This is a genomic window from Streptomyces lasiicapitis (genome assembly GCF_014646335.1).
GTDB classification, from domain to species: Bacteria; Actinomycetota; Actinomycetes; order Streptomycetales; family Streptomycetaceae; genus Streptomyces; species Streptomyces lasiicapitis.
In genome coordinates this window covers 593072-650233 of sequence record NZ_BMNG01000001.1, presented here as the reverse complement: position 1 = coordinate 650233, position 57162 = coordinate 593072, and the positions used below count along the sequence as shown (strand labels likewise).

Here is a 57162-nt window from a genome sequence, read left to right as displayed (position 1 = left end):
AGATAGTCAGCGCCTTTCGGTAGATGGTGATGGGGGCGTCTCGATCAATGGTGACGGAATGCTGCATCTGAACATGAGCGGGAACATTGCACACACAGAGCAATTCCGCGGCTCGGGTGGTCAAATCGTCGCTTTCGATGTTCCGAGTTCGTATGTGGCTCAGGTTCGCTCAGCTGCAATCGACCAGCGTCGTCCATCTGGTATGAGCAGGCGACAGTGGAACATCTTCTCGTCGGGGCGTCCGCAGATTGATGATCCAGGCAAGGGGCCAGATTTGTACGGGCTTCCATCGGAGATGTTCCCCGGGCTCTTGGGTGCGATAATTCCAGGATCGGGGAGAGTGCTGTGATCGGCCTCTGGAACGGATCGCAGGTGATAGAGAGATGACGGGAACCGTCGAGGAAGAGCTTGGTCGGCTGTGGGTTCGCCCTATGGTGCCGCCAGTTGGTCCGCTGGCAGTGTTTCATGTGGAAGTTGGGCGATGGGAAGAAGTGGAATGCTTTGCCCGTCGCGTTCGAGGGCTCGTCGCTGCCGGGGTAGAAATTTCCCGGCACGGAGACTTCGAACTGGATCAACTTCCAGAAGATGTCCTTCCGGCATGGGCTAGAGGTGGTGATTTCTCTGAGGTGCACAGGGACGCCCGCCTCCGGTATTCCTTGCATCGTGGAGAAGAGGAGTGGACGGCGCAGGATATTCTGTTCTCATTCGAGCCGAAGCAGAGGCGTTGGAAATGGTGGGATGTGACTCTACTTGGTGGGAATTTGCTCCAGGTGTGGGTGGATTCCCTGGGAGAGCCAGTCTTCGCCTGCGACGAGCTGAGATGGATTCTCTATCTCAGCGGCGCTCATGCCGTCGTTGGGCCGTCGCTATTGTCGCCTGATCTTTGGGGGCATGAGCGGTCGGCTGGCATCGACGTGGGGTCCGCGAGCTCGGGCTGATCTGATTCGGCATCCCTCATGCAAATCTGAAGCCCCGCCAGGTGCGTCCTGGCGGGGCTTCAGCGTGGTCTGACGGCAGTAGTTGACGGCAACGTCAGCGGACGTGGACCGCGCAGAGCGGTAGGTCGTCGTCGCCGTCGTCGGGCTGGCCAGTGGTCTCCTCGGGGTTGCGGAGGGCGTAGCCGAGGAGGTCGATGGCGTCGCGCTGGAGGCGCAGTCGGACGTGGGCGTAGACGGTGGCGGTGACGCCGATGTGGGCATGGCCGAGGAGTTCCTTGATCACGACGAGTTCGACGCCCTGTTCTAGGCCGCGCGCGAGCTGCAAAAGCGCTTCGGCATCGCCAGTTCCACGGTCCAAAACGCCCTGCGGCTGCTCAAGGAGGAGGGGCTGATCTACTCGGTCCTGGGCCGGGGCAGCTACGTCCGAGCGCCGAAGCCGATGGCACCCACCGAAGCGAAGGCAGACGCCGTCGAGGAAAACAAGGTCGATCCTGGCGAGTCCGATCCTGAGTACATCGGTCTCGGCGACCTCCGACGCGGTTGGCAGGCCGCCGACAGTCCTGCCGACGATCCGCGCCCCCCGTACGGGCGGACTGCGGACGAACTCCGCAAGCAGATCCAGGACGGCCGACTTGCGCCGGGCGCCAAGCTCCCGTCCGCCCGCGACCTGCAAGCTCAGTACGGCATCGCCAACTCCACCGCGCAGAACGCCCTGCGGGTCCTCAAGGAGGAGGGGCTGATCTATTCCGTGCAGGGCCGGGGCGTCTTCGTTCGCCAGCTCAGCCCGCGCGATCAGTTCCTCAAGCGCTACAACGAGGGGTTGGAGGAAATGGCGGCTCAGCGCCGTGCGGACGAGGAAGCGGTGCGGCTCAGCGGAAAGAGAGACGATGAAGTGGCCGCCGAACTCGCCGCCGCCGAGGAACGATTCACCAAGGCCAGCACCGAGTTCGAAGCCGCCACCGCCCACCGTGATGCCATGCGCGCCGTCATGGAGCAACGCAAGCGTCTCAGCGGCAACTACACGCCAGAAGAGACCGCCGCCAAGGCCCAGCGCCTGCACGACCGGCTGAACGAGGGCAGACGCCGACGCTGAACCGACCGCACGCGGTAGAGCGCCCGCACACGAGGCACCCAAGGCGAGCTGTTCAGAGTTTCTTTACTTGATCAAGGGCGCCCCGCTGACGCGGGCCGCCGCGCGCCGGCGGTCGGCGACCGCCGCCCGCTCCTGTCTGCCGCCCCGCTGGCGACGGCCGACGACTGCTCGGCGAGCAGAGCCCGGGAGCGTAGGCCGGACTACCAATCGGAAGCCCCGGTCCGACCGCCCAGCAGCAGAATGGCCGGGCACCTGAGAGGCCGCCCGGCGGGCTCGCGCCGTCCCGGACGCCCATGCTTGCTGCCTGGCTGGGGGCCGTGACGATGGAGACAACTGGGCTGATGCCGGTGCGGGGTTGAGCGAGACACACGTGGCGGGTGGTCGGTCGGCGCGCCCGCCGTCGTGGCTGACTTTCTGTGGCAGAGGCCAGAACCCCCATAGGCACGGCACGCACGGAGGGCCCGTCCCTGCCGGGGCTGATGAGGAGGGGGAGCCTCAATCGGATTCGCCCGGCAGGGACGGGAGACGGGTGGGTCAGCGCGGTGCGGCGCCTGGGCGAGCGAGGCGGGTCACGTCTGGCGCCAGGTCCGCCAGGGGCGGGTGATGACCTCCCGGTAGGTGTGGTGGGACGGGTTCTGGCCGCAGTGCCGCAGGACCCAGTCCTGCGGTTCGGCGAAGTCCTCGCTTGTCGGCGAGGCCTCTCCGTCCACGGCGCACTGCATCGCGTAAAGGACCGGCTCCGCGTCCGGCTCGCGGTCGGGCTGGAGCGTCCAGGTCTCGTAGCGCAGGACCGAGCGAGGGGTCACTGTCCCCACCTCCGGTTGGCCGCGGCCACCTTCGCGCTTAACTCCTCCATGGGAGTCGGCGTACGTACGTCCTCGGGCGGCACGTCCCACTCCCGGCCACCGCGCAGTGGCCGAAGCTGCACGTACGGCCCCACATGCCCCATCACCACGCCCACCTTGCCGCTCCGCCGGTCGACCACCAGGGCGCCGGCATCGGGCGAGACGCTGTGCCCGTCGGCATCTGGGGTGGGGGCCGTCATCGTGACCACCCCGGCGAGGCGGCGCGCGACCGGGCGTCCAGTCGCAGGGCAGGAACACATGGGGTGTCGCTCATTCGCACGGTGACGCTCCTCGGCGGCGTTGATGCTGCCCCCGGGCCTGTTGGTGCCGCAGGGTCGGCACCGATCCTCACGCCGGTCACCGGGACGAAGGAACCTCCACCAAATCTCACTTCGGGACGTCCCGCACCGTGTAGAACGTCCCTAGTGCCGTCCTGAGACGAAGGGGGAGACTCGTGCCGAACGAGAGACTACGAGCCGTCATGGCGGCGGGAGGCTGGACGTACGCCGCACTTGCTCAGCAGGTCGAGATCGACCCCAAGTCGGTCGAGCGCTGGGTGAACCTCGGGCGCACCCCACGCCGTGCCACAGCCCTACAGGCGGCCAAAGCCCTGGGAGAAGACGTGCACGCTCTCTGGCCGGCGCTCCGCCAGGCCCGCCCCGCCCGCGCCATCAGCCCCGAACTGGTGGCGCTTTACGAGCAGCGGGCCGACATCCCCGTCTCGACGTTCACCGACCTGATGGCCCAAGCCCGGGAACGGATCGACATCCTCGTCTACGCGGCAGTCTTCCTCCACGAGGCGTACCCGCGGCTGAACGAACTCCTCACCGAACGCGCCGCCGAAGGCTGCACAGCCCGCATCGCGATCGGGGACCCCGACAGCGACAACGTCCAAGCCCGCGGCCAGGAAGAGCGGTTCGGCCACGGCATCGAATCCCGCTGCCGCCTCGCACTCATGCACTACAAGCCGCTCGCCGACACCCCCGGCATCGAAGTCCGCACCCACGGCACCACGCTCTACAACTCCCTCTACCGGGCCGACGACCAGCAACTCGTCAACGCACACGTCTGGGGCGTCAACGCCTACGCAGCCCCCGTGTGGCACCTTCGCCGTCACGAGACAGGCGGCATGTTCGACACCTACGCCGACAGCTTCGACGCCGTGTGGGCGACCGCAACCCCCGTACGAGAGGAAGACTGACCGTGGCCCGCACCGAGTACTACGACGACCCCAACGCACCCAAGCCGAACAGCATGGTCGTCGCCGCTTCCGCCGTCGTCACCGACGACCACGGGCGCATCCTCCTCCAGCGCCGCCGCGACAACGACCTCTGGGCACTGCCCGGAGGCGGCATGGACCTCACCGACTCCCTGCCAGGCACAGCCGTCCGCGAGGTCAAAGAGGAGACCGGCCTCGACGTCGAGGTCACCGGCCTGGTCGGCACCTACACCGACCCGAAACACATCATCGCCTACACCGACGGCGACGTCCGCCGCCAGTTCAACGTCTGCTTCACCGCCCGCATCACCAGCGGCCAGCTGGCAATCTCCGATGAGTCCACCGAACTCCGGTTCGTGCCGCCGGACGAGATCGAGCAGTTGCCGATGCACCACACCCAACGACTCAGGCTCCAACACTTCCTGGAACAGCGCGAAAAGCCGTACCTGGGCTGAACCGTCTGACGGCAGTAGCGACGGCAACAACCCCGCACAACCACGCACTTCACCGGACCAGCAAACCGCGCTTGACCTGCATAAAAGCAGGTAGATGGAGCCACGCAGCACACGTACTATGTGGTGGCGGGGCTCACTCCGGTACTCGTGCACAACTGCAACCTGGGTGACTATGCCGACAGTGTTCGCAACGAACCTGGGGCGAAGTTTGCCTCCGAGTACACATCTCCTTCAGGCGCGAAGTACTACGGCCGCAATAGGCACGGCCAGCAGGCAGAAGGGCCGTTGGTGGATGCACTCGAACGGACAGGTCACCATGGAGGGTGCGCGGAGGTGCATTGTCTGATTCAGGCGCAGGCGGCGGAGGGACCCGAGGCCATCAGGGGTGGAACCATGCGAACGGTAAGGACGCGGAATAACTCCATGCCGACATCGAATACGGATGGGCATGGTGAACCGGCTCACCCCTGTGGCCGTTGCGGCCGACTGCAGGAAGATCTGGAGATTGACTGATGTCCCTGATTCGCTTCGACTCGCTCAGCGAGGATCTTCTTGAGGCGCTTGTAGCGTCCGGATGGAGCACGGGAAGGAAGGTTGACGCTGGTCGATGGGTAAAGCCGTTGGAGGGTGAAGGGTACCGGGCTCACCCATTGGCTGAAGAAATCCTCGCTGCGCTGGGAGGGCTCTCGGTCGATCCGGTCAATCGAGTCGGTCCGAACTTCAGTAATGACGAGCCCTGCAATTTCGATCCATTCGCCGCTGGATCAGGGCAGCGTGATCTAGCGGAAGAGGTAGAGAGTGTTCTCGGTGGGGACTATTTCCCAATCGGTGAATGGCTCAGTTATTCAAGCGTATTCGTCGAGGCTGGGGGAAGGGTGGTTGCTGCTGGTATGGGCTGGATTTGGGAGCTCGGGTCCACCTTTGAAGACTCCTTGGAGTTGGCAGTCTGCGCGAATCGCCCGCTGGTCTGCCTGCACTCCGATCCGGGACTCGATCCTTGGCCGAGGCCCGATTCCCGTTAGCGAATCTCGGTCGCGTCGGGCATCGCCTGAGGGAGCTTCTGGTCGGGCTGACGGCAGTAGCTGACGGCAACGGCGGCGGACACAGCGGTGCCCGCAGCTTCTCGTCGCGCTGAGGACGGCGTCCGAGAAGCTGTGGAACATGAGAACGAATCAGGAGTTCTTGGGTGATACGTAGGGTCGGCAGGCGCCGTTGGCGGGGAATCGTCGTCGTGGCGCCGTTGCTGTTGGGCGTCGTCGGGTGCGGGGCCGGGTCCGGTGGGGGAGGCGCGGAGGAGGGGGACGGATCCCGTTCCGATGCCAAGGCTTCTGAGAAGGCAAATGTCTCGGGCGCGGGGGCGAAGGCCAACGGCTTCGGTGTCAAGGAGTTGCGAGAGGTGGCTCTCTCCGACGGCGACGTGGACGGGCGATCCGTGCGGCGCATGAACAACGGGCTGGCGGCCGCGATGGGTAAGGACAGCTCCATCGCCGATCCCGCGCGATGCCGACCGTTGGACAACATGCTGGCCTACGGCTCGAAGCCCGCTCCCAAGGCTTTCGTCCCCCTCTCTGTCGACATGAAGGGCTCCACGTTCGCCGACCCGAAGGGGACGAGCGTCGTCGTGGCCCTCTCCTCGCACGACCAGGCCGGCGCCAAGCAGGTGCTTGCACAACTGCGGACCGCGCTTGCGAAGTGCGGCAGTGGCTTCGAGAGCGTCAACGGCACCTACGACGAGGTGGACGAGCGCCCCGTCAGCGGGCTCGGCGACGAGGCGGTCTCGTATGTGATGTGGGGTGGCGTACAAGGGGAGAACGCCGGGGCGAGCTTCACCGTCGTGCGCAGTGGCGCGACCGTCGTGACCTTCAATGCCATCAACCTGGAGAAGCCCTGGGAAGTCGCCAAGCCCGACCCGGCGGTCGTCAAGGCCCAGTTGGCGAAGGTGGAGAAGGCGGCTCGCTGAGTCCTTGGGGTTGGGGTCAGGGGTGGGGCGTGGGGCCCTGCTTCGGCGGCTGGACGGTGCGGGCGCTCAGGGCCAGGTCGTTCGTCGCCGTGTAGTACGGCTTGATGCGGGTCGGGCCGTGGGTGGGGTGGGGGAGGTCGCGGGACGGGCGGGTGTCGGGCCTTTTGCGTTCGACCTGGTCTCCTGTGACGCGGCCGATGGGGATGGGGGATGCCGTGAGGGCCGGGTGCAGGTGGAGGTGCAGGTCCCAGAAGGTGGGGTCGGGGGCGGTGGTGTGGCGGCGGGCCAGGGCTTCGGCGTACGGGATCGTGAACTGGAATTTCGCGGAGTCCAGGACTCGTATCGGCATGGTGAAGTCGTGGGTGGGGTCCGTTGAGCGGGATGTTGCTGTGACGGTTGCTCCCTCCGGGGGGAGTTGGGTTGTGCCCAGGAGTGTTGCCGTCACCGTGGCCGATGTTTCGCTGATCAGGATGTGGTCCACCTCCGCGTGTGCGGGGCGCAGCCAGGTGCGTAGGGCCAGGTAGCCGTCGGACGTGGGGTAGGGGATCCAGGCCGACACGCCGCGCTCGTCGGTCACCGGGGGGAGGGTCAAGAGGGCTGCTGTTTCGACCAGTTCGGCTCGGAGGCGGTGGCGGTCGGTTGTGCCGCGTGGGACCACGTAGCAGTCCCAGCGGCCCTCCGGGAGGGTGTGGTCCGCCGTGCGGTCGAGGGTGGCGATGGTTTCCACGACTCGTGGTGCGACGGGGGTGGGGGGTGGTATGGGGAGGGTGATACCCCGGTGGGCGGGGTCCTTGCGGCGGCGTAGGACCACGTCCAGGGGGCCTTCGGGGAGTGTTCCGTGGGTCAGGCGGATGGCCACGCTGCCGTTGGGGGTCACCCGGGCCGAGGCGGTGGGGCGCGGTGGGCTCTGGGGGAGTGCCGTGGTGGCCGTCGGCGCGGGCGGGCGGGGCCTGCCCAGGGCGGCACGCAGGCGGATGGTGATGCGGCCGCCCCGGGGCTGCTCGGTGGTGCGGCGGCCCTGGGGGGCGGAGGTTCGGCGGCTCCCGGAGGTGGGGGTTCGGCGGCTCCCGGACGTAGAGGTTCGGCGGGCCCGAGACCCTTGGGCGCCGCCCTTCTTGTCCGACCAGGCCCCGTCCGCCAGCTCACCGATCAGCTCCTCATAGCGGTCCGCGATCTCCGAGGGCGCGTACGTCGCCGCCTTCGCCCGCGCCGCCGCGCCAAGGCGCGCCCGCAACCCCGCGTCCGCGATCAACGACGACAGCGCCGACGCGTACGCGTCCACCCCGCCGGACAGCGGCACCAGCACACCGTCCTCGCCGTGCGAGATGATCTCGGCCGGGCCGTGCGGGCAGTCCGTCGCGACGACCGGGACGCCGCAGTGCATCGCCTCGACGATCGTCATGCCGAACGACTCCATGTCGGAGGAGACCGCCGCGACGGCGCCCTTGGCCCACTCGGTCTCGATGGGGGCGGCCGGGCCCATGAGGAACGCCTGGTTGTAGAGGCCGAGTTCGTCGATCTGGCGGCGGAGCCGGGGTGCCTCCGGGCCGCGGCCGTAGATGCGCAGGGTCCAGTCTGGGTGTTCGGCGGACACCTTGGCGAAGGCGTTGATCAGGCGGTCGTACCGCTTCACGGCCACCAGCCGGCCCGCCGCCACGATCAGCTTGGAGTTCAAGGGGGACGGTTCGACGGCGGGGACGGTCACGCCGTTGGGTATGCAGAGGAGGCGGGCGCGCACGTCCGGGAGCGCGGCCCTGTAGAGCGCCGCGTCCGCCTCCGACACGGTGACGAAGGCGTCCAGGCCGGCGGCGATCGCGGCGTTCTGGTCCGTGCGGAGCTGGTCGCTGTGCGCGTCGTACGACAAGTGCTCCTGGCCGATGCGGAGATGGCCGCCGCGGCGGCTGCGCCGCTGTCCGTGCCGGGCCAAATAGCCGTTGAGGATCGGGCGCGTGGCTATGACCACGTCGGCGTCGGTCTGTTCCAGGTACGCGGCGATGCGCCGGTCGTGCAGCGCGGTGTAGCGCAGCCGCCCGAAGTCCACGCCCTTCTCGGGGAACATGCTGTTCCCGGTGGCGGTCAACTCGTGCGCTCCTTCGTACGAAGGGCTGTCCTCGCGCATGTCGATGAGGGACCGCAGGCGCACCCGCGGGTCGAAGGGCAACGACGTCTCCTCAGCGACCTTGTGGACGCTCATCACCTCCACGTCGTGCCGTACGGCAAGCGCCGCCGAGAGATTCGCCGTGGACCGGATGGTGCCGCCGATGCCGTACGCGTTGTGCAGCAGAAATGCGACCTTCACCTGTGGTGCCCCCCAAGAAAAACGACAGCGCGACGGACCCGTTTCCGTTGGTCGGTCGGAAACGAGGCCGCATTTAGTTCATATGGGGTGATGGGGTGTCAACGGTGGGAAGAAATGGGGGTAATTCGGTCTCCTGTGCCACCGCCCGCGCGACTGCCTGTGCCACTGCCCGCGCGACTGCCTGCGCGACTGCCTGCGCGACCGCCCGCGCCGCCGCCGCAGCGCCCCGCTTCCGTTGCATCTGTCGCAACTCACCTCATCTGTAAGTGTTTGCGACCGTCAAGTGCGATGTGCGTTTCGCTCAGTGGAACTGCCTGGACTCCCGCTGTGGCCGCCTCATATGGTGGCGATCCCTCAGATGTCCTTTACAGGAGTTCACTTTGCTGTATCGAAAGAACGTCCTGCGGTTCGGCGTGCCCGCCGCCGTGCTCGCGCTCGCCCTCACCGCGTGCGGCGGCGGTGACGACGACTCCGGCAAGTCCGGCAAGTCCGATGGCAAGTCGAAGCCGGAGGCGGCCGCCTCCAAGACCGCCGCGCCCGAGGCGGGGGGTGCGCTCGCCGCGGGGGAGAGCGCCACCGGCAAGGTGGAGGAGGGCGACGCCAAGGTCACGTACGACGTCGTCGCGCAGAAGGTCGACGTGGGCACCGAGGCCGACACCAAGAAGCTGGTGCAGGACCCGAAGAAGGCCAAGGGCATGGTCCCGGCCGTCGCCCACCTGAAGTTCACGCACAAGGCCGGCGCCGCCGTGACCGAGACCCCGGACGCGGCCGACGAGACCGAGATCTGGGCGGACGGCCGCCGCGGCGGACTGGTCATCGGCGCCTCCGAGGACGCCGCGGGCTGCGACGACCCGCTGGGGATCGAGGGCTGGAAGACGGGCGAGAGCCACGTCCTCTGCGAGACGTACCTGGTGCCCAAGGGCTCGAAGAGCCTGGAGGTCCACTGGGGCGAGGAGGACAAGGACCCGTACGTCTGGAAGTTCGCCGGGAAGTAGCCGGGGAGCGGCAAGGGAGCGGCAGGGAAGTAGCCGGGAGTCGGTCGGGCTCAGGGGGCGCAGCGCCTCTGGGCCCGCCATGCCGATATCCCCCTATCAGGGGTTATCGTGGAGATTGTCGCCCACTACAACGGGTGAGCGCTCAACCCGTGCTCGACCCCGGCCCGGCCGCGGCCCTGTCCCGTCCACCCGGACGCGCTTCGGCCCTCACAGACGGCCTCCACCCCGAGGATGACCTTCCCCCTCCGGGAGCCCCCGCTTGACCAGGGGAGATGCCCCTCCGCAAGCGGAAGGTAACCCAATTTCATACCCGCCGTACCAGTCAGACATGCGCACGCGGGCCAGCTTTCTTACCTCAATCTGGCTGAACTTTTGTTGATCGAGGCTTAGTTGACCCGTGCATCGCCCTACCCTTCACAGGGTGAACCAATTGATGTCCCGCGAGTCAGAAGCCGAGTCAGAAGCCGAGTCCGCTCCCGGAGAGCTGCCCGGCGCGCTGCCCGAAGCGCTGCGCGCCGAACTCATCGCCTTCCGCCGCGACTTGCACATGCACCCCGAGCTGGGCAACCAGGAGTTCCGCACCACCGCGGCCCTCAAGGCCCGCCTGGAGCGCGCAGGGCTCGCGCCCCGCGTACTCGGCTCCGGGACCGGACTCGTCTGTGACATCGGGGGCAAACCGGGCACCGGTGACGACACCCCCGCCCGCCCCGTCCTCGCCTTCCGCGCCGACATCGACGCCCTCCCCATCCCCGACACCAAGACGGGCGTGCCCTACCGCTCCACCGTCCCCGACCGCGCCCACGCCTGCGGCCACGACGTGCACACCACCGTCCTCCTCGGCGCCGGGCTCGTCCTCGCCGAGCTGGCGAAGAGCGGTCTGCTCCCGCAGCCCGTGCGGCTGATCTTCCAGCCTGCCGAGGAGGTCCTGCCGGGCGGTGCCGCGGACGCCGTCGAGTTCGGCGTGCTCGACGGCGTCGGCCGCATCATCGCCGTGCACTGCGACCCCCGCGTGGACGCGGGCCGCATCGGCCTGCGGCACGGGCCCATCACGTCCGCCTGCGACCGCCTGGAGGTCGCCCTCGACGGCCCCGGCGGCCACACCGCGCGCCCGCACCTGACGACCGACCTGGTCTCGGCCGTCGCCAAGGTCGTCACCGAGGTACCCGCCCTGGTGTCCCGCCGCGTCGACGCCCGCTCCGGGCTCTCCGTCACCTGGGGCCGCGTCGAGGCCGGCCACGCGTGCAACGTCATCCCGCAGCACGCCGAGCTCTCCGGCACCGTCCGCTGCCTCGACATCGGCGCCTGGCGGCAGGCACCCGACGTCGTGCACGGCGCCATCCAGGAGATCGCCGACCTCTACCGCGCCAAGTCGGTGGTCAACTACGTCCGCGGCGTCCCGCCCGTGGTCAACGAGCCGGGCGTGACGGACCTGCTGCGGGACGCCATGACCGCCCGCCGTGGCCACGACTCCGTCGAGGACACCGAACAGAGCCTAGGCGGCGAGGACTTCTCCTGGTACCTGGAGCACGTGCCGGGCGCCATGGCCCGCCTCGGCGTCCGCACCCCGGGCGAGCGCGGCGTACGCGATCTGCACCAGGGCGACTTCGACGCCGACGAGCACGCCATCACCGTCGGCGTCGAGCTCTTCACCGCCGCCGCCCTCCTCGACGCCGCCACCCGCTCCGCCTGACGGAAGCCGGCACCCCGTATCCAGCCCCCTGTATCCACCACCCCGTATCCACCACCCCGTTTTTACGCCCGTGTAACCCGGCTTACGCGGGCGTAATGCGTTCCTCCATGATCCGCCACGAATCGATAACGGCCATGGCCGAACCCGTTCCCCTCCCTTTCTACGCGCGTTAATGTGCGCCGAAATCAGCGCCCACCACGGTGCGTTGGGGAACGTAAGGGGTGCGTCCAGTGCTTCCAGTACGTCCAGAGAAACCAGTGGCCCGCCTGTTCGTGGCAGTGGCCGCCCTCGCGCTCCTGGCCACCGCGTGCGGTGAGACCAGCAGCGACGCCGCCAAGGACGACGGCGACGGCGGCAAGGGCAACAGCAGTTCCGGCGAGTACGACGCCAAGGGCATAGGCCTCGCGTACGACATCGGCGGCCAGGGCGACCAGTCCTTCAACGACGCCGCGTTCACCGGCTACGAGCGCGCCCGCAAGGACTTCAAGATCGGCGGCGTGGACATGGAGCCCGGCGACGGCGAGTCCAGCGCCGACAAGACCCAGCGCATCGAGCAGCTCGCCCGGCAGGGCTACAACCCGGTGATCGGGGTCGGCTTCATCTACGCGCCCGCCATTCAGGAAGTGGCGAAGAAGTACCCGAAGACCACCTTCGGGATCGTCGACGACAACACCGTCAAGGCCGAGAACGTGGCCGATCTCGTATTCCACGAGGAGCAGGGCTCGTATCTCGCAGGCGTCGCCGCCGCGAAGGCGACCAAGGTCAAACACGTCGGATTCATCGGCGGCGTGGACATCCCGATCATCCACAAATTCGAGGCCGGGTTCGTGCAGGGCGTGAAGTCGGTCGACCCGAAGATCAAAATCGAGAAGCGGTATTTGACGGAGAAGCCGGAGGAGGGCGGGTTCGCCAGCCCCGACAAGGGCCAGGACGCCGCGAGCGGCCAGCTCGAAGCCGGGGCCGACGTGCTCTACCACGCGGCCGGGCTCTCCGGCCAGGGCGTGATCCAGGAAGCCGGGTCGCAGAAGGTGTGGGCGATCGGCGTCGACTCCGACCAGTACGAGCAGAAGGCCCTCGCCAAGTACAAGAAGTACATTCTCGGCTCGGCCCTCAAGGACGTAGGCGGTGCGGTGTACGACCTCACGAAGTCCGTCGTCGACGGAAAGCCCATGACCGGCACCCAGCGGTACGACCTCAAATCGGGGCGGGTCGGCTTCTCCGACTCCAACCCCGCGTACAAGGACATGAAGGACGTAGTGGCCGCCGTCGAGCAGGCCAAGAAGGACATCATCAGCGGCAAGGTGGAGGTCAAGACCCGGCCTTGATCCGGGTTTTGTGTGGTGTGTCCGACGTCGTACGTATAACGGCGTCGGACACCCGCGGAGGCGTCGTACGTATAACCCGTTGCGCCCCGGTGAATCCGCCGCAGTTCAGGGCTCCCTGGGCTGCCGCACCCGGTCGTCATCCGCCGGACGTCTGGTGGCCACAGCTCGATAACGGACCGGACAGAAGGGTTCTTATGTCAGGTCTACGCGCGTTACGCTGCGGCGAAATCAGCGCCGGGTGAGGCGCACTGCACGTACGTGGCACGTCGTACGTGACACGCAGGTGTCCCAGATCCACACGTCACGTACGTCACTCACGTCCTTGTACATAAGGAGTTCGTCTCTATGCGCCGGGTGTCCCGAATAGCGCTCGCCACTGCCGCGACCGCCGCTCTCGCCGTTTCCGCCACCGCCTGTGGCGGTACCTCCAGTGACGCCGCCAAGAGCGAGGACGGCGGCAAGAGCAAGGGCGTCGCCATCGCGTACGACGTCGGCGGCAAGGGCGACCAGTCCTTCAACGACGCCGCGACGGCCGGCATGGACAAGGCAGCCAAGGACCTCAAGGTCGGCAGCAAGGCCGTGGAGCCCACCGACGGCGAGTCCGACGCCGACAAGGTGCAGCGCCTGACCGAGCTGGCCAAGCAGGGCTACAACCCGGTGATCGGTGTCGGCTACGCGTACGCGCCCGCCGTCAAGGAGGTCGCCGAGAAGAACCCGAAGGTCACCTTCGGCATCGTCGACGACGCCACCATCGACGCCGACAACGTCGCCGACCTGGTCTTCAACGAGGAGCAGTCCTCGTACCTGGCCGGTGTCGCCGCCGCCAAGGCCACCAAGACCAAGATCGTCGGCTTCGTCGGCGGCGTGGACAACCCGCTGATCCGCAAGTTCGAGGCGGGCTTCGTCCAGGGAGTCCAGGACACCGACAAGTCGGTCAAGGTCAAGCGCCAGTTCCTCACCGACAAGGCCGAGGACGGCGGCTTCTCCAGCCCGGACAAGGGCAAGGAGGCGGCCAGCGGTCAGATCGAGGGCAAGGCCGACGTGGTCTACCACGCTGCCGGTCTCTCCGGTCAGGGCGTCATCGAGGCCGCCGCCGCCAAGAAGGTGTGGGCGATCGGTGTCGACTCCGACCAGTACAAGCAGAAGCCCCTCGCCAAGTACAAGAAGTACATCCTGACTTCGGCCACCAAGGACGTCGCCGGCGCGGTGTACAACCTGGTGAAGTCGGTGAAGGATGGCAAGGCCGAGGGCGGCGTCGTCCGCGCGGACCTCAAGTCCGGCGGTGTCGGCCTCGCCGACTCGAACCCCGAGTTCAAGAACATGAAGGACCTGCAGGCCGAGCTGAAGAAGGCCGAGCAGGGCATCACCAGCGGCAAGATCAAGGTCAAGACGACGCTGTAATGGCGGCGTTACGGCGGCGGAACGGGGTGTGAGGAGGATGCTTCCTCGCGCCCCGTTCGCGCGGCCGAGCCGCCCCCTCAAGCACCTTGCTTTTCCCGGGAGTTGAGCCCGGGACCCCCAGCCGACAAGACAGGGCCAGGTCACACCGCGTGTGCGGCGCAGGCCCCTTTCCTTAGTGGGTGTCGGACACCCCCTAGTCCCCGAGGAGAGTGCGCCATCGACGCGTCCACCAGCCCTCCGCCCACCGACCGGTCCGACGCGACGGCCTGTGCCGTCGAACTCGCGGGCATCACCAAGCGGTTCCCCGGCGTCGTGGCCAACCACGACATCCACCTGAGCGTCCGCAAGGGCACCGTGCACGCCCTCGTCGGCGAGAACGGCGCCGGCAAGTCGACCCTGATGAAGATCCTCTACGGCATGCAGAAGCCGGACGAGGGCACCATCGCCGTCGACGGGACCCAGGTCTCCTTCTCCAGCCCCGCCGACGCCATCGCGCGCGGCATCGGCATGGTGCACCAGCACTTCATGCTGGCCGACCAGTTGACGGTCCTGGAGAACATCGTGCTCGGCAGCGAGAAGCTGTACGGCATCGGTGCCGGGGCCCGCCGCAAGATCGCCGAGCTGTCCGACCGGTACGGACTCGGGGTGCGCCCCGACGCGTACGTCGAGGACCTCGGCGTCGCCGACCGCCAGCGCGTGGAGATCCTCAAGGTCCTCTACCGCGGCGCCACCACCCTGATCCTCGACGAGCCGACCGCCGTCCTGGTCCCGCAGGAGGTCGACGCGCTCTTCGACAACCTGCGCGAGCTCAAGTCCGAGGGCCTGTCCGTCATCTTCATCTCGCACAAGCTCGGTGAGGTCCTCTCCGTCGCCGACGACATCACCGTCATCCGGCGCGGTACGACGGTGGGCACGGCCGTCCCGTCGCAGACCACCGCGCGCCAGCTCGCCGAGCTGATGGTGGGCAGCGAGCTGCCGACGCCGGAGACCGCTGAGTCGACGGTCACCGACCGGCCGATGATCGAGGTCGAGGGCCTGAAGCTGCTCGCCGACGGCGACTCGGGCCGGGCGCTGCTCGACGACATCTCCTTCACCATCCACGAGGGCGAAGTGCTCGGCCTCGCGGGCGTCGAGGGCAACGGCCAGACCGAGCTGATCGACGCCCTCATCGGCCTCAAGCACGCCGACTCTGGCGTCATCCGCATGGCCGGCGAGGACATCACCGACCGGTCGACGCGCAGGCGCCGCGAGGGCGGCGTCGGCTACATCCCCGAGGACCGCCACCGCCACGGCCTGCTCCTGGAGTCCCCGCTCTGGGAGAACCGCATCCTCGGCCACGTCACCGAGCACCCCAACACCCGGGGCAAGGGCGGCTTCTGGCTCGACATCAAGGGCGCGCAGGCCGACACCCGGCGCATCGTCGAGGAGTACGACGTGCGTACGCCCGGCATCGACGTCACCGCGGCCTCGCTGTCCGGCGGCAACCAGCAGAAGCTGATCGTCGGCCGCGAGATGAGCCACAAGCCGCGCTTCCTCATCGCCGCCCACCCCACGCGCGGCGTGGACGTCGGCGCGCAGGCGCAGATCTGGGACCAGATCCGCGAGGCGCGCCGCGAGGGCCTCGCGGTGCTCCTGATCTCCGCCGACCTGGACGAGCTGATCGGCCTGTCCGACACCCTCCGCGTGATCTACCGGGGCCGCCTGGTCGCCGACGCCGACCCCGGGTCGATCACGCCGGAGAAGCTGGGCTCGGCGATGACGGGCGCGGCGTCCGGCCACCTGGAGCAGACACAGGAGTCCGCCGGAGCCCCGGCGGCGAAGGCAGCGGCACAGCAAGCGGCACAGGAAACGGCAGACGCAGCAGCCGAAGCCCCGGAGGACGAGGCCCGATGAAGAAGTTCGACAAGGAGCGCCTGCTCCTCGCGGTGGCCGGTCCGGTCATCGCGCTCGTCGCGGCCATGGTGCTGACCTCGGTCGTCCTGGTCGCCTCGGGCAAGAGCCCGATCGAGCCCTACAGCCTGATGTTCGAGCAGGCCACGTTCTCCGACGTGCAGGTGCTCATCATCAACGAGGCCGGGATGTACTACCTGGCGGCGCTCGCCGTCGCCATCGGCTTCCGGATGAACCTGTTCAACATCGGTGTGGACGGCCAGTACCGCCTCGCCGCGATGATGACCGCGGTCGTCGGCGCGCACGTCTCACTGCCCGCAGGACTCCAGATCCCGCTCCTCATCCTGGTCGCCATGCTCACCGGCGCCTTCTGGTCGGGCATCGCGGGCATCCTGAAGACCACCCGCGGCGTCAGCGAGGTCGTCGCCACGATCATGCTGAACGCGATCGCGACGAGCGTCATCGCCTACCTCACGCTCGACGAGAACTTCGGCGTCCCGGTCGGCAACAACAACACCACCGGCGTCATGCACAAGTCCGGCTGGTTCCCCGGCATCGACATGGGCGACTCCGGCGAGATCTACGGCTTCGTGATCGTCGCCGCCCTCGCGGGCGTCCTGTACTGGCTGATCCTCAACCGCACCCGCTTCGGCTTCGACCTGCGCGCCACCGGCGCCTCGCAGTCCGCGGCCGCCGCCTCCGGCGTGAACGCCAAGCGCATGGTGCTCACCGCCATGCTGATCTCCGGCGCGGTCGCCGGTCTCGCGGGCCTGCCGATCCTCCTCGGCGACGTACACACCTACAGCCTGAGCTTCCCGACCGGACTCGGCTTCACCGGCATCGGCATCGCCCTGCTCGGCCGCAACAGCCCGGTCGGCATCGCCCTCGCGTCCCTCCTCTGGGCCTTCCTCGCCAAGGCGTCCCAGGCCCTCGACTACGAGGGGTACGACAAGGAGATCGCGGTCATCATGCAGGGCGTGATCGTGATCGCGGTCGTCGTCTCGTACGAGGCCGTACGCAACTGGGGCCTGCGTCGGCAGCAGCAGCGCGTCGGTGAGGAACTGGCCGCCGCGGCGCGCGCGGCGGGCGAGAGCAATGGCAACAACGACACCGTGAAGGAGGTGGCTGCCCGATGAGCACGGCAACCGTCACCAAGGCCGCGCCCGCGAAACCCGCGCCGGGCCGCCGCCGCATCTCGCTCCCCGTCCTGCTCCTGATCATCGCGGGCGTCCTCGTCCTGACCTCCGTGGTCCGGCTGATCACCGACGCCCACGGCATCACCTCCACCGGCCAGATGTCCGGCGCCCTGCGCCTGGCCGTGCCGATCGGCCTCGCGGGCCTCGGCGGCCTGTGGGCCGAGCGCGCGGGCGTGGTCAACATCGGCCTCGAGGGCATGCTGATCCTGGGCACCTGGTTCGGCGCCTGGGCGGGCTTCCAGTGGGGCCCGTGGGTGGGCATCGTCTTCGGCGTCCTCGGCGGGGCGCTCGGCGGGCTGCTGCACGCGATCGTCACGGTCACGTTCAACGTCAACCACATCGTCTCCGGTGTGGCCCTGAACATCCTGGCCCTCGGCACCACCCGCTACCTCTCCACCTTCGCCTTCGAGGGCGAGGAGGGCGGCACGTCCAAGCAGTCGCCGGGCGTGGACTCACTCGGCAAGTTCTCGGTGCCGGGCCTCTCGGACTGGCTCCAGGACCTCAACGACAAGCACTGGTTCCTGGTCTCGGACATCGCGGGCCTGCTCGGCGGTCTGCTCACCGACGTCTCGCCGCTCACCCTCATCGCCGTCGCGATGGTGCCGCTGAGCTGGTTCGTCCTGTGGCGTACGTCGTTCGGCCTGCGCCTGCGCTCCTGCGGCGAGAACCCGGTCGCGGCGGAGTCGCTCGGCGTCAACGTCTACAAGTACAAGTACCTGGCGGTCGTGATCTCCGGCGGCCTCGCGGGCCTCGGCGGCGCGTTCCTCTCCCTGGTGGCCTCCAACATCTACCTGGAGGGCCAGACCGGCGGCCGCGGCTACATCGGCCTCGCCGCCATGATCTTCGGCAACTGGATGCCCGGCGGACTCGCGCTCGGTGCCGGCCTGTTCGGTTACACCGACAGCCTGAAGCTGCGGGGCGGCGGCACGAATGTCCACGCCCTGCTCCTGCTCATCGCCATCCTTCTCCTCATCGGCGCGGCCTACCTGATCTGGCGCAAGCGCTACGTCCCCGCGGTGATCACCGCGGTGGTCTCGGCGCTGATGTTCCTCTGGTACGGCCTCACCGACGAGGTGCCGAACCAGGTCGTCACGGCCACTCCGTACGTCGTGACCCTGCTGGTGCTCTCACTCTCCGCCCAACGCCTGCGGATGCCGAAGGCGGACGGGATGCCGTACCGGAAGGGACAAGGGAAATGACCGCTGCCGCGGACGTCGACTGGGACGCGCTCAGGGAGGCGGCACGGGACGCCATGTCCCGTGCGTACGCGCCCTACTCGGGCTTCCCGGTCGGCGCCGCGGCCCGCGCCGACGACGGCCGCACCGTCACCGGCTGCAACGTCGAGAACGCCTCGTACGGCCTCGGCCTGTGCGCCGAGTGCGGCCTGATCTCCCAGCTCCAGCTCACCGGGGGCGGCCGCCTCACGCACTTCACCTGCGTGGACGGCAAGGGCGACATCCTGATGCCGTGCGGCCGCTGCCGCCAGCTCCTGTACGAGTTCGGCGGCCCGGGGCTCTTGCTTGAGACGTCGTCCGGGGTGCGTTCCCTGGGCGACATGCTGCCGGACGCGTTCGGTCCGGAACGCCTGAACTGAGAAGGGCCCCCGCCGAGTTGGCGGGGGCCTTTCCGCGCGCTCGCTCTATGCGCGTAGAGTCACGATCCACGTACGACTGTCATTGCCGGAAGGGACATGCCATGGACGTCATCTCCATCATCCGTACGAAGCGGGACCGGGGCGAACTCAGCGGTGAGCAGATCGACTGGGTGATCGACGCGTACACGCGCGGTGCCGTGGCCGACGAGCAGATGTCGGCCCTGGCGATGGCGATCCTCCTGAACGGCATGAACCGGGGGGAGATCGCCCGCTGGACGGCGGCGATGATCGCGTCCGGCGAGCGCATGGACTTCTCGTCCCTCGCCCGCCCGACCGCGGACAAGCACTCCACGGGCGGCGTCGGCGACAAGATCACGCTCCCTCTCGCACCCCTGGTGGCGGCCTGCGGCGCGGCGGTCCCGCAGCTCTCCGGCCGCGGCCTCGGCCACACCGGCGGCACCCTGGACAAGCTGGAGTCGATCCCCGGCTGGCGGGCCCTGCTCTCCAACGAGGAGATGCTGAACGTACTGAACGACGCGGGCTCGGTGATCTGCGCGGCGGGCGACGGCCTGGCCCCCGCGGACAAGAAGCTGTACGCGCTCCGCGACGTCACCGGCACCGTCGAGGCCATCCCCCTCATCGCCTCCTCCATCATGTCCAAGAAGATCGCCGAGGGCACGGGCTCGCTCGTCCTGGACGTGAAGGTGGGCACCGGCGCCTTCATGAAGACCCTGGACGACGCCCGCGAACTGGCCTCCACGATGGTGGGCCTCGGCACCGACCACGGCGTCCGCACGGTGGCCCTCCTCACGGACATGTCCACGCCGCTCGGCCTGACGGCCGGCAACGCCCTCGAAGTCCGCGAGTCGGTCGAGGTCCTGGCGGGCGGCGGCCCCGCCGACGTCGTCGACCTGACCCTCGCCCTGGCCCGCGAGATGCTCGCGGCGGCGGGCCTGCCGGACGCCGACCCGGCGAAGGCCCTCGCCGACGGCTCCGCGATGGACGTCTGGCGCCGCATGATCGCGGCCCAGGGCGGCGACCCGGACGCCGACCTGCCCGTGGCCCGCGAGACCCATGTCGTCACGGCCCCCGCCTCCGGCGTCCTCACCCGCCTCGACGCGTACGACGTCGGCGTGGCCGCCTGGCGCCTCGGCGCGGGCCGGGCCCGCAAGGAGGACCCGGTCCAGGCGGGCGCGGGCGTCTCCCTGCACGCGAAGCCGGGCGACTCCGTCGTGGCGGGCCAGCCCCTCCTCACCCTCCACACGGACACCCCCGAGCGCTTCGAGTACGCCCTCAAGTCCCTGGAGGGCGCGTACGACGTGGCGCCGGCGGGCACGGAGTTCTCGGCGCGGCCGATCGTGCTTGAGCGGGTGTCGGCCTGACGCCGAGGGTCGAAGGCAGGCTGACCGCTCACTCCACTCACTCCACCGGGACGGCCAGCACCAGCGGGATCTCGCGGGCCGTCGCGGTGCGGTAGTCCGCGTACGAGGGCATCGCGGCGATGACGACCGGCCACAGGCGGGCCACCTCGGCCGCCGTGGCCGGTCGGGCGGTCGCGGTGAAGGTGGCGGTGCCGACCTGGAGGGAGACCTCCGGGTCGGCCAGCAGATTCAGGTACCAGGCCGGGTGGCGGTCCCCGCCCGCGTTGGACGCGGTCAGGACGTACGCGTCCCCGTCCCTCACATACGCCAGTGCCGTGCGGCGCAGCAGGCCGGACTTGCGGCCCCGGGTGGTCAACAGCAGGTCGTTCACCCCAGGTCGGGGCCGTCCGCCGGTCTCCTCGAAGCGCCGGATGTGGTCGGCGACCCAGGGCGTCGGATTGTCGTGGACCGTGCCCGTCATGCCGCGACCACCCCGACGTGCGCCCGGTGCAGCGTGGGCGCCTCGACTTCGTCGAGCAGCGCGAGGGCGAAGTCCCGGGGTGTGACCCGACTGTCGGCGTCACCCGGGGAGACTGCGTACGCGCCCGACGACTCGCCCTCGTGATCGAAGTCGCCCGCCGGGCTGAGCACCGCCCAGTCGAGGGCCTGCGGCGCGGCCGTCCGCAACGCTTCCGTCCCGGCCCCGTGACCGAGGTAGAACTCCCGCCACTCCTGCGGGTACCCGGGGGTGTCCATCAGCAACTCCCCGGAGGCGGTGGGCAGTACGGAGGCGAGGCCGACCGTCACCAGTCGCGTGACGTCCGCCGCCACCAGTCCCTCGGCGAGGGCGCGGGCGACGGCGGGGAAGAACTCGCCGGGGCGCGCGCCGGGGTCGTACACGGCGACGACCGCCGCGTCGTGCCCGGCGGCGAGCCGCGCGACGACCGCCGGGTCGGTCACCTCGCCGTCGGCCCGCGTGGCCTCGGTGACGTCGTGCCCCCGCCGCCGGGCCTCCGCCACGGCCGCCCGGCCTATCCGGCCGCCCGACCCGAACACGACGATCCTGCTGCTCTTCGCTGTCTCTGTCATGGCCGGGAGCCTAGGCCGATGGCTGGTTTCCGATCGGATACCGCCGTACGGTACGGATCATGAAGAAGCCGCAGGCTGAACGGGCCGGACGGGTTGAACGGGCCCCGCTGGACCCCGAGATGTTCGACCCCGTGTGCCCGTCCCCCCTGGTCCCGTTCCGCGTCGGCGACAAGTGGGCCCCGATGATCCTGCGCTGCCTCCAGGACGGCCCCCGCCGCTTCTCGGAACTGAAGATCCCGCTGCGCGGCATCACGTCCAAGTCCCTGACCCAGTCCTTGCGGGGCTTGGAGCGAGCTGGCTTCCTGGCACGGGAGGAACAACACGGCGGAACGGAACGCCGTGTGGAGTACGCCCTGACCGCGCTGGGCCGAGGCCTCCTCGACCCGCTGGACGCGGCGTGCGAGTGGACGAGGGAGCACTGGGACGAACTGATCGAGGCCCAGGAAGCGGCGCTTGCCGGAGCGGAGTCCGGGCACCGGTGACCCTCGTCTGGGGCTCCGCCCCTTTCCCCCTGTCGGCGCTCCGCGCCTCGTCCTCAAACGCCGGACGGGCTGGACCTAGCCGGCGGGGCCGTATCTTGCCGGTGCGGCTGGGTTGTTTTAGCCCGTCCGGCGTTTGAGGACGAGGCCGTTCAGGCCGATACGGGGGTCCGGGGGCGGAGCCCCCTGCCCGCGGCGGAGCCGCTGATTGATGCAGTGGGAAGGGGCGGGGTTGGGGAAAACTTCACTCCGGCAACAACCGCCCCCGCCTCCCCAGCAGAAACTTCTTGAACGCCGCCACCGGTGCCGTGTCCGGGTGCCCCTCCAGCCACGCCACCCCGATCTCGCGGACGGCCCGCTGCCCGGTGACGGTGAGCTCGACGACGCCGGGGCGAGCCACGGCGGGCGGCGGGAGCAGCGCCACACCGAGCCCCGCCGCCACCAACCCCCGCAACGTCTCGGCCTCCTCCCCCTCAAAGGCGATCCGAGGCCGAAACCCCGCCTCGGCACACAGATCGTCGGTGATCCGCCGCAGCCCGTACCCGGGCTCAAGGGTCACGAAGGCCTCATCGGCGGCCTCGGCAAGCCGAATCCGCTTGCGCCCGGCAAGCCGATGGTCGTCGGGAACGACAAGACGAAGCCGCTGCTCATCGAGCCGACGGGCGACAAGCCCAGGTGCATCGGGCACAGGCGAGGTCAGACACAGGTCGAGCTCCCCGGCCCGCAGCCGATCGAGCATGGCCTCGCCGTAGTTCTGGACGAGGGAGAACCGGATACGGGGATGGTCCGCGCGGAAGGCCCGGATCAGACCGGGCACAGTCTCGGACCCCATGGTGTGGAGAAAGCCGAACGCCACCTTCCCGGAGGCGGGATCGGCGTCCGCACGCACCGACTCGACAGCCTTCCCCACCTCCGCGAGCGCCTTCTCCGCGGACCCCAGAAACGTACGCCCCGCAGGAGTCAGCGACACCGTACGACCATGCCGGGCGAACAACTCGACCCCCAGGTCCCGTTCGAGCCGCACAAGCGCTCGCGAGAGCGTCGACTGCGGCACCTCCAACTCCTGCGCGGCCCGCGTGACGTGCTCGGTCCGGGCAACGCCGGCGAAGTACGCGAGCCGCGGCGCGAGCAGCCGCACGATGTGAGCTGTGTCCTCTGTGCCACTGTTCTGCGACAGGCGAGGCCGTGACCTTGGCTGATGCTGCATGGGAACGATTATGACGATTCCATGCATTGGACGCATGAGAATCATGGTCGTACGTTCGTGGCATGCCTCCTGCCAGTAGCGGGGCGTCCGCAATCCACGCGGTCGCCCTCACCCCGTCGTCCCCCGATGCCGAGTCCACCAAGTCCACCGAATCCACCACCACTCACGACTCGCGCATGGCACCGGGAGGCCCCGGCTTTCGCCGCATGAGCTTCGCCCTCTTCCTGGCGGGCGTCGCCACCTTCGCGCTCCTCTACTCCACGCAGGCCCTGCTCCCGCTGATCTCCGCCGACCTCGGCGTGGGCGCCTCCACGGCGAGCTGGACGGTCTCGGCGGCGACCGGCGCGCTTGCCCTGTTCGTCCTGCCGCTGAGCGCCCTCTCCGAGCGGTTCGGGCGGCGCACCCTGATGACGGTCTCGCTGACGGTGGCCGTCGCGGTGGGCCTGCTGGTCCCGTTCGCGCCGAACATCGGCGTACTGATCGCGCTGCGCGCCGTCCAAGGCGCGGCCCTCGCCGGACTCCCGGCGTCCGCGATGGCGTACCTGGCCGAAGAGGTCCGCCCCAAGGCGCTCGTCGCCGCGATCGGCATGTTCGTCGCGGGCAACAGCATCGGCGGCATGAGCGGCCGCATCGTCACCGGCTGGGTCGCGCAGGCCTGGGGCTGGCGCTGGGCGCTCGCCGTGGTCGGCCTGCTCGCGGTCGTCGGCGCGCTCGCCTTCCGCGCGCTGCTGCCCGCCCCGCGCCACTTCACGCCGGGCACGCTCAGCCCCAAGTCCCTTGCGCGCACGGTCCGTTCGCACCTGTCGAACCCGCTCCTGTGCCGCCTGTACGCGATCGGCGCGCTGTTCATGACCGTCTTCGGCGCGGTCTACACGGTGATCGGCTACCGCCTCACCGAGGCTCCGTTCTCGCTCCCGCAGGGCGTCATCGGCTCGGTCTTCCTCGTCTACCTCGTCGGTACGGCGTCGTCGGCGGCGGCCGGGAAGCTGGTGGCCCGGCTCGGCCGGCGCGGCGCCCTCTACCTCGCCGTGAGCACGACGGCGGGCGGCCTTCTCCTGTCCCTGTCGACGTCGCTCGTCATGGTCCTGCTCGGCCTGGTCCTGATCACCGCGGGCTTCTTCGCGGGCCACGCGGTCGCGTCCTCGTCGGTGAGCCGCACGGCCACCACGGGCCGCGCGCAGGCCTCCGCGCTGTACCAGTCCGCGTACTACGTGGGCTCCAGCGCGGGCGGCACGCTCGGCGCCATGGCGTTCCACGCGGGCGGCTGGGGCGGCACCGTCGCCCTCGGCGTCCTCGCCGTCGTCGGCGTCGTGTCGATCACGCTGTACGGGACCCGGGTGGCGCGGGTGGAACGGGTGACGGCGTCGAGGACGGCGCGGACGGCGCGGACCGCCTGACGGCGGCGCGGGCTCTCCGACGCCCGGCCCACTCCGCTCCCCATACCGTAAACAACCCCTGTGAGCTGCCGCTTTCGCCGCTCCGCAGGCCATTGTCAGTGGCCTGCGGTAGCTTCCGAGGTGCTGGGAAGTTCCACGCCGACAAGGCGCAGGCACCATGAGGCACGCAGAGGCACAGGGGTGGGTCGGGATGAGCAACAGCGCAGGGGCGACGACAGAGCTGGACGCGGGTCTTGAGAAGCATCGCGTCGAGCTGACGGGGTACTGCTATCGCATGCTGGGCTCGGCCTTCGAGGCCGAGGACGCCGTGCAGGACACGATGGTCCGCGCCTGGCGCAGCTTCGACAAGTTCGAGGGCCGCTCCAGCCTCCGCTCCTGGCTGTACCGCATCGCGACGAACGTCTGCCTGGACATGCTGAACGCGGGCAACCGCCGCGCCCGCCCCATGGACCTCACCGCCTCCACCCCTCTCGCGCAGGCGGCCCTGACCCCCCGCGCGGACAACGTCTGGCTGGAGCCGATACCGGACGGCCGGGTCCTGCCGAGCATCGCCGACCCCGCCGAGGCCGCCGTCGCCAAGGAGTCCGTGCGCCTGGCCTTCATCGCCGCCCTGCAGCAACTGCCCGCCAAGCAGCGGGCGGTGCTGATCCTGCGCGAGGTCCTGGCGTGGAAGGCCAGCGAGGTCGCCGAGCTCCTCGGCACGACGGTCGCGTCGGTCAACAGCGCCCTGCAGCGCGCCCGAGCCACCCTCGCCGAGCGCCCGGCCGACGACACGGCGACGTCCGACCCGCTGGACGACGAACAGCAGAAGCTCCTGGAGCGCTACGTCACGGCCTTCGAGGGATACGACATGGCGGCCCTCACGGCCCTCCTCCACGAGGACGCGGTCATGACGATGCCCCCGTTCGACCTGTGGCTGCGCGGCCCGCGGGACATCACGGGCTTCATGTCCACGATGGGCGCCGCCTGCGCGAACTCCCGGCTGCTTCCCGTCGAGGTCAACGGCACCCCCGGCTTCGCGCAGTACAAGCCCGATCCGGACAAGGGCGGCTTCATGCCCTGGGCGATCCAGGTCATCGAGATCTCAGAGGGCCGGGTCGCCGGATTCCACTGCTTCCTCGACACCGAGCGGTGGTTCCCGTTCTTCGGGGTGCCGCTCCACCTCGACGCATAGCTCCGCCAGACCGACCAGCCGGAGCAGCGCCCACAGGGCCGGGGCCGGGCCGCGCAGCCGCAGCCCCGTCCCGGACCTGCGGGCGGCGAGTCTGAGCCGGGCCACGGCCTCCACGGTCGCGAGGTCGGCGGTGGTGACGGCGCCGACGTCGCAGATCACCTCGTCGGCGCCGGACGCGAGCGCGGCGGCCCGCAGGTCGGCGCAGAGCCGGGGGATGTCGTCCTGACGGACGGGCCCGGCCACGACCACGAGATTCGGCGCGTGTACTTCGGAGACAGCCACGTTAGGGGGACCGCCGGGGCAGGCGGAACTCATCGGTCGCCGACGGCCCGTCCCTGTGCCGCCGGTTCCTTCCTGCTGCCCGGGTGCGCGGCGTACACGGCGCGTACGCCAGGTCCCTCATGCCTCGTTCGGGCGGTGAAATCCGCTTCATTCATTCCTTCGGGTGGGCGGCGCACCCGTTGGGCGTGACGCCGGATGCCGTGGGCACTTTCCGCCAGGGTGCGGAGCCGCACCACGTCCGGAGGCATCCGGAGACAGAGACAGGGAGGCCCTCCATGGGTCAGGAAGAAATGTACGAACCACCGGCCATGGTGGAAGTCGGTGACTTCGCCGAGCTGACCCGCGGCGAGGCGCTGGGGGCGCGCTACGAAGGCGGGTTCCCGCCCTACGAGTGGTATCTCGGCCCGAGCTGACCCGACCACCGATCCGAGACCGAAAGCTCCATGACTGGTGACATGCCATGAGCGGTGACGTGTGGTTCACGGTCCTTCCGGACGGTGCGTCGGGCGTGGCCGCGGCACGGCTCCTGCGCCCCTGGGCCACCGAGACCATCGCCCACGACTCCGGCCGCCCCTGGCTGCTCGGGAGCTGGCCGCAGGGTCATGTGACGGTGGGCACGGCAGGGGCGCGGCGAGTCGCGGTGATCGGGCGCTGCCCCGTCACCGCGGAAGCACTGTCCGCGCGGGCCCGACGCCTGCGGGACATCGGCGACGTGGACACCATTGCCGAAGGCCTGACCGGCAGCTTCCACCTCCTCGCCTCGGTCGACGGCGAGGTCCGGGCCCGGGGGAGCGCGTCCGGCGTACGGCGCCTCTTCCACGCCCGCGTGGGCGGGGTGACGGTGGCCGCCGACAGAGCGGACCGGCTCGCCGCCGCGATCGGCGCGAGCCCCGACGCACGCCTGCTCGCCGCGCACTTGCTGTCCTCGCCGCTCCCGTACCCGTTGGACGACCTCTGCGTGTGGCAGGGGGTGCGAGCCCTGCGGTCGTACGACTGCCTGCTGCTCGACGCGGACGGGCGGGCCCGGACCCGGCGGTGGTGGACCCCGCCGGAGCCGGAGCTCGGCTGGCGCGAGGGAGTGCCCGCGGTGCGCGCGGCGCTGACCGCCGCGGTGGAGTCCTGCGTGACAGGCCGGGGCACGGTGAGCGCGGACCTCACCGGAGGCATGGACTCCACCAGCCTGTGCTTCCTGGCCGCCCACCAACAGGAACGCTCCCGGCCCGCCGGGGCGAAGCTGGTGACGATGCGCTGGCAGAGCCTCGACCCGGAGAACGACGACGCGACCTGGGCCGCCCGCGCGCAGGCCCACCTGCCCGACATCGAGCACGTCGTGCCCGCCCCCGGCCAATGGCCGCACTGGTACAGCGACTTGATGGCCCTCACCGGCGCCGCCGTGCCCACCGACGAGCCGGGGCCATGGGTGCGCGACGGCGCCAGGATGGCCGCGCTCTGCCGCCTGATGACCGGCCGCGGATCACGCCTGCACCTGATGGGCGCGGGCGGGGACGAGCTGTTCAGCACCTTCCCCGCGCACCTGCACGACTACGTACGACGCCACCCGCTGGCGGCGTACACCCGCATCCGCACCCACCGCGCCTCCCAGCACTGGCCCCTCGGGCAGCTCCTGAGGCAGCTCGCGGACCGCAGGACGTACGGCCAGTGGCTGACCGCGTGGGCGAAGAGCCTCACCACGCCCGCGCCCGCCTCGGCGGCCCTGGTCCGCAGCGCCCCCTCGACGGCCTGGGGCGCGGACCTGCGCATGCCGCCGTGGGCGACCCGGGACGCGGCGGAGGCCGTACGGAGCCTGCTCCTGGAAGCCGCCGAGACCACCGAGACCGCCGAAGCCGCCGGACCCCTCGCGCCCGAGCGCGGCCAGCACACGGCACTGGCCTGCGTCAGGACCGGCGGGCGCGGCCTGCGCCAACTGGACCAGGTGACCTCCGCGGGCGGTCTGCCGCACGCCGCGCCCTACCTCGACGACCAGGTGATCGAGGCGGCCCTTGCCATCCGCGTCGCCGAACGCAGCACGCTCGGCCGGTACAAGCCGGTGCTTGCCGAGGCGGTGCGCGGCATAGTGCCCGACGACGTGCTGCGCCGCACCACCAAGGGCGAGTACAGCGCGGACTTCCACGCTTCCCTGCGCCACAGCCGCCACGGCCTGGTCGAGCTCTTCGACGACTCGCTGCTCGCCCGCGCCGGGCTGATCGACGACGCCGCGGTCCGGGCGTCCGTGCTCGGGGTGCATCCCGGCCCGGAGTCCCTGCGGTCCCTCAGCTCCAGCCTGGGCAGTGAGATCTGGCTGCGCGCCCGCACTCCGCGCACCGCCCGCACCCGCCTGCCGGGCGCCGAAGGCACCGCGACCACCGAGACCACCGAGACCACCGCGACCACCGCGACCACCGCGATCACCGCGTTCACCGAAGGAGCCCCGTGACCCTCACCCTGCGACCCGATGTCTGCGCGACGGACACACCGGACGGCATGGTGCTCCTGGACGAGGTCACCGGCCGGTACTGGCAGCTCAACCGCACGGCCGCGCTCGTGCTCCGCAGCCTGCTGGACGGCGCCGAACCACCCGGCACGGCACGCGCCCTCCGCGAGGCCTACCCCCGCCTGACCGCCGAGCGCGCGGGCACCGACTCGGCCGCGATCACGGACCAACTGCTCGCGGCCCGCCTGGTGGTGCCCCGATGAGCCAGCCGATGGTGCCCGCCGCCTACACCAACCTGCCCCTGCGCCGCCGCCCCCCGGTGCTCCTGGCCACGGCGGCCGCCCGCCTCATCGCCACCCTCAAGCCGCACCGCATCCGCCGCGTCCTGACCGTGCTCCGACGCGGAGCCACCCCCGCGACCACGGAAGAGGCCCTCGCCGCACGCCAAGCGGTGGTCGCGGTCAGCGCACGCTGCGCCGGGGAGGGCTGCCTGCAGCGTTCCGTGGCCACGGCACTGCTGTGCCGGATGCGCGGGGTCTGGCCTGACTGGTGCACCGGGGTGCGCACAGGCCCGTTCCGCGCCCACGCCTGGGTGGAGGTGGACGGCCTCCCGGTGGGCGAACCGCACAAGGCGTCCGCGTACCACCGCATGATGACGGTGCCGGGCGTACGCGAAGAACGAACCTGAGCCCACCCGCAAGGCTCCCGCCCCTCACCGCCCCCCTCACCGATCCTGAGCGAGCCGATACAACTCGGCGAACAACCCGTCCCGCGCCAACAACCCCTCGAAATCCCCCTCTTCACGCACCCGCCCCCGATCCAGGACGACGATCCGGTCCGCGATGCGGGCGTTCTCAAGCCCCTGGGTGACGAAGACGGCGGTCCGGCCCGCGGCCAGTTCCTTGAACCGGCGGATGACCAGGTACTCGGCGCGGGGGTCCATCGCCGAGGTGGGTTCGTCCAGCATGAGCATGGCGGCGTCGCGGTAGAAGGCCCGTGCGACGGCGATACGTTGCCACTGCCCGCCGGACAGATCGGTACCGCCCCAGTGGGAACCGGCGACCAGCGTGTCCAGGCCGTGCGGGACGTGCGCGATGATGCTGTCCGCGCCGGCGGCGCGCGCGGCGTCCAGGAGCAGGGCGTCGTTCTCCGAACGGGGCTGGCCCAGATGGATGTTGGCGCGCAGGTCCATCGGCCAGCGGGTGAAGTCCTGGGGCACCAGGCCGACCTTCGCCCACACGCTGTCCGGATCGGCCTCGGCGAGATCGGTGCCGTCCCAGCGCACGGTGCCGGTGGAGGCGAGGCGGAGCCCGGTGAGGAGGGCGGACAGGGTGGTCTTGCCGGACCCGTTCTCGCCCACGAGCGCGACGAGTTCACCGCGCCGCAGCGTGAGGCTGACGCCGTCGACGGCCGGGGCGGCGGCGCCGGGGTAGGTGTAACTGACCCCCTCCGCACGGATCTCACCCGGTCCGCCGTCCGAAATCAGCACACCCCCGCGAACGGCCCGCAGCTCCCTCGCCCGACGCAGAAACGTCTGCCAGTCCTCCAGGTAAAGACTGGTGCGGAACAGCCGGGCGGCGGCCAGGACCAGGGACGTCAGCGCACCCGTGGACGTGCGTACGGCGACGACGCCGGTGGCCGCGAGCGCGAGATCCATCCGCCCGCTCGCGGCGAGCCAGCCGAGCGCGGCCCAGGTCGCGGCGAGCATGAGGCCGCTGAGGCTCGCGCCGAGCAGGGTGACGCGCAGGACGCGCGGGGCGGCGCGGCGGTGGGTGGCCTTGATCCGCCCGGTGATCTCCGCGTACCAGTCCGCGAGGAACGCGGCCATGGTGGTGGCGCGGACCTCGGCGGCGGTGCGCTGGTGGGTGGCGTAGTGCCGCAGCAGATACCGCAGATGGCTGTCGGCGATGTTCTGGTGGTCGGCGCGGTGCTGGATGCGCGCGGTGGTGACGGCGGCGGCGCCCTTCGGTACGACGGCGAGCAGGAGCAGCGGCAGCAGTACGGGGTGCAGCAGCGCCAACACCGAGGCGGCGGCGACGAGTTGGCCGAGCGCGGAGACGAGCGCCTGGGCGTCGGCGATCAGGCTCTCGGTCGCCTCCGCGCCCCGCCCCGCCGCCTGCAGCCGGTCGGCGAAGCCGGGCCGGTCGTACGCCTCCAGCTCCACGCGGGGCGCGGCCGCCAGGATCTGCAGGTCGGCCTCGGAAGCGACTTCCGGCGCGAGCCGCGCGGAGGCGTACGTGGCGAGTGCGTCGGCTCCCGCCCGTACCCCGGCGGCCGCCGCGACCACGACCAGCGCGGGCGCGGCAGCCGCCACCCGCTCCGCCACGGCCCCCCCCACCGAACAACTCACCAAGCGCCCCCGGCAACGCGGCAAGCCCCACGGCCGAGGCCACCACGACGACCACCTGACACCCGGCCAGCCAGAGCATCGCGCCCCGATCGGCAGCCCACCCCAACCGAGCAGCGGCCCCGAGCGTCCGGGGCAACCGCGACGCCATCCGCCACCACGAGGCATCGGCGATGTCCTCGAACCGATCATCCCGACGAAGTCCCACTTGCTGGGGCGTGCTGGTCACCCACACATGGTGGTGAGCCCTCCGGCCCATGCGGGCCCAAACCCCACAATCTCCCCCACACGACGGAAAGTCTGGGGCTTCGCCCCTTTCCCCCTCATCGGCGCTCCGCGCCTCGTCCTCAAGCGCCGGACGGGCTGATGGTGCTGGCTGCGTGCTGTCGTGCAAGTCAGGGCGGGGTTGGGGAAAGCTCAGCGCAGCGTCCGCCCGAACCCCGAAGCCAGCGGCATCCGTAACCCCAGAGGCGGCGGCGCAGCCAACGCGTCCTCGACGGGTCGTGCCAGCGGATACCCGAACAACACCCCCTGAACGAAGTTCGAGGCAAGAGCGTGCACCTCAGAGTGGTGCTGACTGAGCCGGTGCCCGTCCGAGTGCACCTCGAACCGACAGACATCCCGATTGACCTTCTTGGCGCGCGAGGCAAGCCGGAAGGACAACTCGGGATCGGTCCGCTCATCGTTGGTGCCGTGCACCAAAAGCACTTGCCGCCCCACAAGCTGCTTGACAGGCTCAGGCGGCGCGGCGACATCGTCCTCGGGCAGCCAAGGAGCAAGCGCCACAACGGAGTTGACGGCGCTGTGCCCGGCGGCCCGAAGCGCCGCACGCCCGCCCATGTCGATCCCGGCAAGGCAGACGGGCACATCGCCGTAGCGACGGACGACCTCGTCGGCGGCCCACTCCGCGTCACGGGCGAGCTGCGCCTCCGCCCCGTTCCACCCGCCCACGCGATAGTGCACGACATGCGCGGCGAGCCCGTCGTCCTGCCCGGCCCGCGTCAGTGAACGCCCCAGCGACCGCACCGCCGCGGCGGCCAGCGGAGAGGGCCTGCGGGCGGACGCCTCATGGCCGCCGGGAAGAAGCAGCACCACCGCGCTCACCGTCGCGGAACGCGTGCCGATCACACGCCCGAGCCTGGCCGTACGCACGGGACGGGACGTCGCTTGCTGTGCCATGGCAGAACAGTGTCAGAAGTCAACGTGTCTGCCACCCGTCCGCAGGGTCACTGTTACGTATCGACCAGTGAGTTCTACGCGCGTAGGAGTTAGAGTGCGGAAATGACGAGCCAGACCAGCAAGATCAGCGCAGCGAGCGGTCCCTCGGGCCGCGCGAGCCACCCCGGCACCCCCGACTCCGAGCAGATCCGCCGCGCCCCGAAGGTCCTCCTCCACGACCACCTCGACGGCGGCCTGCGCCCCGGCACGATCGTCGACCTGGCCCGGGAGAACGGCTACGAGGGCCTGCCCGAGACCGACCCCGACAAGCTCGGCGTCTGGTTCCGCGAGGCGGCCGACTCCGGCTCCTTGGAGCGGTACTTGGAGACCTTCGCGCACACCTGCGCCGTCATGCAGACCCGCGACGCGCTGTTCCGCGTCGCCGCCGAGTGCGCCGAGGACCTGGCCGAGGACGGCGTCGTCTACGCCGAGATCCGCTACGCCCCCGAGCAGCACCTGGAAGCGGGCCTGACCCTCGAAGAGGTCGTCGAGGCCGTGAACGACGGCTTCCGCGAGGGCGAGCGCCGCGCCAAGGCCAACGGTCACCGGATCCGCGTCGGCGCGCTCCTCACCGCGATGCGGCACGCGGCCCGCGCCCTGGAGATCGCCGAACTCGCCAACCGCTACCGCGACCTGGGTGTCGTCGGCTTCGACATCGCCGGCGCCGAGGCCGGCTTCCCTCCCACCCGCCACCTGGACGCGTTCGAGTACCTGAAGCGGGAGAACAACCACTTCACCATCCACGCCGGCGAGGCCTTCGGCCTGCCGTCCATCTGGCAGGCGCTCCAGTGGTGCGGCGCCGACCGGCTCGGCCACGGCGTGCGCATCATCGACGACATCAAGGTCACCGACGACGGCACGGTCCAGCTCGGCCGCCTCGCCTCGTACGTACGCGACAAGCGCATCCCGCTGGAGCTCTGCCCGAGCTCCAACCTGCAGACCGGCGCGGCGGCCTCGTACGCCGACCACCCCATCGGCCTGCTCCGCAAGCTGCACTTCCGGGCCACCGTGAACACCGACAACCGGCTGATGTCCGGCACCAGCATGAGCCGCGAATTCGAGCACCTCGTCGAGACATTCGGTTATTCGCTCGACGACATGCAGTGGTTCACCGTCAATGCGATGAAGTCGGCGTTCATTCCTTTCGATGAAAGGCTGGCCATGATCAATGACGTCGTCAAGCCCGGTTACGCCGAGCTGAAGTCCGAGTGGCTGTTCCGTCAGACCGTCTCCACCAGCGGGTCTTCCGAGGTCTGACCATCGCGGACCACCCAGAAGAACGGCCGGGGACACGACTCCCCGGCCGTTTTCGGATGTTTGCGGGGCGACCTTGAGGGTGTTTACGGTCAAGGACCGCTCAACGCCCCCGTCATCAAGGACGCATTCAAGATGAAGCAGTCTGCTGCCAAGACCCTCGGTGTCGCCGCCCTCGGTGCCGCCTTCGCCGCCACCGCCGCCGGCGCGGCGTCCGCGGCCCCGGCCGTTCCGGACGCCGCGGGCACCCTGGGTTCGGTCACCTCGGCACTGCCCGTCGGTGAGCTCTCCCAGACCCTGCCCGAAGGCGCGCCCGAGTCCCTGGCCGCCGGCCAGAGCGCGCTCCAGAGCGGCCTGACCGCCGCCCAGCCCACGGTCGAAAAGCTGACGTCCGCCGGTGACGACGAGGGCGAGGACAGCGGCAAGGCCGACCGCGCGATGAGCACCAAGCCCGCCCCCGACCCGGCCACGGGCCTGCTCGGCGGCCTCCCGGTCGCGCAGACCCTGCCGGTCGCGAACGGCCTGCCGACCAACTCCCTCCCCACGAACGCGCTCCCGGCCGGTGCCGTGACGCAGGCGCTGCCCCTGGCCGGCGCCGGCCTCCCGGTCCAGGGCCTGCCGCTCGGCGGCTGACCCCCGCCGCACACGCACGACGGGGCGCACCCCCAAGGGTGCGCCCCGTCGTCGTACCGGAGAAGGTGGCCGGGCCCGTCGTCGAACCGGGCGGCTGCCGCCGTCACCAGGCCGTCTTCGTCCTGTTCTCGCCGGGGAGCACGATCCACAGCGCGATGTAGAGCAGGAACTGGGGGCCGGGCAGCAGGCAGGACAGGACGAACGCGACGCGCACGGTCGTCGGGGACCAGTTGTAGCGGCGGGCGATCGCAGCGCACACGCCGCCGATCATGCGGCCGTCGGTGGGGCGGGCAAGGGCGGACATGGGGGCTCCTTCGTGGACCGTCGCCGGATGAGGGCGGAGGCGGCGGCTTGTCGTCGCCTCGTACATCCAAGGTAGGTCCGCGAAAGGGGCAAAGCGTCACGCTAGGGGGCGACGCCGACCCTGGGAATCTTCGGGGTCGACCCCTGAGGGGCCTCCTCCCTGAGGCGGGTCGCACGGGGGCGCGGGGAGGAGCGGCGGCGCAGCCGGGCCCGCGCCGCGGGCACCACGGCGACATGCGCGAGTGCCACCCCCAGGGTGTTCAGGAGCAGCGAATCGACGTCCACGACCTGCCCCGGCACCCCGGTCTGCAGCAGTTCGATGCCGAGCGAGAGCAGCGCGCCCGCGGCGACCGTGCGCGCGAGCGAGGCCAGCGGCGACACGTCCAGGCGCCCCCCGGCCAGCGGAAGCAGCACCCCGAGCGGCGCCAGCAGGAGCAGCGCCCCGCCGATCTGCCGGGCCGCCTGCTCGGGACCGCGCTCCAGGTCGGCTCTGATGCCGGCCAGCGGCTCCAGGTTCGCCGCGCTCACCCAGGGCACGTCCAGCGGCCGCAGCGTGATCCACGCGACGACCAGGAGATGCGCGGCGAGGACGACCACTCCCGCCGCGCGAAAGCGAATGGCGGCACCGCGCCCGCCCGAGCCTTGACGCACGCCACCCAAGACGCGGGGTGCGGCGGGAACGGTTCCGTGTCGGCGCGTCCGCTTTGACGGGACGGCGCGCCGCCTTGCCGGACCAGGGCCTGTATCGAGTCCTAGCCCTCGACGGCCCGTGACGGCGGCGCCACCGTGCCCGGCCTGGCGCGCACCTCCGGGTTGCACTCGTAGCGGCGCGGGGAGCCCGCCGGGCCGCCCAGGATCACCGAGCCGTCGCCGTCGGAGGCCGCGCTGTCCGCGTAGGTGCACACGATCTGGGCGAGGGCGTGCGCCGAGAGGTCCCGCGGGGAGCGGTTCAGCCGCAGCGTCTCGTCCGGGTCGTCCCGCTGGGGTCCGGTGACCGTCATGCCGCGGCGCACGTCCGTCGCGTACCCCGCCGCCTTCGCGGCCTGGGACGGCGGCGCGGACAGCTCGTCGAGGAGCGCCTGCGCGATGCGGACCCGGTCCGTGGACGCCTTCTCGGTGGGGATCCGCACCGTCCGGTCCACGGTCACGAGCTGCGACGAGCACACCAGGAAGATCTGTACGGGTACGCCCGCGGCCGCGTCCTGCGGCGAGATGCCCGCGTCCGACGCCACGCACGGCACCCGCGAGGGCGCGGCACCGAAGTCGGTGGGCACCTCGGTGGAGCGGATGCCGCAGCCGGCCAGAGTGGCGGCGAGCGCGGCGGTGGCCAGCGCGGCCTTCAGCCGTCGCCCGGTCATGACTGTTCCTTGCCTTCCCCGGGGCGTTCCCCGGCGTCGTCCTCGTCGGCTCCGTCCGGCTCGCCCACACGGTCCGCGTGGGGCTCCGCCGTCAGCGGTGACGGGTCGCGCGGCAGCCGCAGCGTGAACACCGCGCCCCCGGCGGGCGAGTTGGCCGCGGTGATCTCGCCGCCGTGGATGTGCGCGTTCTCCAGCGCGATGGAGAGCCCGAGCCCGCTGCCCTCCGACCGCGGCCGGGACGCGCTGGCCTTGTAGAACCGGTCGAAGACGTGCGGCAGGACGTCCTCGGGGATGCCAGGACCGCCGTCCCGTACGGAGATGACCAGGCTGTCGCCGTCCAGGCGCACCGAGACCCGCACCGGGGAGCCGCCGTGCTTGAGGGCGTTGCCGATGAGGTTGGCGAGGATCACGTCGAGGCGGCGCGGGTCCAGGCTGACCGTGGTGCCGCGCTCGGCGTCCAGGTCGACGGCGTCCAGCCAGGCGCGGGCGTCGATGCACGCGGTGATCTGGTCGGCGATGTCGACGTCGTCGAGGACGAGCCGGGCGGTGCCCGCGTCGAAGCGGGTGACCTCCATCAGGTTCTCGACCAGGTCGTTCAGGCGCCGCGTCTCGCTGACGACGAGCCGGACCGCGGGCTCGATCATCGGGTCGACCGAACCCGTCTCGGCGTCCAGCTCCTCTTCCAGGACCTCCGTCACGGCGGTGATCGCGGTCAGCGGCGTACGCAGCTCGTGCGACATGTCGGCCACGAAGCGGCGGCTCGCCTCGTCGCGGGCGCTCATGTCCGCGACCTTCTTCTCCAGGTTCTCCGCGGTGCGGTTGAACGTACGCGAGAGATCCGCCAGTTCGTCGGTGCCGGAAACCCGCAGCCGGGTGTCCAGCTTCCCCTCGCCGAGCCTGCGCGCGGCGACCCCCAGGCGGTGCACGGGCTTCAGTACGGTCGTCGCGGCGGCCTGCGCGAGCAGCGCCGAGCCGACGAGCGCGAGCGCCGTGGCGATCGCAAGCGACCAGCCCAGCGAGCTGAGGTCCTTGGCCTCCGGCTCCAGGGACTTGAGCATGTAACCCGTCGGCCCGCCGCCGATCACCTGCGCCCCGCCCACCAGATAGGGCGTGCCGTGGTCCGTCGTCCGCTGCCAGTACAGGTGGTACGGGCTCTTGTTGCCGGACGAGACCGGCTGCTCCTTCTTGACCGCCTCACGCAGCGTCTTCGGCACCTTGGCGAGCGTGAAGGCGTCCAGGTCGGAGTAGCCGAACACCTGGTCGCCGCTGGCGTTCTCGCTGATCAGGAGCACGCTGTAGCGCTGGCTGCTGTTCGCCATCTGCCCGGCGGCGACCTGCAGTTCGTCCTGCGAGGGGTTCGGCGGCAGCGCGCCCGCGCGGGTCTGCAACTGCTGCCGGAAGTCCTTGAGGGCCGCGTCCTGCGCGCGCGTGAGGACGGCCTCGCGGTTCAGCCAGTACGCGATGCCGGACGCGGAGACCGCGGCGGTCAGCGCCACCAGGGCGAAGACCACGACCAGGCGCAGCCGCAGGCTGGTGAAGCGCAGGCCGGACAGGACCGCCTTGCGTGCCGCGGGCAGGCCGCGGAGCTTGTCGTGCGGTTTGGTCACTGAGGCGTGTCCAGCCGGTATCCCACGCCGCGCACCGTACGGATCAGCGTCGGCGACGACGGCACGTCCTCGACCTTGGCGCGCAGCCGCTGCACACACGCGTCGACGAGCCGTGAGTCACCGAGATAGTCGTGCTCCCACACCAGGCGAAGCAGCTGCTGGCGCGAAAGGGCCTGACCGGGCCTGCGGCTCAGCTCCAGGAGCAGCCGCAGCTCGGTCGGCGTCAGCTGCAGGTCCTCGCCGTTCTTCGTCACCGTCATCGCCGCGCGGTCGATCACCAGGGAGCCGAACGTCGCCGCGTCGTTGGCCTCGCGCTCGCCGCGCCGGAGGACCGCGCGGATGCGGGCGTCGAGCACCCGCCCCTGCACGGGCTTGACGACATAGTCGTCGGCACCCGACTCCAGGCCCACGACCACGTCGATGTCGTCGTTGCGCGCGGTCAGCAGGATGATCGGCAACTGGTCGGTGCGCCGGATGCGACGGCACACCTCGAAGCCGTCGATGCCCGGCAGCATCACATCCAGCACGATCAGGTCCGGCCGCTGTTCGCTCAGCAGTTTCAGACCGTCCTCGCCGGTGGCAGCGGTGGCCACCCGGTGGCCCTGGCGCGTCAGCGAAAGCTCCAGGGCCGTCCGGATGGCGTCGTCGTCCTCGATCAGCAACAGGGAAGGCACAAACGTCATTCTGTCCCATGGTGCGGGCCCAGTTCGACTGTTGGCGGGGGTCTCACACCTCACCCACACGAGTAAGGGAGGCCCTTTCGGTGCCACGAGGCCTGTTGCAGGCCTGTGACAGTCGGCGGACACCGCCATGAAGTGGGGGCGGCAGAGTTCTGGTCACACGGAAAACCCAGACTCCACGACGGGGGGCGCGAGATGAACACGCTGCACAGCACCAGCTCAAGCGCAGTAGTCACGCGTCTGCACGACCTCGGCCGGAGTTCTGAGAAGCACGAGAAGTCCGGTGCCGTGAGCGGGCGGGGGTGCGCTCGCGGCACCGGGCGTCAGCACACCACGTACATGACGGTGGTTGACGCACTCAAGGGCGGCGGTGACGGGGGAGCTCGCGGGGGAGCCGCGTACAGGGAGGTCTCGGGGGAGCGGACGCAGTCCCAGACGGGGAGCGAGGACGCCGAAGCGGCGTTCACCGCCTACGTCCAGGAGCGCCGCGCCTCCCTGTACGCCACCGCCTACCACCTGACCGGTGACCGGTTCGAGGCCGAGGACCTGCTGCAGAGCGCGCTGTTCTCGACGTACCGCGCCTGGGACCGGATCAGCGACAAGGCCGCCGTCGGCGGCTATCTGCGGCGCACCATGACGAACCTGCACATCAGTGCCTGGCGCCGCCGCAAGCTCAACGAATACCCGACCGAGGAACTGCCGGAGACGGTGGGCGACACGGACGCGATGCGCGGCACCGAGCTGCGCGCCGTGCTGTGGCAGGCCCTCGCCCGGCTGCCCGAGCTCCAGCGCACCATGCTGGTCCTTCGTTACTACGAGGGCCGCACGGACCCGGAGATCGCGGACATCCTCGACATCAGCGTGGGCACGGTGAAGTCCAGCATCTGGCGGTCGCTCCGCCGGCTGCGCGAGGACGAGGTCCTCAGCTTCGGCCGTGACCAGGAGGAGTCCTTCGGCGAACTTGTCGCCTGAGGACGGGGGGACGCGGGACCGCCGCTTCGGGGGAAGCGGCGGAAGCAGTGAAGGGGGACCCACCCGGGGGAACTGGGGGGTGGTGGGAACCCAGGGGGGAAACGGGGGTCCACGGGGGATACGGGGACCAACGGGGGAAACGGACAGCGGGACCGGAAGGCCGGGGGGTCTTTCCGGGCCCGCTGTTTGGCGTTCGCCTCAGGCCGTTCCGCGTTGACCCGAGGCCGTTCCGCGTCGGCCTCGGACTGTTCTACGTTCTTACGTTGGCTTCAGGCCGCCGCGCGTGCCTTCACGCAGCGGCCCGCCGCCGCGGCCGCGAGTCGGCCGAGGGCCTCCTCCTTGCCGCAGGGGTGCGCGCCGAGCGCGGTCTGGCGGGCCACGATGGAGCGCTCCGCGCGCATCAGGCGCCAGCCCCGGCGCAGCAGGAACGGCACGGACTTGCGGCCCTCGCGCAGATCGCGCAGGAGCCGGCGCCGGAACGTAGTGGAGGGGCGCCCGCGCAGACAGATCGCGTCCGCGAGGACCCCCAGCTCACGGCAGCGGTCCACGATGTCGGCGGCGAAGATGCCCTCCGCGATGAACAGCGGCGTGCGCTCGATGTCGAGCGACTCCTCGCCGACCCGCGCGCTCGTCGAGATGTCGTACACCGGGACCCGGGTGCGGCCGGTGCGGCACAGCTCGCCGATCGCGGCGAGCGCGACGTCCGCGTCCCACGACAGCGGGGAGTCCCAGTCGATGTCAGAAGTGCCGGCGACCTGAGGCAGCGACGGGTCGGTGCCTTCCTTGTAGAAGTCGTCCAGGCACAGCACGGGCAGTCCCGTGCGGGCCGCGAACGACGACTTGCCCGAGCCGGAGGGGCCGGCGAGCAGCACGACTCGGGTGGGTATCGGGGGATGGGAACCCAATTGTGTGAACCTTCTCACCAGTGGTCTTGCTGACGAATCGGAGCTCGCTGCCGCGCTCTCCGCCTTCCGGCCCTCCTGGGCCCGCCGGTGCCGCCCTGCGGCGGCACCCCCGGGCCCGGCGCGCCACCTGTCCAGGGCGGTTCGCCAGCATTGGTCCGAGCCATTATCAACCGCCGACGGCGGCACGCCCAGACCCGGTGCGCCGGGAATGTTTCACGGCCACCGACCGGCTTGCAGAAACGTTCCTCTACGAGGTATTCGCTCGGCGGCGGTCAGCGGCGGTCAGCGGCGGTCAGCGGCCGTCACGCGGGTCCCGCTGGAAGACGACCTCCGGGTGGTCCGCGCTCGGGCCGTTCAGGAGCGGGCTCGGCCTGCCGCGCAGGTGCTGGTCGAAGAAGGCGCCCGTGTAGGCGCGGGTGATCTCCGAGGCACGCCTGCCCGGCAGCCCCTCGGGGTCGTCCTCGCCCAACTGCCCGGCCAGGGGGGCCAGGTCGGTGAAGGCGAAGTGGTCGGCGCCGGTCAGCGTCGCCCAGCGCTTCCAGCCGGTCAGCCGGTCCCACGCCGGGCCCCAGGTCGTGTCGCCGCCTCCCGGGCCGTGGAGGTCCGGCGCGCCCATCATCAGGAACGGGCGGCCGGAGAGGTCAGCGCCGGCGCCGAGGCCCGGGAAGGGCCCGTCGAGGTTCGCCCCGGCGCGGATCCGGGTGTCCTTCGCCATGGCCGCCGCGGTGCCCGCGCCGCCCATCGAGTGGCCCGCCATGCCGACGCGCGCCTTGTCGATCATGCCCGCGTGCTGCCACAGGGGCCGCGTGCCGCCCGGCTTTCCGCCCCGCTTGCCGTCCCGCTCTCCGATCAGTGCGTCGAGGACGTACGAGAGGTCGTGGCCGCGGCCCAGTGCCGCGGGCTCGAAGGTGTTCTCGTCGACCTTGTCGCAGGCGGTGCACGGCAGGATGCCCTTGCCGGGGAACGCGACGCCCACGGCTTCGTACGCGTGGTCCGTCACCGCGACGACGTACCCGCGGCTCGTCAGGTCCTCGGCCAGGCCCGTCAGCGTGGTGCCGGGCACCTGGAAACCGGGCGAGAGGACCACCAGCGGGTACGTGCCGGGGGCGGGCGCCGCGCCGGTGCGGGTGTGGGTGCGGGTGCCGGCCAGGACCTTCGCCGGGACGTCCTCGATCCCACGGTTCTCGAGGAAGAGCCGGGCGCCCTCGGTGGTCATGTACGGGGCCGGGGTGCCGGTGCCCTTCCGCGCCGGGTAGTACAGCGACACCATCAGCTCCCGCGCGCCCGCCTCCGGCACCCAGGGGTCGCGGCGGCCGTGGTCGACGAGGTGCAGGGAGGTGCGGCCCACGGCGTGCGGGCCCGTCGGGGCCGGGAGCTTCAGGCGGGGCAGGGACTGGGGCGGGGCCTGGCGGTGGGTGGCGGTGGTCGTGGCTTTCAAAGGGCCGGACATGGGGCCGGACACGGCACCGGACGCCGGGCCCTTGAAGGTCTTGGTGGTCTTCGTGGCGGTGGACGGCCCGGCCGGGTCCTCGTCGGCCGCGGTGGTCAGGTCCGACACACCGGCGGCCAGGGCGCAGGCGAGGAGGACGGCCACGGCTCCGTGGCGGTACGGCTTCGTCGTCTTCGTGTTCATGTGCGGGGCTCCCCGATTCGTGGCCGCACGCCGTTCTGCGGCGGCCTCGGCCCTTCGAAAGTAGGAGCCGGGCCGGGGCGGCGAATCCCGCCGCGGAGCCAACCTCGCGGCTGGCTCTCCGGAGCCACCACGGCCGCCGTTCGGTCACCCGGTCAGGGCGTCGTGCCGCCCGGGACGACGAGCCCGCTCTCGTACGCGAAGACCGCCGCCTGGGTGCGGTCGCGCAGCCGGAGCTTGTGCAGGATGCGGCCCACGTGCGTCTTGACCGTCTCCTCGGCGACGGTCAGCGCGGCGGCGATCTCCGCGTTGGAGAGGCCCTGCGCGATACGGGCGAGGACCTCGGTCTCCCGGCCGGTGAGGGCGTCGACGCGTACGTCGGAGCGCTGCCGTCCTGACCCGGCCCCCGCCCCGGACCCGGTGCCGATGCGGGCGAACTCCGCGATCAGGCGCCGGGTGAGGTCGGGGGAGAGGAGCGCGTCGCCGCCCGCCACCACCCGTACCGCTTCGGCGAGTTCGACGCCCGACGCGTCCTTGAGCAGGAATCCCGCGGCGCCCGCGCGCAGCGCCTCGTACACGTACTCATCGAGGTTGAAGGTGGTCAGGACCAGGACCTTCGGGTGGGCGTCGGGGGCGGGGGTGATCCGGCGGGTGGCTTCGATGCCGTCGACTCCGGGCATGCGGATGTCCATCACGATCACGTCAGGACGCAGCTCGTGCGCGAGGGCGACGGCCTCCGCGCCGTCCTGCGCCGTGCCTACGACCTCGATGCCCGGCTGGGCGCCGAGCAGCACCGAGAAGGCGTCGCGGACCATCGCCTGGTCGTCGGCGACCACCACGCGGATCGTCATGCAGGGGTGTCCTTGTCGGTGGGGGATGGGGATGCGGAGGCGGTGGGTGTCGTGGGGGTGAGGGCCGGGGTCGTCGGGAGTGTCGCGGTGACTTCATACCCGCCGTCCGGCGTGGGACCCGCCGCGAAGTCGCCGCCGAGCATCGCGGCGCGCTCCCGCATGCCGGTGACGCCGTGGCCCGCGCCGGGCGAGGGCGGGGCGGGGCGCGCGGGACGGCCGTTCGTGACGCGCAGGGTCAACGCCGCGTGCCCGTAGGCGAGTTGGACGGTCGCCTCGGTGCCGGGGGCGTGTCGCAGGGTGTTGCTCAGGGCTTCTTGGGTGATGCGGTACGCCGACAGCTCCACGCCGGGTGGCAGTGGGCGCCGGGTTCCCTCGACTCGCGCTGCCACTGGCAGTCCGGCGGCCCGCAACTGGGACAGCAGGGCGTCGAGCTGGGCGAGGGAGGGCTGCGGGGTGGTGTCGGCCGGGGTGTCGCCGGGGGCGTCGGAGCGGAGCAGGCCGAGCAGTCTGCGCAGTTCGGCGAGGCCTTCGAGGGCGTTCGCGCGGATCGCCGCCAGCTCGGTGACCAGTTCGCGCGGCGGGTCCGGTACGCGGTAGGGCGCGGCGTCCGCCTGGATGGAGATGAGGGACATGTGGTGGGCCACCACGTCGTGCAACTCCCTTGCTATACGGGCTCGTTCCTCCAGGACGGTGCGCTGCGCGCGCTCGTGCGCCGTCGCCGCCATCTGCTCCGCGAGGCGGGCCCGGTCCTCGCGGCGGCCCCTGCGGACCGCGCCCGCGAGGAGGGCGGCGCCGAAGAAGGCGGTGCCCGCCGCGACCGTCGACCAGGAGCCCACGCCCGCCCCGGCCGCCTTCAACGCCGGGCCCAGGGCGGCGCTCACGGCCGTCGCCACGGCCGCGGAGGGGAGGGGGATGCGCAGGGCGAGGAGGAAGAGCACGCACGCGTGCACCACCCAGACCCACAGCTCGTTGTCCTGCGTCGGCGGGTGGCCGATCGTGATGCCCGCGAAGCAGGCCAGGGAGAGCCAGCAGGCCTGGACGGGGTGGCGCAGCGCGAGGGCCAGGGTGGCCGCGTGCGTGACCGCGAGGAGTCTTGCCGTCATGTCGGCGCCGGTCGCGGAGAGGGCCACGGCCGTGAGGATCACGAGGGCGTGGGGGAGGTGGCGGAGGGGGCGGGGCCAGGTCAGGGGTGGGAGGGTCCGCGCTGCGGCTTGGGGGTGGTGTGGCAGGAGGTCTGCGGTGAGGGCTTTCAGGGGGTGGTCGGGCACGGCGGTTTCCTTCGGGCTGGGCCCCTTGGCGGGTGTCCTTCGGGCTGGGCCCGTGGCCGGGCGAGGGTGAGTCCGGTGCCGGTGCCGGTCGGTTTGTTGGCGGGGCGATGGTCACTCTTGGTGACGGTATGCGACCGCCGAGGTGGTGCGCGTCCCGCTGGGGGGCGGTTTCCGGGCGTAGCTCTTCAGGGGGATGCCCGGGGTCTGCCCTTACGGGGCGCGGGTGGTGAGGGCCCAGGGGTGGCTTGGGGGCGGCTTGGGGTGCGGTGCGGTCTTTGATACGGGTGGGCCGCTTCAACTACTCTTCGTGCACGCTCGATTACTTACGTATGTTCTGTGGAGGCGGTCCCCATGGCTCGACACCCTGAACGGCACTCGGCGCGGCACGCGGCGTCGACGGTTTCCTCCGCTTCGCGTGCGCTGCTGCGTGCGGGGCTCTCCGTCTCCGTGGCGGGGGCGGCGCTCGGGGTCGGGGGTGCGGCTGCCAGTGCGGCGCCCGCCGTGCCTTTGGGGGCGGCTGCCGTGCCCGACGTTGCCGCGCCGCTGCGGGAAGTTGATCCGTCCCCTGCGGGGAGTGCGCTGCTGGACGGGGTGCAGCGGGCCACCGGGGGGAGCCTTGCGCCCGTGAAGGGGCTGAAGCTCAATCCCTTGGCCGGGACTGGGGTGGATCCGCTCGACAACGCCGTGGGTACGCAGGTTGCCGACTTCAAGCCTGTGTCCACCGCGATGGCCACGGGGCCGTTGACTCAGGGTGGGAGTGTGGCGGAGTTGCCGGTGGTGGGGGCGGTGGCGGGGGTGTTGCCGGGTTAGCCCTGCGGGGCATTCCCCAGTCCCACCCCTTCCCGAAACTGGGGCTCCGCCCCAGACCCCGTATCGGCCTGGACGGCCTCGTCCTCAAACTCCCCCAAGCTCTTAAGGAGCAGGGGGGACCCCCTCGACGGGCTGGATGGCTCACGTCGGCGTGCGGTGTCCGCGACGCCGACGTGAGCTCAGGATCTAGTACGAACCGCCCGACGCGCCCAGTGAACCCGTCGGGTGCCACACCGTCTTCGTTTCGAGGAACGTGGTGAGGCGGTGGGTGCCGGGGGGCGTGGTGAAGTCGGCGTCCGTGTCCACAGCCTGTGGACGGAGTACGCGCTTCAGGTTGTCCGCCGCGGCGATCTCCAGGTCCTTCGCCAGGTCGGCGTCCGCGCCGGCCAGGTCGATGCCGTTCACGTCCTGGTGGGCGGCCAGGGGGAGGGCGAGTTCCCTGGTGTTGCCGCTCAGTACGTTGACGACGCCGCCGGGGACGTCGGAGGTGGCCAGGACCTCGCCCAGGGAGAGGGCGGGGAGCGGGGCCTTCTCGGAGGCGATGACGACGGCCGTGTTGCCGGCCGCGATCACGGGGGCGACCACCGACACCAGGCCCAGGAAGGACGACTCCTGGGGGGCGATGACGGTGACCACGCCCGTCGGCTCGGGGGTGGAGAGGTTGAAGAACGGGCCCGCCACCGGGTTCGCGCCGCCCACGACCTGGGTGATCTTGTCCGTCCAGCCCGCGTACCAGACCCAGCGGTCGACGGTCGCGTCCACGACCGCGGCGGCCTTGGACTTGGACAGGCCCTCCGCGTCGGCGACCTCGCGGACGAACTGCTCGCGGCGGCCCTCCAGCATCTCCGCGACGCGGTAGAGGATCTGGCCGCGGTTGTACGCGGTCGCGCCCGACCAGCCGCCGAACGCCTTGCGCGCGGCCACGACCGCGTCACGGGCGTCCTTGCGGGAGGAGAGGGGGGCGTTCGCGAGCCACTTGCCCTTCGAGTCCGTCACCTCGTACACCCGGCCGCTCTCGGAACGCGGGAACTTTCCGCCCACGTACAGCTTGTAGGTCTTGAGGACGCTCAGACGCGTTGCGCCCGCGGCGGAGCCGCCCAGTGATTCCTTAGACATCGAGGTACGCCTCCAGGCCGTGGCGACCGCCCTCGCGGCCGAAGCCCGACTCCTTGTAGCCGCCGAAGGGCGAGGTCGGGTCGAACTTGTTGAACGTGTTGGCCCAGACGACCCCGGCGCGGAGCTTGTTCGCGACCGCGAGGATGCGCGAGCCCTTCTCCGTCCAGATGCCCGCCGACAGGCCGTACTGCGTGTTGTTGGCCTTGGCCACGGCCTCTTCCGGGGTGCGGAAGGAGAGGACCGACAGGACCGGGCCGAAGATCTCGTCGCGGGCGACCGTGTGCGCCTGCGTGACGTTGGTGAAGAGCGTCGGCGCGAACCAGTAGCCGGACGTCGGCAGCTCGCAGGGGGCCGACCAGCGCTCGGCGCCCTCCGCCTCGCCGGTCTCGGCGAGCGCGGTGATGCGGGCGAGCTGCTCGGCGGAGTTGATCGCGCCGATGTCGGTGTTCTTGTCGAGCGGGTCGCCCAGGCGGAGGGTCGCGAGGCGGCGCTTGAGGGAGTCGAGGAGTTCGTCCTGGATCGACTCCTGGACCAGGAGGCGGCTGCCCGCGCAGCAGACCTGGCCCTGGTTGAAGAAGATGCCCGTGACGATGCCCTCGACGGCCTGGTCGATCGGCGCGTCGTCGAAGACGATGTTGGCGCCCTTGCCGCCCAGTTCCAGGGTGAGCTTCTTGTCCGTGCCCGCGACCGTGCGCGCGATCTGCTTGCCGACGGCCGTGGAGCCGGTGAAGGCGACCTTGTTCACGTCGGGGTGCGCGGTCAGGGCCGCGCCCGCGTCGCCGTAGCCGGGGAGGATGTTGACGACGCCCTTGGGCAGGCCCGCCTGGCGGCAGATGTCCGCGAAGAACAGGGCCGAGAGGGGGGTCGTCTCGGCGGGCTTCAGGACCACCGTGTTGCCCGTGGCGAGCGCCGGGGCGATCTTCCAGGCCAGCATCAGGAGCGGGAAGTTCCAGGGGATGACCTGGCCCGCGACGCCCAGCGGCCGCGGGTTCGCGCCGTAGCCGGCGTGGTCGAGCTTGTCGGCCCAGCCCGCGTAGTAGAAGAAGTGCGCGGCGACCAGGGGGAGGTCCGCGTCGCGGGTCTCCTTGATCGGCTTGCCGTTGTCGAGGGTCTCCAGGACGGCCAGCTCGCGGCTGCGCTCCTGGATGATGCGGGCGATGCGGAAGAGGTACTTGCCGCGCTCGGCACCCGGCAGCGCGGACCACTTCTCGAAGGCCTTGCGGGCCGCCTTCACGGCGCGGTCGACGTCGGCCTCGCCCGCCTGCGCGACCTCGGAGAGGACCTCCTCGGTCGACGGGGAGACGGACTTGAAGACCTTGCCGTCGGCCGCCTCGGTGAACTCGCCGTCGATGAACAGGCCGTAGGACGGCGCGATGTCGACGACCGAGCGGGACTCGGGCGCCGGTGCGTACTCGAAGATCGATTTCGGATTTGCCATGGGTCTCAGTCCACCGTCACGTAGTCAGGGCCGGAGTAGCGTCCGGTGGCCAGCTTCTGGCGCTGCATCAGCAGGTCGTTCAGGAGCGAGGACGCGCCGAAGCGGAACCAGTGGTTGTCCAGCCAGTCCGCGCCCGCGGTCTCGTTGACCAGGACCAGGAACTTGAGGGCGTCCTTGGACGTGCGGATGCCGCCCGCCGGCTTCACGCCCACCTGGACGCCGGTCTGCGCGCGGAAGTCGCGGACGGCCTCCAGCATCAGGAGGGTGTTCGCGGGGGTCGCGTTCACCCCGACCTTGCCGGTCGACGTCTTGATGAAGTCCGCGCCCGCGAGCATGCCGATCCAGCTCGCGCGGCGGATGTTGTCGTACGTCGACAGCTCGCCGGTCTCGAAGATGACCTTAAGGCGGGCCTGCCCGGAGGCCTCCTTCACGGCGACGATCTCCTCGTACACCTTCATGAAGTCGCCCGCGAGGAACGCGCCGCGGTCGATGACCATGTCGATCTCGTCCGCGCCCGCCGCGACCGCGTCGCGTACGTCCGCCAGCTTCACGGCGAGGGCCGCGCGGCCCGCCGGGAAGGCCGTCGCGACCGAGGCGACCTTGACGCCGGAGTCGGCCACGGCCTCCTTGGCCGTCGCCACCATGTCCGGATACACGCAGACCGCGGCGGTCTTCGGGGTGGTGCGGTCGGTCGGGTCCGGGTGGACCGCCTTCGCGCCCAGCGCCCGGACCTTGCCCGCGGTGTCCGCGCCCTCCAGGGTCGTCAGGTCGATCATGGAGATGGCCAGGTCGATGGCGTACGCCTTCGCCGTGGTCTTGATCGAACGCGTCCCGAGGGCCGCGGCGCGGGCCTCCAGGCCGACGGTGTCCACGCCGGGGAGGCCGTGGAGGAAGCGGCGCAGGGTGGTTGCCGACGCGGTGACGTCGGCGAAGGGGGTGCCGGTGAGTGCGGCTTTCCCTGGGGGTGGTGTCGTCGTCGGCATAGTCACGAGGGGAGCATATCTACGCGCGTAGCGGCGTGTACAGGGGGCGGTGCGGGTGGGTGGGCCCTCGCGGGGCGCCCCAGGCCCGCCCCTTCACCGTAACCGGGGGCTGCCGCCCCCTGGACCCCCGCTGTCGCCGCTTCGCGGCTCGTCCTCAAGCGCCGGACGGGCTGAAAACTGCCCGCCCGGCGCTTGAAGGTCAGCTCGGTCCGTTCGTGGACGTCACTTCAGGCCGTTGTCCAGTGCCGTCATGAGGGTGCCTGTGGGGGTGTCTCCCGACATTTCCCAGATCATTCCGCCCAGGAGGCCCTTCGATCTGATCCACTCCGTCTTCTTGCCTATGGACCAGGGGTCGTCGAAGCTCCACCACTGGCCGTTGTTGCCGGTGTAGCCGTAGGTGGAGATGGACTGTTCATCGTGGTGGACGGTGAGGTTGGGGACCGTGGTGAGGAGGTTGTGGTAGCCCTTTGTGCCTGCTTCCTCGGGGAACTGGCCGGGAGCCGCGCCGTTCGCCGACTGCCATTCGCCCTTCGCGCCGCCGTCGGCGACCTCCTTCCAGCCTCGGCCGTAGAACGGGAAGCCGATGGTGAGCTTGCGCGGGTTCACGCCGGCGTCCAGGTAGGTCTGGACGGCCTTCTCGACGCTGAAGTCGAAGGGGTAGGGGTCCTGGGCGTCGCGGTGCAGGTTGGCCTGGTGGCCGGTGCGCTTGGGCTCCCAGGAGTTGTCGCTTCCGGCGCCGTGGAAGTCGTAGCCCTGGACGTTGGCGAAGTCCAGGTACTCGAAGATCTTTTTGATGTCCCAGCCCGCCTCGATCTTCGCCGGGTCGGCCGGGGTGAACGCGGTGAGCAGCTTGTGCGCGCCGCCGGTGGCGTCGAGCTGCTTGCGGAACTCGGCGAGGAGCGCGGTGAGGTTGTTCTTGTCGGTGGGGCCCCAGCGGTTGCCCGGGTGGCCCTCCGAGCCCGGCCACTCCCAGTCGATGTCGATGCCGTCGAAGACGCCCGCGCCGGTGCCGGGGCCGCCCGCGCCGTTGTAGGCGGGCAGGTCGCCCTTGATCCAGGTGTCCACGCAGGACTTCACGAACTTCTCGCGGGAGGCGGGGGTCGCGGCGGCGTCCGCGAAGAACTTCGAGAACGTCCAGCCGCCGAGCGAGACCACGACCTTCAGGTGCGGGTGCTTGGCCTTGAGCTTCTTCAGCTGGTTGAAGTTGCCGCGCAGCTTGCCCCAGCCGTCGTCGGCCACGCCGTCCACCGACTGGGCGGCGGAGAAGGCGCGGCCGTAGTCGGCCTCGGCGTCGCCCGCGCCCGTGCCCTCGTCCGGGTCCTGCGGGTTGCCCGAGACGCCCTTGACCACGCCGGCCAGGCAGGTGTGGTTGACCGGGTCGACGTTCTCGAAGGCGTAGTTGATGACGTCGAGCTTCGCGGCGGCGCCGGAGGTGTCGAGGTTCTTCACGAAGTGCTGGCGGCCGTAGATGCCCCACTGCGCGAAGTAGCCGACCTTGAGGTGGTTGCCGGGGCCCGCCGCGTCGTCCGTGGTGACGTTCACGGCGTTGGAGGCGGGCGACGCGTTGTCGGCCGTGTCCCGCGCCTTCACGGTGAAGGTGTAGGCGGTGGCGGGGGTCAGGCCCTCGACCGTCGCGGTGGTCGCCGAGGCCGGGACCGTCTTCGCCAGGGTGCTGCCGCGGTAGATGTCGTACGCGGCCACGGCCACGTTGTCCGTCGACTTCTCCCAGGCCAGGCTCGCCGAGACCTGCGTCTTGCCGGTGGCGCGCAGGTTGCCCGGCGGGGTCGGCGGGGTCGGGTCGGTCGCGGGGTCGACCGTCGTCGCGGTGACCGGGGGGCTCTGGGGGCCGGTGTTGCCGCGGCGGTCCTTGGCGCGGACGGTGAAGGTGTAGCGGGTCGCCGGGGTCAGGTCGGTGACGGTCGCGCCGTTCGTCGTCGAGGTGGCCGCCACGCGGTCGCCGTCCAGGACCTCGTACGTCGTCACCGGGTAGTCGCCCGCGCCGGCCGGGGGCCAGCTCAGGGAGATCGTGCGGGAGGTGGCCGTGGTGACGGTGGGGGTGCCGGGGGCCGTGGGGGGCTTGTCGGGCGTGCCGTCGCACTTGTCGCCGTTGATGGTGCAGCCCGTCGGCGTGCCGATCGGTCCGCGTCCCGTGAACGTGTAGCTGTACGGCTCGGTCGAGCCGCCCGCCGGGACCCTGCCGTTGTAGTACGCGTTCTTCACGGTGACGTGGCTGCCGGAGACGGTCGCCTCGCCGTGGGTGTGCCCGCTGACGGTGACGCCCGAGGGCAGGTCGAACTCCAGGGTCCAGTCGGTCGACGCGGCGGAGCCGCTGTTGCGGACGACGTACTTGCCCTGCCAGGACGAGCCGCTGCCCTCCGTCGTGAACGTCGCGGTCAGGGTGCCCGCGGCGTGCGCCGGGGCGGCAGGCGCCGGGGCGGCGGCGAGTGCGGTCAGGAGGGAGAGGGGCAGAAGTATCGCGGTCAGCAGGGCGGCGGCCCTTCGCGGGGGTCTGGCTGGGGGTCTGGCTGGTCGTCTCATGGCTCTCCTCGGGGGTGTGCGGTGCAGCCGGTTTCCCTTTGTTCCCTTGGGAATTCGGCGTACATGACAACCCTTGATCACGCAAGGTCTGGACCAATGCGGTGAGGTGGCGGCGGCGCTTTCCCGTCACATTCCGGCGTCAGGCAGAATCGGCCCCATGACGAGCGACCCGCAGCCCACTCCGGCGGACCAGGACGAGCCCGCGAAGCGGGGTGACGCCGCGGATTTGGCGGCCCAGGTGGACCCGACCGCGGGGGTGGACCCGGCGGGGCCGGGGGCCCGGGTGGATTCGGTGCAGTCCGATGAGGCGGGGGAGTCGGAGGGCCCGGCGAAGGCCGCGTCCGCGGGCTCGGCGAAGTCGGGCGACGCGGCGAAGTCGGGCGACTCCGCGAAGGCTGCCGCCCCGGCGAAGGCCGCCGACCCGGGCGAGTCCGAGGGCTCGGTGAAGGCCGGGTCTGTGGGTTCGGCGAAGTCCGCCGCCCCCGCGCGGGCCGAGGGGTCGGCGAACTCCGCTGCCCCGGCGAAGTCCGCCGACGCGGCGAAGGCCGGGCGCCCTGCGAAGGCCGCGTCCGCGGGCTCCGCGAAGGCTGAGGACCTGGCTGAGTCCGCCAACGCGGCCAAGGCCGAGGGCTCTGCCAAGTCCGAGGGTTCGGCGAAGGCTGCCGCCCCGGCGAAGGCGGCGTCCGCGGGCTCGGCGAAGTCGGGCGACCCCGCGAAAGCCGCCGCCCCCGCGAAGACCGTCGCCCCCGCGAGCGCCCGCGGCGCAAGCACCCCCGACCCCGCCTACAAAGACCGTGTCTACCGTTCCCACGCTGCCATCGCCGGAGGCGTCCTGCTGCTTGCCATCGGTGTGTGGCTCGGGGTCGACGCGCTGTTCCGGGGGGAGGGGCGTACGCCGTGGGTGGCGCTTGCCGGGCTGATCTTCGCGGTGCCGCTCGTCGTCGCGTACACGTTGCGGCCCGCCGTGTACGCCAACGACGACCGGCTGCGCATCCGCAATCCGTTCCGCACCATCGCCCTGCCGTGGGGCGCGGTCTCGGGGCTGCGCTCCGGCTACTCGAACGAGGTGTTCACGCAGGACGGCACCAAGTTCCAGCTCTGGGCCGTCCCCGTGTCGCTGCGCGGTCGCAAGAAGGCGGCCCGGCGCCACGCCCAGCAGGTCGCCTCGGACGACCCGGTCGCGAGCCGCGTCCGGCCCGGCGCCCCCGGCGTGACCCAGCCCCACGCGCGCGACGCGGGCGACCAGGCCATGGACGACCTGCGTGAGATCGCCGAGCGGCGCGAGGGCGCCCAGTCGGCGCAGGGCGACCCGGTCGTGCGCTGGGCCTACGAGATCCTCGCGCCGTGCGTCGCCGGAGCCGTGCTGCTCGCGGTGCTGCTCGGCCTGGGCTGACGGGCCCGGCTCGCACCCACGGGCCCGGCCCGCACCCACGGGCCCGGCCCGCGGTCCACACGGCGCGTCCGCACACCCCGTGCGCCCCGCCCAGCGCGGGGACCGCCCCCTGTCCAAGGGGTGCCCTACGGGCTACTTCGCCATGAACCCTGCGCGGGTGCGATTGGTTTGTCCCTCAGGCGTCGCACATGCCTCAGTAAATTGCGTGTGCCGCTCACACAGGTCCATACCTGACGGACCAGGAACCTCTCCGGACGGGGCGGCGGGGGGTGGGGACCATGGAACAGCAGCCCAAGGAGGCGGCGAGAACGGCGCGATCCGCCGTCGTCGTGGCCGGGACGAGATGCCAGATCGACATCAACGGGGAAGGGGAGTACGGCTGGCGCCTGGTGGCGCCCAACGGGCGCTCCGTGGCCGTGTCCCCCCTCGCGTACGCCTCGCACACCCTGTGCCGGGCCGCCTTCGTCGCCCTCTGCGCCGACAGGGCGACGCTCGCGGGCGGCATCCAGCACAGCACCGAGGGCGGCGGCTGGGTGTGGGTCCTGTGGGACGCGCCCGGCCATCACGTCGCCGCGTCGGCGCGTACGTACGAACGGCACGCGACCTGTCGTACGTCGTACGAGCGCTTCCGCGCGCTGCTCGCCGAACTCGACCCGCAGGGAACGGAGTTGTGGGGCCGGCACTGATCTGAGGTGAGGTGCGGGCGGCCTCCCCGGCCTCCCGGGGCGGAAGTTGCCCCCAGGGACCCCCTCGTTCACCCTTCGGGATCGGCGAGGCAATCGGGCCCGGTCAGCGTCGAGGCCGTGCCTTTGCTGAAGAGACTGAGACAGCCGCGTACGAAGGCGGCGACGCCGGTGGCGGTGGCGACCGGAGGCGGCGTGGACGGTGATGTCCCGCGCCGCCTGTACGCCGACCCCGGCCTGCCCGACCGCGTCTTCCGCGCCGTCCTGCGCGGCGGCGGCGCCCTCGTGCTCGCCGTCATGCTGCTCGTCGGCGGCTTCCTGCTCTACCGGGCCTGGCTCGCGCTCGACAAGGCCGGCTGGGGGTTCCTCAGCACCGCCGAATGGGCCCCGGACGCGGGCAAGTTCGGCATCGCGGCCGTGCTCGTCGGGACGGTGCTCATCGCGTCCGTCGCGGTCTGCGTGGCCGTGCCGCTCGCGACCGGGGCCGCGCTGTACATCTCGGAGTACGCGCCCCCGAGGCTGCGCCAGACCCTCATCAGCGTCGTCGACCTGATGGCCGCCGTGCCGTCCGTCGTGTACGGGCTCTGGGGGGTGTTCTTCCTCCAGGACAAGGTGATCCCGACGGCCCGGTGGATCGCCGCGTACCTCGGCTGGATACCGCTCTTCGACGTCGACGGCGCCGATCCCGCCGACCCGCTCGCGCCCGCCAGCGTCTACACCTCGTCGACGTTCATCGCGGGCCTCGTCGTCGGCATGATGATCGCGCCCATCGTGTGCTCGATCATGCGCGAGGTGTTCTCGCAGGCCCCGGCGGGGGAGCGGGAGGGCGCGTACGCCCTCGGCGCCACGCGGTGGGGCATGATCCGCAGCGTGGTGCTGCCCTTCGGCAAGGGCGGGATGATCGGCGGCACCATGCTCGGGCTCGGGCGGGCCCTCGGCGAGACCATCGCCGTCTACATGATCATTTCGCTGGTCTTCGACATTCAGTGGCATGTGCTGCAGTCGGGGACGAGTTCTGTCTCGTCGCTGATCGCCCTGCGGTACGGCGAGGCCAGTGAGTTCGGGATGTCCGCGCTCATGGCGGCGGGCTTCGCGCTGTTCCTGATGACCCTTGTCGTGAACTTCGCTGCTTCGTCGATCGTGGCTCGTAGTCGTTCCGGGGCGGCGTCGTGACCGGGGGTCCCCCAGGCCGAGGTGGTGGGCCTCGCACTCAGGTGGCCGCAGATCGCGCTGCGCGCTCGTCCTCAATCGCCGGACGGGCTCAAAATTTCGTCCCCCGGGCTGAATCTCCCGAACGGCGGCGTGCCCTCGTGCAGTCGCGGGCCAGTGACGTGTACGCCGTCGTGGGCGCCGGTGCCGCCGCGCTCGCCCTGACCTGGGTCATGTTCGGGTGGCTGCTGCCGTTCAACGGGGTCGTCGGGTTCGTCGTCGTCGCGTACGTCCTCTTCCTGGCCCTCTACGCGCTGCTCGTCTCCTTCGACGAGGACGGGCCCGCGATCGTCGACCGCATCGCGGCCGCCGTCGTGCGGTCCATGGGGCTGCTGCTCGTCGCCGTCCTCGTCTTCGTCGTGTCGTACGCCCTCTTCGAGGGCCGCAAGGCGCTCGTGCATCTGAACTTCTTCACCGAGGACATGCAACTGGCGGGCCCGCTGGAGCCGTTGAGCGTGGGCGGGGCGCTGCACGCCGCCGTCGGGACGCTGGTGCAGATCACCCTCGCGCTGCTCGTCACCGTGCCGGTGGGGCTCGTCTGCGCGGTCTTCCTGAGCGAGGTGCCGGGGCCCTTCGCCCGCTTCGTACGCACCATCGTCGAGGCGATGACCGCGCTGCCTTCGATCGTCGCGGGCCTGTTCATCTACGCGACCGTCATCCTCGGCCTCGGCATGGACCGCTCCGGTCTCGCCGCCGCGCTCGCGCTCGCCGTCATGATGCTGCCGATCATCATCCGCGCCGCCGACGTCGTCATCCGCCTCGTCCCCGGCACCCTGCGCGAGGCCGCGTACGCCATGGGCACCTCGCGCTGGCGCACCGTCTGGCACGTCGTCCTGCCCACCTGCCGCTCCGGCCTGACCACGTCCGTCATCCTCGGCACCGGCCGCGGCATCGGCGAGACCTCGCCCGTGCTGCTCACCGCGGGCTTCACCTCCGAGATGAACCTCGACCCGACGAGCGGACCGATGGTGTCGCTGCCGCTGGCCACGTTCCAGTACGTCAAGTCGCCCGAGCCGACCATGATCGCGCGCGGCTTCGGCACGGCCGCGCTCCTGATGGCGCTGGTGCTCGCGCTGTTCGTGGCCGCGCGGTTCTTCGGCGGGCGCGGACCCGGGCAGCTCACCCGGCGCCAGGAACACCGCCGGGTGCTCGCCTCGCGCCGGGACGCCGAGCGCTTCGCCGAGAGCCATGTGGCCGCGCCGAATCCTCCGTCAACTCCACCCCGTACCACCGCACTTGACGAGTCAAGGAGGCCCTCGTGAGACCCGCCACCCGCTTCCGCGTGGGGGCGACGCTGTCGGCACTGCTCTCGCTGCTGTGCGCGCTGCTCGTCGCCGACCCGCCGCCCGCACGGGCCGCGACCTACGCGAAGATCACCGGCTCCGGTTCGACCTGGAGCTCCAACGCCGTCTTCCAGTGGACCCGCAACATCAAGGCCAACATGGGCATGACGGTGAACTTCACCGACAACGGCTCCTCCCAGGGGCGCGAGCAGTTCAAGCGCAACGTCGTCGATTTCGCGGTCTCCGAGATTCCGTACGGGCTGAAGGAACAGGGTGTCGCGGACACTCCGCCGCGCCGTGGTTACGCGTATATGCCGATCGTCGCGGGCGGCACCTCCTTCATGTACAACCTCAAGATCAATGGCAAGAAGGTGACGAATCTGCGGCTCTCCGGGCCCGTCGTCGCGAAGATATTCACCGGGAAGATCACGCGCTGGAACGACGCCGCCGTGCGGCACGACAATCCGGGCCTCAATCTTCCCGCCCGGCAGATCATTCCCGTCGTACGCTCCGACGGCTCGGGCACCAGCGCGCAGTTCACGACCTGGATGGCCAAGGAGCAGTCCGGCGTCTGGAACGACTACTGCCGACGCACCGGGCGCGGCAGTGGCTGCGGGATGACCTCCAACTATCCGCTGCTCAGCGGGTCTTCGATGGTGTCGAAGTCCGGCTCCCTTGGGGTGTCGGGGCATGTGCGGCAGCCCTCCGGCGAGGGCGCGATCACTTATGTCGAGTACTCGTACGCCATCAAGACCGGGTTTCCCGTCGCCAAGATGCTGAACAAGAAGGGGTACTACGTCGAGCCGACCGCTTCGAGTGTGGCGGTGGGCCTTACGGGCGCGCGCATCAACAACGACAAGAATTCGCCCAATTACCTGACGCAGATCCTCGACGGCGTCTATCGGAACGGCGACGCGCGGACCTACCCCCTGTCCAGCTACAGCTACATGATTCTGCCGACGAAAGAGGAGGAAGGGTTCACGAAGAGCAAGGGCAATTCCCTTGGCACCTTCGGTCGTTACTTCCTCTGCGACGGGCAGCAACAGGCGGAAGAGCTCGGCTATTCGCCGTTGCCGAAGAACCTGGTGCAGGCGGGCTTCGCGCAGGTGCGCAGGGTGCCGGGGGCGCCCACGTCCGCCATCAACATCAACAAGTGCCGCAACCCCACCTTCTCCTCCGACGGCACCAACACCCTTGCCAGGAACGCGCCTTACCCGAAGGCCTGCGACAAGCAGGGACCGACGCAGTGCTCCGACGGCACCGCGGGCGACAAGGGCAAGACGCCCGTCAAGCCCGGGGCTCAGGGCGGCGACGGCAACGGTGGCGGTGGGGGTGGCGCGGGACCCGGGGGCGGCGGCGCCAACGGTGGCGGCTCCGGGCCCGGCGGCGGCTCGGGCGGCTCGGCCGGGCCCGACAGCGACGGGGACGGTACGCCCGACGCGCGGGAGTCGGCGGGGTCCGGAGGCGGCGGCACGGGTGGGGGTGGCGGCGGGGCCGTCGACCCCGACACCGGCCTGCCCATCAGCGGTGACGGCACGGGCAGCGGTGACACGTCGGTGGCGGCGACGCCGGTGAGCCTCGCGTCCGGGGGCGCCTTCGGGTTGCGGGGCGCGCTGATGGCGCTGTCCGCGTTTCTGCTGCTCGCGGTGGTCGTGGGGCCGCCGGTGATGGCGCGGGTGCTTGCGGGGCGGGCTCGGCGCAGGGGGGAGATCGCGTGAGGCACGGGACGGGGAGCGGCGGGAGGCCGGCGATGGGGATCAGCGGGATGCGTACGTGGATGAGGCGTGCGCGTGGGCGGATCGCGGCGGGCGTGGGACGTGGACCTGGGCGTGGCCGGATCGCCGCCGGCGCGGGAGCCCTCGCCGCCGCCCTCGTACTCGCCCTCCTGCCCCTCCCCGACGGCGCCGACCAGGCCTCGGCCGCCCCGCGGGAGTCCTCCGCCGTCACCCTCACCGGCAAGAAGGGCCCGTACGACGACTTCTCCGAGCTCAAGGTCACCGTGCACCAGACCAAGGGCCTGCGCGGGCAGGGCGTGCGGATCACCTGGGCGGGCGGGAAGCCCAAGCCGGCCGGGACCGTGCCGCACCACTTCATGTCGTTCATGCAGTGCTGGGGCGACGACGCGGCCAAGGGGCCGTCCCGGGAGCAGTGCGAGTACGGGATCTCGCCGGGGGCGAAGCCGGGGGACGGGCGGGCGATCAACTCCATTGACCCGCTGGAGAGTTTCGACTCGCTGCCGACCGACCCGGCGGGCGTCAAGTACGTCCGCTTCCGGCCCGTCGAGGGCCCCGCGACCAAGACCTCCGTCGACACGACGTACTTCGGCCCCGAGGACACCAACGCCGTGCCGTTCGCGCCCAACA

At 70.8% G+C, this 57162-nt stretch carries 54 protein-coding genes and 1 pseudogene (2 of these 55 only partly in view); 32 read left to right on the top strand and 23 right to left on the bottom strand.

From position 1 onward, the window contains the following. Positions 1-349, top strand: partial view of a polymorphic toxin-type HINT domain-containing protein gene (locus IEY91_RS02900; RefSeq protein ID WP_189172660.1) — the 3' portion only. The gene continues 6593 nt to the left of window position 1, outside the view; only the last 349 of its 6942 coding nucleotides appear in the window; its start codon lies beyond the left edge, outside the window; the stop codon is at positions 347-349. Between the two features lie 683 nt (positions 350-1032). Here the strand turns inward: IEY91_RS02900 and IEY91_RS02895 are convergent. Continuing rightward, a pseudogene (locus IEY91_RS02895) lies at positions 1033-1245 on the bottom strand (site-specific integrase); the annotation flags it as partial. 132 nt (positions 1246-1377) lie between these two features. On the opposite strand from IEY91_RS02895, the gene IEY91_RS02890 reads away from it, so the two are divergent. After that, positions 1378-2031, top strand: coding sequence for a GntR family transcriptional regulator (locus IEY91_RS02890; RefSeq protein ID WP_229696643.1), 654 nt, complete (start codon positions 1378-1380; stop codon positions 2029-2031). Between the two features lie 569 nt (positions 2032-2600). On the opposite strand, the gene IEY91_RS02885 is transcribed toward IEY91_RS02890, so the two are convergent. Continuing rightward, complete coding sequence (locus tag IEY91_RS02885; protein WP_189172659.1) at positions 2601-2846, bottom strand: DUF7848 domain-containing protein; 246 nt, start codon at positions 2844-2846, stop codon at positions 2601-2603. After that, complete coding sequence (locus tag IEY91_RS41525) at positions 2834-3085, bottom strand: hypothetical protein (protein WP_229696642.1); 252 nt, start codon at positions 3083-3085, stop codon at positions 2834-2836. The genes IEY91_RS02885 and IEY91_RS41525 overlap by 13 nt, the downstream gene beginning before the upstream one ends. A gap of 272 nt (positions 3086-3357) precedes the next feature. Between IEY91_RS41525 and IEY91_RS02880 the strand changes: the two genes are divergently transcribed. From IEY91_RS02880 to IEY91_RS02865, 4 genes are all read left to right on the top strand, one after another. Continuing rightward, on the top strand, positions 3358-4077 hold the full coding sequence (locus tag IEY91_RS02880; protein WP_189172795.1) for a helix-turn-helix domain-containing protein: 720 nt from the start codon (positions 3358-3360) through the stop codon (positions 4075-4077). Positions 4078-4079: 2 nt separating this feature from the next. Beyond that, positions 4080-4550 (top strand): NUDIX domain-containing protein, encoded by a 471-nt coding sequence (locus tag IEY91_RS02875; protein WP_189172658.1) that lies wholly within the window; start codon positions 4080-4082, stop codon positions 4548-4550. A gap of 512 nt (positions 4551-5062) precedes the next feature. Further along, positions 5063-5572, top strand: a complete 510-nt coding sequence (locus IEY91_RS02870; RefSeq protein WP_189172657.1) for an SUKH-3 domain-containing protein — start codon at positions 5063-5065, stop codon at positions 5570-5572. A 374-nt stretch (positions 5573-5946) separates the two neighbouring features. Then, entirely contained in the window at positions 5947-6510 is a 564-nt protein-coding gene (locus tag IEY91_RS02865) for a hypothetical protein (protein ID WP_189172656.1), read from the top strand. Between the two features lie 16 nt (positions 6511-6526). On the opposite strand, the gene IEY91_RS02860 is transcribed toward IEY91_RS02865, so the two are convergent. Beyond that, complete coding sequence (locus IEY91_RS02860) at positions 6527-8809, bottom strand: glycosyltransferase (protein WP_189172655.1); 2283 nt, start codon at positions 8807-8809, stop codon at positions 6527-6529. Between the two features lie 380 nt (positions 8810-9189). Here IEY91_RS02860 and IEY91_RS02855 point away from each other — a divergent pair, with 380 nt between their 5' ends. The 9 genes from IEY91_RS02855 to IEY91_RS02815 all read left to right on the top strand — a co-directional run bounded on the left by IEY91_RS02855 (position 9190) and on the right by IEY91_RS02815 (position 20282). Further along, positions 9190-9804, top strand: a complete 615-nt coding sequence (locus tag IEY91_RS02855; RefSeq protein WP_189172654.1) for a hypothetical protein — start codon at positions 9190-9192, stop codon at positions 9802-9804. 433 nt (positions 9805-10237) lie between these two features. After that, the gene (locus tag IEY91_RS02850) at positions 10238-11494 is read left to right on the top strand and encodes an amidohydrolase (RefSeq protein WP_164328244.1); all 1257 of its coding nucleotides are present in this window, start codon (positions 10238-10240) and stop codon (positions 11492-11494) included. A 257-nt stretch (positions 11495-11751) separates the two neighbouring features. Continuing rightward, positions 11752-12819, top strand: a complete 1068-nt coding sequence (locus tag IEY91_RS02845) for a BMP family lipoprotein (RefSeq protein ID WP_229696641.1) — start codon at positions 11752-11754, stop codon at positions 12817-12819. Positions 12820-13164: 345 nt separating this feature from the next. Next, on the top strand, positions 13165-14220 hold the full coding sequence (locus IEY91_RS02840) for a BMP family lipoprotein (protein ID WP_164321407.1): 1056 nt from the start codon (positions 13165-13167) through the stop codon (positions 14218-14220). Positions 14221-14436: 216 nt separating this feature from the next. Then, positions 14437-16113, top strand: a complete 1677-nt coding sequence (locus IEY91_RS02835) for an ABC transporter ATP-binding protein (RefSeq protein WP_189172793.1) — start codon at positions 14437-14439, stop codon at positions 16111-16113. Then, positions 16110-17246 (top strand): ABC transporter permease, encoded by a 1137-nt coding sequence (locus tag IEY91_RS02830; protein WP_164321405.1) that lies wholly within the window; start codon positions 16110-16112, stop codon positions 17244-17246. Before IEY91_RS02835 ends, IEY91_RS02830 begins: the two co-directional genes overlap by 4 nt. Then, positions 17243-18505, top strand: coding sequence for an ABC transporter permease (locus tag IEY91_RS02825; RefSeq protein ID WP_164321403.1), 1263 nt, complete (start codon positions 17243-17245; stop codon positions 18503-18505). The genes IEY91_RS02830 and IEY91_RS02825 overlap by 4 nt, the downstream gene beginning before the upstream one ends. Then, positions 18502-18900, top strand: coding sequence for a cytidine deaminase (locus IEY91_RS02820; RefSeq protein ID WP_164321401.1), 399 nt, complete (start codon positions 18502-18504; stop codon positions 18898-18900). Before IEY91_RS02825 ends, IEY91_RS02820 begins: the two co-directional genes overlap by 4 nt. Positions 18901-19001: 101 nt before the next feature. Next, positions 19002-20282, top strand: coding sequence for a thymidine phosphorylase (locus tag IEY91_RS02815; RefSeq protein ID WP_189172653.1), 1281 nt, complete (start codon positions 19002-19004; stop codon positions 20280-20282). Positions 20283-20319: 37 nt separating this feature from the next. Here IEY91_RS02815 and IEY91_RS02810 read toward each other — a convergent pair whose 3' ends face one another. Together IEY91_RS02810 and IEY91_RS02805 are read right to left on the bottom strand one after the other, a co-directional pair. Next, the gene (locus IEY91_RS02810) at positions 20320-20742 is read right to left on the bottom strand and encodes a nitroreductase family deazaflavin-dependent oxidoreductase (protein ID WP_164321397.1); all 423 of its coding nucleotides are present in this window, start codon (positions 20740-20742) and stop codon (positions 20320-20322) included. Further along, positions 20739-21350 carry an NAD(P)-dependent oxidoreductase gene (locus IEY91_RS02805; RefSeq protein ID WP_189172652.1) on the bottom strand — a complete coding sequence of 204 codons (612 nt, stop codon included), beginning with the start codon at positions 21348-21350 and terminating at the stop codon, positions 20739-20741. The genes IEY91_RS02810 and IEY91_RS02805 overlap by 4 nt, the downstream gene beginning before the upstream one ends. A gap of 59 nt (positions 21351-21409) precedes the next feature. Between IEY91_RS02805 and IEY91_RS02800 the strand changes: the two genes are divergently transcribed. Continuing rightward, the gene (locus IEY91_RS02800; RefSeq protein ID WP_204328020.1) at positions 21410-21832 is read left to right on the top strand and encodes a winged helix-turn-helix transcriptional regulator; all 423 of its coding nucleotides are present in this window, start codon (positions 21410-21412) and stop codon (positions 21830-21832) included. A 241-nt stretch (positions 21833-22073) separates the two neighbouring features. Here the strand turns inward: IEY91_RS02800 and IEY91_RS02795 are convergent, their stop codons facing one another. Continuing rightward, positions 22074-23036, bottom strand: coding sequence for a LysR family transcriptional regulator (locus IEY91_RS02795; protein ID WP_189172792.1), 963 nt, complete (start codon positions 23034-23036; stop codon positions 22074-22076). A 62-nt stretch (positions 23037-23098) separates the two neighbouring features. Between IEY91_RS02795 and IEY91_RS02790 the strand changes: the two genes are divergently transcribed. Together IEY91_RS02790 and IEY91_RS02785 are read left to right on the top strand one after the other, a co-directional pair. Beyond that, positions 23099-24433 carry an MFS transporter gene (locus tag IEY91_RS02790; protein ID WP_189172651.1) on the top strand — a complete coding sequence of 445 codons (1335 nt, stop codon included), beginning with the start codon at positions 23099-23101 and terminating at the stop codon, positions 24431-24433. 190 nt (positions 24434-24623) lie between these two features. Then, positions 24624-25607: a sigma-70 family RNA polymerase sigma factor gene (locus IEY91_RS02785; RefSeq protein WP_189172650.1), complete on the top strand. Its 984-nt coding sequence runs from the start codon at positions 24624-24626 to the stop codon at positions 25605-25607. On the opposite strand, the gene IEY91_RS02780 is transcribed toward IEY91_RS02785, so the two are convergent. Continuing rightward, positions 25518-25889 (bottom strand): STAS domain-containing protein, encoded by a 372-nt coding sequence (locus IEY91_RS02780; protein ID WP_229696640.1) that lies wholly within the window; start codon positions 25887-25889, stop codon positions 25518-25520. The genes IEY91_RS02785 and IEY91_RS02780 overlap by 90 nt on opposite strands. Before the next feature lie 275 nt (positions 25890-26164). On the opposite strand from IEY91_RS02780, the gene IEY91_RS02775 reads away from it, so the two are divergent. The 4 genes from IEY91_RS02775 to IEY91_RS02760 are packed head-to-tail and all read left to right on the top strand — an operon-like array spanning position 26165 to position 29008. Beyond that, positions 26165-26302 (top strand): lasso RiPP family leader peptide-containing protein, encoded by a 138-nt coding sequence (locus IEY91_RS02775; protein ID WP_189172648.1) that lies wholly within the window; start codon positions 26165-26167, stop codon positions 26300-26302. 47 nt (positions 26303-26349) lie between these two features. Then, positions 26350-28323, top strand: a complete 1974-nt coding sequence (locus tag IEY91_RS02770) for an asparagine synthase-related protein (RefSeq protein WP_189172647.1) — start codon at positions 26350-26352, stop codon at positions 28321-28323. Continuing rightward, positions 28320-28583 (top strand): lasso peptide biosynthesis PqqD family chaperone, encoded by a 264-nt coding sequence (locus IEY91_RS02765; protein WP_189172646.1) that lies wholly within the window; start codon positions 28320-28322, stop codon positions 28581-28583. Before IEY91_RS02770 ends, IEY91_RS02765 begins: the two co-directional genes overlap by 4 nt. Further along, a complete protein-coding gene (locus IEY91_RS02760) occupies positions 28580-29008 on the top strand; it encodes a lasso peptide biosynthesis B2 protein (protein WP_189172645.1) in 429 nt (142 codons plus the stop codon). The genes IEY91_RS02765 and IEY91_RS02760 overlap by 4 nt, the downstream gene beginning before the upstream one ends. Before the next feature lie 36 nt (positions 29009-29044). Here the strand turns inward: IEY91_RS02760 and IEY91_RS02755 are convergent, their stop codons facing one another. Both IEY91_RS02755 and IEY91_RS02750 read right to left on the bottom strand, forming a co-directional pair. After that, entirely contained in the window at positions 29045-30646 is a 1602-nt protein-coding gene (locus IEY91_RS02755) for an ATP-binding cassette domain-containing protein (RefSeq protein ID WP_189172644.1), read from the bottom strand. 438 nt (positions 30647-31084) lie between these two features. Continuing rightward, positions 31085-31846 carry an alpha/beta hydrolase gene (locus IEY91_RS02750; RefSeq protein ID WP_164321372.1) on the bottom strand — a complete coding sequence of 254 codons (762 nt, stop codon included), beginning with the start codon at positions 31844-31846 and terminating at the stop codon, positions 31085-31087. A gap of 102 nt (positions 31847-31948) precedes the next feature. Between IEY91_RS02750 and IEY91_RS02745 the strand changes: the two genes are divergently transcribed. Further along, positions 31949-33142, top strand: coding sequence for an adenosine deaminase (locus IEY91_RS02745; RefSeq protein ID WP_164321370.1), 1194 nt, complete (start codon positions 31949-31951; stop codon positions 33140-33142). Positions 33143-33274: 132 nt separating this feature from the next. Beyond that, entirely contained in the window at positions 33275-33772 is a 498-nt protein-coding gene (locus tag IEY91_RS02740; RefSeq protein WP_306309850.1) for an ATP-binding protein, read from the top strand. Positions 33773-33875: 103 nt separating this feature from the next. Here IEY91_RS02740 and IEY91_RS02735 read toward each other — a convergent pair whose 3' ends face one another. The 5 genes from IEY91_RS02735 to afsQ1 form a co-directional block, all read right to left on the bottom strand. Beyond that, entirely contained in the window at positions 33876-34076 is a 201-nt protein-coding gene (locus IEY91_RS02735) for a PspC domain-containing protein (RefSeq protein ID WP_164321366.1), read from the bottom strand. Between the two features lie 101 nt (positions 34077-34177). After that, the gene (locus IEY91_RS02730; RefSeq protein ID WP_189172643.1) at positions 34178-34726 is read right to left on the bottom strand and encodes a VanZ family protein; all 549 of its coding nucleotides are present in this window, start codon (positions 34724-34726) and stop codon (positions 34178-34180) included. A 101-nt stretch (positions 34727-34827) separates the two neighbouring features. Beyond that, entirely contained in the window at positions 34828-35433 is a 606-nt protein-coding gene (locus tag IEY91_RS02725) for a hypothetical protein (RefSeq protein ID WP_164321364.1), read from the bottom strand. Further along, complete coding sequence (locus tag IEY91_RS02720; protein WP_164321362.1) at positions 35430-37040, bottom strand: ATP-binding protein; 1611 nt, start codon at positions 37038-37040, stop codon at positions 35430-35432. Before IEY91_RS02720 ends, IEY91_RS02725 begins: the two co-directional genes overlap by 4 nt. After that, complete coding sequence (gene afsQ1, locus IEY91_RS02715; protein WP_037659607.1) at positions 37037-37714, bottom strand: two-component system response regulator AfsQ1; 678 nt, start codon at positions 37712-37714, stop codon at positions 37037-37039. The genes IEY91_RS02720 and afsQ1 overlap by 4 nt, the downstream gene beginning before the upstream one ends. A gap of 201 nt (positions 37715-37915) precedes the next feature. Here afsQ1 and IEY91_RS02710 point away from each other — a divergent pair, with 201 nt between their 5' ends. After that, positions 37916-38692 carry a SigE family RNA polymerase sigma factor gene (locus tag IEY91_RS02710; RefSeq protein WP_164321360.1) on the top strand — a complete coding sequence of 259 codons (777 nt, stop codon included), beginning with the start codon at positions 37916-37918 and terminating at the stop codon, positions 38690-38692. A gap of 269 nt (positions 38693-38961) precedes the next feature. On the opposite strand, the gene IEY91_RS02705 is transcribed toward IEY91_RS02710, so the two are convergent. From IEY91_RS02705 to IEY91_RS02690, 4 genes are all read right to left on the bottom strand, one after another. Further along, on the bottom strand, positions 38962-39597 hold the full coding sequence (locus tag IEY91_RS02705; RefSeq protein WP_189172642.1) for a uridine kinase family protein: 636 nt from the start codon (positions 39595-39597) through the stop codon (positions 38962-38964). A gap of 292 nt (positions 39598-39889) precedes the next feature. Further along, positions 39890-41230, bottom strand: coding sequence for an alpha/beta hydrolase family protein (locus IEY91_RS02700; protein ID WP_189172641.1), 1341 nt, complete (start codon positions 41228-41230; stop codon positions 39890-39892). A gap of 152 nt (positions 41231-41382) precedes the next feature. Further along, positions 41383-42078, bottom strand: coding sequence for a response regulator (locus tag IEY91_RS02695; protein WP_189172640.1), 696 nt, complete (start codon positions 42076-42078; stop codon positions 41383-41385). After that, a complete protein-coding gene (locus IEY91_RS02690; protein WP_189172639.1) occupies positions 42075-43346 on the bottom strand; it encodes a sensor histidine kinase in 1272 nt (423 codons plus the stop codon). Before IEY91_RS02690 ends, IEY91_RS02695 begins: the two co-directional genes overlap by 4 nt. A gap of 351 nt (positions 43347-43697) precedes the next feature. Between IEY91_RS02690 and IEY91_RS02685 the strand changes: the two genes are divergently transcribed. Then, entirely contained in the window at positions 43698-44156 is a 459-nt protein-coding gene (locus IEY91_RS02685) for a hypothetical protein (RefSeq protein WP_189172638.1), read from the top strand. A 186-nt stretch (positions 44157-44342) separates the two neighbouring features. On the opposite strand, the gene IEY91_RS02680 is transcribed toward IEY91_RS02685, so the two are convergent. From IEY91_RS02680 to IEY91_RS02665, 4 genes are all read right to left on the bottom strand, one after another. Further along, a complete protein-coding gene (locus IEY91_RS02680) occupies positions 44343-45272 on the bottom strand; it encodes an aldehyde dehydrogenase family protein (RefSeq protein WP_189172637.1) in 930 nt (309 codons plus the stop codon). Beyond that, complete coding sequence (locus IEY91_RS02675; protein ID WP_164321351.1) at positions 45265-46710, bottom strand: aldehyde dehydrogenase family protein; 1446 nt, start codon at positions 46708-46710, stop codon at positions 45265-45267. Before IEY91_RS02675 ends, IEY91_RS02680 begins: the two co-directional genes overlap by 8 nt. Before the next feature lie 5 nt (positions 46711-46715). Continuing rightward, positions 46716-47699: a deoxyribose-phosphate aldolase gene (deoC, locus tag IEY91_RS02670; RefSeq protein WP_373287872.1), complete on the bottom strand. Its 984-nt coding sequence runs from the start codon at positions 47697-47699 to the stop codon at positions 46716-46718. Between the two features lie 216 nt (positions 47700-47915). Continuing rightward, positions 47916-50231 (bottom strand): glycosyl hydrolase family 18 protein, encoded by a 2316-nt coding sequence (locus tag IEY91_RS02665; protein ID WP_189172636.1) that lies wholly within the window; start codon positions 50229-50231, stop codon positions 47916-47918. 817 nt (positions 50232-51048) lie between these two features. Here IEY91_RS02665 and IEY91_RS42575 point away from each other — a divergent pair. From IEY91_RS42575 to IEY91_RS02635, 6 genes are all read left to right on the top strand, one after another. After that, the gene (locus tag IEY91_RS42575) at positions 51049-51624 is read left to right on the top strand and encodes a PH domain-containing protein (protein WP_229696684.1); all 576 of its coding nucleotides are present in this window, start codon (positions 51049-51051) and stop codon (positions 51622-51624) included. 278 nt (positions 51625-51902) lie between these two features. After that, a complete protein-coding gene (locus IEY91_RS02655; protein WP_189172635.1) occupies positions 51903-52310 on the top strand; it encodes a hypothetical protein in 408 nt (135 codons plus the stop codon). Between the two features lie 117 nt (positions 52311-52427). Further along, on the top strand, positions 52428-53480 hold the full coding sequence (gene pstC, locus IEY91_RS02650) for a phosphate ABC transporter permease subunit PstC (protein WP_229696639.1): 1053 nt from the start codon (positions 52428-52430) through the stop codon (positions 53478-53480). 137 nt (positions 53481-53617) lie between these two features. Next, complete coding sequence (pstA, locus tag IEY91_RS02645) at positions 53618-54778, top strand: phosphate ABC transporter permease PstA (RefSeq protein ID WP_229696638.1); 1161 nt, start codon at positions 53618-53620, stop codon at positions 54776-54778. After that, positions 54775-56517 carry a phosphate ABC transporter substrate-binding protein PstS gene (gene pstS / locus IEY91_RS42275; RefSeq protein ID WP_268240846.1) on the top strand — a complete coding sequence of 581 codons (1743 nt, stop codon included), beginning with the start codon at positions 54775-54777 and terminating at the stop codon, positions 56515-56517. The genes pstA and pstS overlap by 4 nt, the downstream gene beginning before the upstream one ends. 92 nt (positions 56518-56609) lie before the next feature. Then, positions 56610-57162, top strand: partial view of a hypothetical protein gene (locus IEY91_RS02635; protein ID WP_189172634.1) — the start only. It continues 1955 nt past the right edge of the window; the window shows 553 of its 2508 coding nt (coding positions 1-553); the start codon lies at positions 56610-56612; its stop codon lies beyond the right edge, outside the window.

Bases quoted from the DNA above. Each gene is read 5' to 3' on its own strand.
- IEY91_RS02820 (WP_164321401.1), top strand. From the start codon at position 18,502: ATGACCGCTGCCGCGGACGTCGACTGGGACGCGCTCAGGGAGGCGGCA.
- IEY91_RS02735 (WP_164321366.1), bottom strand. From the start codon at position 34,076: ATGTCCGCCCTTGCCCGCCCCACCGACGGCCGCATGATCGGCGGCGTG.
- IEY91_RS02665 (WP_189172636.1), bottom strand. From the start codon at position 50,231: ATGAGACGACCAGCCAGACCCCCAGCCAGACCCCCGCGAAGGGCCGCC.
- IEY91_RS02840 (WP_164321407.1), top strand. From the start codon at position 13,165: ATGCGCCGGGTGTCCCGAATAGCGCTCGCCACTGCCGCGACCGCCGCT.
- IEY91_RS02815 (WP_189172653.1), top strand. From the start codon at position 19,002: ATGGACGTCATCTCCATCATCCGTACGAAGCGGGACCGGGGCGAACTC.
- IEY91_RS02790 (WP_189172651.1), top strand. From the start codon at position 23,099: ATGCCTCCTGCCAGTAGCGGGGCGTCCGCAATCCACGCGGTCGCCCTC.
- IEY91_RS02685 (WP_189172638.1), top strand. From the start codon at position 43,698: ATGGCTCGACACCCTGAACGGCACTCGGCGCGGCACGCGGCGTCGACG.
- IEY91_RS02805 (WP_189172652.1), bottom strand. From the start codon at position 21,350: ATGACAGAGACAGCGAAGAGCAGCAGGATCGTCGTGTTCGGGTCGGGC.
- IEY91_RS02725 (WP_164321364.1), bottom strand. From the start codon at position 35,433: ATGACCGGGCGACGGCTGAAGGCCGCGCTGGCCACCGCCGCGCTCGCC.
- IEY91_RS02890 (WP_229696643.1), top strand. From the start codon at position 1,378: ATGGCACCCACCGAAGCGAAGGCAGACGCCGTCGAGGAAAACAAGGTC.
- IEY91_RS02800 (WP_204328020.1), top strand. From the start codon at position 21,410: ATGAAGAAGCCGCAGGCTGAACGGGCCGGACGGGTTGAACGGGCCCCG.
- IEY91_RS02775 (WP_189172648.1), top strand. From the start codon at position 26,165: ATGGGTCAGGAAGAAATGTACGAACCACCGGCCATGGTGGAAGTCGGT.
- IEY91_RS02695 (WP_189172640.1), bottom strand. From the start codon at position 42,078: ATGACGATCCGCGTGGTGGTCGCCGACGACCAGGCGATGGTCCGCGAC.
- IEY91_RS02870 (WP_189172657.1), top strand. From the start codon at position 5,063: ATGTCCCTGATTCGCTTCGACTCGCTCAGCGAGGATCTTCTTGAGGCG.
- IEY91_RS02740 (WP_306309850.1), top strand. From the start codon at position 33,275: ATGAAGCAGTCTGCTGCCAAGACCCTCGGTGTCGCCGCCCTCGGTGCC.
- IEY91_RS02880 (WP_189172795.1), top strand. From the start codon at position 3,358: ATGGCGGCGGGAGGCTGGACGTACGCCGCACTTGCTCAGCAGGTCGAG.
- IEY91_RS02675 (WP_164321351.1), bottom strand. From the start codon at position 46,710: ATGGCAAATCCGAAATCGATCTTCGAGTACGCACCGGCGCCCGAGTCC.
- IEY91_RS02700 (WP_189172641.1), bottom strand. From the start codon at position 41,230: ATGAACACGAAGACGACGAAGCCGTACCGCCACGGAGCCGTGGCCGTC.
- IEY91_RS02810 (WP_164321397.1), bottom strand. From the start codon at position 20,742: ATGACGGGCACGGTCCACGACAATCCGACGCCCTGGGTCGCCGACCAC.
- IEY91_RS02785 (WP_189172650.1), top strand. From the start codon at position 24,624: ATGAGCAACAGCGCAGGGGCGACGACAGAGCTGGACGCGGGTCTTGAG.
- IEY91_RS02745 (WP_164321370.1), top strand. From the start codon at position 31,949: ATGACGAGCCAGACCAGCAAGATCAGCGCAGCGAGCGGTCCCTCGGGC.
- IEY91_RS02830 (WP_164321405.1), top strand. From the start codon at position 16,110: ATGAAGAAGTTCGACAAGGAGCGCCTGCTCCTCGCGGTGGCCGGTCCG.
- IEY91_RS02710 (WP_164321360.1), top strand. From the start codon at position 37,916: ATGAACACGCTGCACAGCACCAGCTCAAGCGCAGTAGTCACGCGTCTG.
- IEY91_RS02680 (WP_189172637.1), bottom strand. From the start codon at position 45,272: ATGTCTAAGGAATCACTGGGCGGCTCCGCCGCGGGCGCAACGCGTCTG.
- IEY91_RS02760 (WP_189172645.1), top strand. From the start codon at position 28,580: ATGAGCCAGCCGATGGTGCCCGCCGCCTACACCAACCTGCCCCTGCGC.
- IEY91_RS02770 (WP_189172647.1), top strand. From the start codon at position 26,350: ATGAGCGGTGACGTGTGGTTCACGGTCCTTCCGGACGGTGCGTCGGGC.
- IEY91_RS02850 (WP_164328244.1), top strand. From the start codon at position 10,238: ATGTCCCGCGAGTCAGAAGCCGAGTCAGAAGCCGAGTCCGCTCCCGGA.
- IEY91_RS02655 (WP_189172635.1), top strand. From the start codon at position 51,903: ATGGAACAGCAGCCCAAGGAGGCGGCGAGAACGGCGCGATCCGCCGTC.
- IEY91_RS02825 (WP_164321403.1), top strand. From the start codon at position 17,243: ATGAGCACGGCAACCGTCACCAAGGCCGCGCCCGCGAAACCCGCGCCG.
- IEY91_RS02750 (WP_164321372.1), bottom strand. From the start codon at position 31,846: ATGGCACAGCAAGCGACGTCCCGTCCCGTGCGTACGGCCAGGCTCGGG.
- IEY91_RS02795 (WP_189172792.1), bottom strand. From the start codon at position 23,036: ATGCAGCATCAGCCAAGGTCACGGCCTCGCCTGTCGCAGAACAGTGGC.